General features: G+C 42.8%; 44 protein-coding genes, 2 rRNA genes and 2 pseudogenes. 29 read left to right on the top strand and 19 right to left on the bottom strand.

The window, feature by feature from the left end; genetic code table 11:
- Positions 1-102 precede the first annotated feature (102 nt).
- Positions 103-220 (top strand): 5S ribosomal RNA (gene rrf, locus A4S05_RS22045).
- Positions 221-518: 298 nt separating this feature from the next.
- Here the strand turns inward: rrf and A4S05_RS22040 are convergent.
- A complete protein-coding gene (locus A4S05_RS22040) occupies positions 519-845 on the bottom strand; it encodes a hypothetical protein (protein ID WP_069071936.1) in 327 nt (108 codons plus the stop codon).
- A 941-nt stretch (positions 846-1,786) separates the two neighbouring features.
- Between A4S05_RS22040 and A4S05_RS22030 the strand changes: the two genes are divergently transcribed.
- The gene (locus tag A4S05_RS22030; RefSeq protein WP_069071934.1) at positions 1,787-2,674 is read left to right on the top strand and encodes a hypothetical protein; all 888 of its coding nucleotides are present in this window, start codon (positions 1,787-1,789) and stop codon (positions 2,672-2,674) included.
- Between the two features lie 207 nt (positions 2,675-2,881).
- On the opposite strand, the gene A4S05_RS22025 is transcribed toward A4S05_RS22030, so the two are convergent.
- Positions 2,882-3,148 carry a hypothetical protein gene (locus tag A4S05_RS22025; RefSeq protein WP_069071933.1) on the bottom strand — a complete coding sequence of 89 codons (267 nt, stop codon included), beginning with the start codon at positions 3,146-3,148 and terminating at the stop codon, positions 2,882-2,884.
- 409 nt (positions 3,149-3,557) lie between these two features.
- Here A4S05_RS22025 and mobV point away from each other — a divergent pair, with 409 nt between their 5' ends.
- Together mobV and A4S05_RS44265 are read left to right on the top strand one after the other, a co-directional pair.
- Entirely contained in the window at positions 3,558-4,628 is a 1,071-nt protein-coding gene (gene mobV, locus A4S05_RS44270) for a MobV family relaxase (protein ID WP_370684476.1), read from the top strand.
- Between the two features lie 48 nt (positions 4,629-4,676).
- Positions 4,677-5,360, top strand: a complete 684-nt coding sequence (locus A4S05_RS44265; protein ID WP_370684475.1) for a DUF3991 domain-containing protein — start codon at positions 4,677-4,679, stop codon at positions 5,358-5,360.
- 76 nt (positions 5,361-5,436) lie between these two features.
- Here the strand turns inward: A4S05_RS44265 and A4S05_RS22010 are convergent, their stop codons facing one another.
- Positions 5,437-5,625, bottom strand: coding sequence for a hypothetical protein (locus A4S05_RS22010; RefSeq protein WP_069071931.1), 189 nt, complete (start codon positions 5,623-5,625; stop codon positions 5,437-5,439).
- A gap of 344 nt (positions 5,626-5,969) precedes the next feature.
- Here A4S05_RS22010 and A4S05_RS22005 point away from each other — a divergent pair, with 344 nt between their 5' ends.
- Positions 5,970-6,638: a hypothetical protein gene (locus A4S05_RS22005; RefSeq protein WP_069071930.1), complete on the top strand. Its 669-nt coding sequence runs from the start codon at positions 5,970-5,972 to the stop codon at positions 6,636-6,638.
- Between the two features lie 98 nt (positions 6,639-6,736).
- Here the strand turns inward: A4S05_RS22005 and A4S05_RS41860 are convergent, their stop codons facing one another.
- Entirely contained in the window at positions 6,737-6,880 is a 144-nt protein-coding gene (locus tag A4S05_RS41860) for a hypothetical protein (protein WP_176727068.1), read from the bottom strand.
- Positions 6,881-7,270: 390 nt separating this feature from the next.
- Between A4S05_RS41860 and A4S05_RS22000 the strand changes: the two genes are divergently transcribed.
- Positions 7,271-8,110, top strand: coding sequence for a helix-turn-helix domain-containing protein (locus A4S05_RS22000; protein WP_256091077.1), 840 nt, complete (start codon positions 7,271-7,273; stop codon positions 8,108-8,110).
- 227 nt (positions 8,111-8,337) lie between these two features.
- Here the strand turns inward: A4S05_RS22000 and A4S05_RS21995 are convergent.
- Both A4S05_RS21995 and A4S05_RS21990 read right to left on the bottom strand, forming a co-directional pair.
- Positions 8,338-8,508, bottom strand: a pseudogene (locus A4S05_RS21995) (ISNCY family transposase); the annotation flags it as partial.
- Positions 8,509-8,837: 329 nt separating this feature from the next.
- The gene (locus A4S05_RS21990; protein ID WP_069071927.1) at positions 8,838-9,824 is read right to left on the bottom strand and encodes an aldo/keto reductase; all 987 of its coding nucleotides are present in this window, start codon (positions 9,822-9,824) and stop codon (positions 8,838-8,840) included.
- A 454-nt stretch (positions 9,825-10,278) separates the two neighbouring features.
- Between A4S05_RS21990 and A4S05_RS21985 the strand changes: the two genes are divergently transcribed.
- The 4 genes from A4S05_RS21985 (at position 10,279) to A4S05_RS39220 (ending at position 16,115) form a co-directional block, all read left to right on the top strand.
- Positions 10,279-11,478 (top strand): hypothetical protein, encoded by a 1,200-nt coding sequence (locus tag A4S05_RS21985; protein ID WP_069071926.1) that lies wholly within the window; start codon positions 10,279-10,281, stop codon positions 11,476-11,478.
- Between the two features lie 59 nt (positions 11,479-11,537).
- Complete coding sequence (locus A4S05_RS21980) at positions 11,538-11,885, top strand: magnesium transporter CorA family protein (RefSeq protein WP_069071925.1); 348 nt, start codon at positions 11,538-11,540, stop codon at positions 11,883-11,885.
- Positions 11,886-12,126: 241 nt separating this feature from the next.
- On the top strand, positions 12,127-12,504 hold the full coding sequence (locus A4S05_RS21975) for a hypothetical protein (RefSeq protein WP_069071924.1): 378 nt from the start codon (positions 12,127-12,129) through the stop codon (positions 12,502-12,504).
- A gap of 137 nt (positions 12,505-12,641) precedes the next feature.
- The gene (locus tag A4S05_RS39220; protein ID WP_084227206.1) at positions 12,642-16,115 is read left to right on the top strand and encodes an NACHT and WD repeat domain-containing protein; all 3,474 of its coding nucleotides are present in this window, start codon (positions 12,642-12,644) and stop codon (positions 16,113-16,115) included.
- Positions 16,116-16,314: 199 nt separating this feature from the next.
- Here A4S05_RS39220 and A4S05_RS21965 read toward each other — a convergent pair whose 3' ends face one another.
- The 6 genes from A4S05_RS21965 to A4S05_RS21940 form a co-directional block, all read right to left on the bottom strand.
- A complete protein-coding gene (locus tag A4S05_RS21965; RefSeq protein ID WP_069071923.1) occupies positions 16,315-16,524 on the bottom strand; it encodes a hypothetical protein in 210 nt (69 codons plus the stop codon).
- Between the two features lie 201 nt (positions 16,525-16,725).
- Positions 16,726-17,202, bottom strand: a complete 477-nt coding sequence (locus A4S05_RS21960) for an ester cyclase (RefSeq protein WP_069071922.1) — start codon at positions 17,200-17,202, stop codon at positions 16,726-16,728.
- Positions 17,203-17,417: 215 nt separating this feature from the next.
- Positions 17,418-20,474, bottom strand: coding sequence for a DUF5906 domain-containing protein (locus tag A4S05_RS21955; RefSeq protein ID WP_069071921.1), 3,057 nt, complete (start codon positions 20,472-20,474; stop codon positions 17,418-17,420).
- Complete coding sequence (locus A4S05_RS21950; RefSeq protein ID WP_069071920.1) at positions 20,474-20,713, bottom strand: hypothetical protein; 240 nt, start codon at positions 20,711-20,713, stop codon at positions 20,474-20,476. The genes A4S05_RS21955 and A4S05_RS21950 overlap by 1 nt, the downstream gene beginning before the upstream one ends.
- Positions 20,714-20,990: 277 nt before the next feature.
- Positions 20,991-21,716 carry a hypothetical protein gene (locus tag A4S05_RS21945; RefSeq protein WP_069071919.1) on the bottom strand — a complete coding sequence of 242 codons (726 nt, stop codon included), beginning with the start codon at positions 21,714-21,716 and terminating at the stop codon, positions 20,991-20,993.
- Between the two features lie 76 nt (positions 21,717-21,792).
- Positions 21,793-21,972: a ribbon-helix-helix domain-containing protein gene (locus tag A4S05_RS21940; protein WP_158680629.1), complete on the bottom strand. Its 180-nt coding sequence runs from the start codon at positions 21,970-21,972 to the stop codon at positions 21,793-21,795.
- A gap of 275 nt (positions 21,973-22,247) precedes the next feature.
- Between A4S05_RS21940 and A4S05_RS21935 the strand changes: the two genes are divergently transcribed.
- The 10 genes from A4S05_RS21935 to A4S05_RS21895 all read left to right on the top strand — a co-directional run bounded on the left by A4S05_RS21935 (position 22,248) and on the right by A4S05_RS21895 (position 28,766).
- Positions 22,248-23,363: a ParM/StbA family protein gene (locus A4S05_RS21935; protein ID WP_069071917.1), complete on the top strand. Its 1,116-nt coding sequence runs from the start codon at positions 22,248-22,250 to the stop codon at positions 23,361-23,363.
- Positions 23,364-23,366: 3 nt separating this feature from the next.
- On the top strand, positions 23,367-23,600 hold the full coding sequence (locus tag A4S05_RS21930; protein ID WP_069071916.1) for a hypothetical protein: 234 nt from the start codon (positions 23,367-23,369) through the stop codon (positions 23,598-23,600).
- Positions 23,597-23,836: a hypothetical protein gene (locus A4S05_RS21925; RefSeq protein WP_069071915.1), complete on the top strand. Its 240-nt coding sequence runs from the start codon at positions 23,597-23,599 to the stop codon at positions 23,834-23,836. Before A4S05_RS21930 ends, A4S05_RS21925 begins: the two co-directional genes overlap by 4 nt.
- Entirely contained in the window at positions 23,833-24,108 is a 276-nt protein-coding gene (locus tag A4S05_RS21920) for a hypothetical protein (RefSeq protein ID WP_069071914.1), read from the top strand. The genes A4S05_RS21925 and A4S05_RS21920 overlap by 4 nt, the downstream gene beginning before the upstream one ends.
- Positions 24,080-24,274, top strand: a complete 195-nt coding sequence (locus A4S05_RS40495; protein WP_141699780.1) for a hypothetical protein — start codon at positions 24,080-24,082, stop codon at positions 24,272-24,274. Before A4S05_RS21920 ends, A4S05_RS40495 begins: the two co-directional genes overlap by 29 nt.
- Before the next feature lie 92 nt (positions 24,275-24,366).
- On the top strand, positions 24,367-24,747 hold the full coding sequence (locus A4S05_RS21915) for a hypothetical protein (RefSeq protein WP_069071913.1): 381 nt from the start codon (positions 24,367-24,369) through the stop codon (positions 24,745-24,747).
- Between the two features lie 47 nt (positions 24,748-24,794).
- Entirely contained in the window at positions 24,795-25,511 is a 717-nt protein-coding gene (locus A4S05_RS21910; RefSeq protein ID WP_069071912.1) for a hypothetical protein, read from the top strand.
- Between the two features lie 23 nt (positions 25,512-25,534).
- On the top strand, positions 25,535-26,086 hold the full coding sequence (locus A4S05_RS21905; protein WP_069071911.1) for a hypothetical protein: 552 nt from the start codon (positions 25,535-25,537) through the stop codon (positions 26,084-26,086).
- Complete coding sequence (locus A4S05_RS21900; protein ID WP_069071910.1) at positions 26,083-27,882, top strand: P-loop NTPase family protein; 1,800 nt, start codon at positions 26,083-26,085, stop codon at positions 27,880-27,882. The genes A4S05_RS21905 and A4S05_RS21900 overlap by 4 nt, the downstream gene beginning before the upstream one ends.
- A 224-nt stretch (positions 27,883-28,106) precedes the next feature.
- Complete coding sequence (locus A4S05_RS21895; RefSeq protein ID WP_084227205.1) at positions 28,107-28,766, top strand: response regulator transcription factor; 660 nt, start codon at positions 28,107-28,109, stop codon at positions 28,764-28,766.
- A gap of 93 nt (positions 28,767-28,859) precedes the next feature.
- Here A4S05_RS21895 and A4S05_RS21890 read toward each other — a convergent pair whose 3' ends face one another.
- The gene (locus A4S05_RS21890; RefSeq protein WP_069071908.1) at positions 28,860-30,401 is read right to left on the bottom strand and encodes a group II intron reverse transcriptase/maturase; all 1,542 of its coding nucleotides are present in this window, start codon (positions 30,399-30,401) and stop codon (positions 28,860-28,862) included.
- 679 nt (positions 30,402-31,080) lie between these two features.
- On the opposite strand from A4S05_RS21890, the gene A4S05_RS21885 reads away from it, so the two are divergent.
- From A4S05_RS21885 to A4S05_RS21870, 4 genes are all read left to right on the top strand, one after another.
- Positions 31,081-31,374: a hypothetical protein gene (locus tag A4S05_RS21885; protein WP_141699779.1), complete on the top strand. Its 294-nt coding sequence runs from the start codon at positions 31,081-31,083 to the stop codon at positions 31,372-31,374.
- Positions 31,375-31,628: 254 nt separating this feature from the next.
- Positions 31,629-33,341 (top strand): caspase family protein, encoded by a 1,713-nt coding sequence (locus A4S05_RS21880; protein ID WP_069071906.1) that lies wholly within the window; start codon positions 31,629-31,631, stop codon positions 33,339-33,341.
- Between the two features lie 284 nt (positions 33,342-33,625).
- Positions 33,626-34,960, top strand: coding sequence for a GIY-YIG nuclease family protein (locus A4S05_RS21875; protein WP_069071905.1), 1,335 nt, complete (start codon positions 33,626-33,628; stop codon positions 34,958-34,960).
- A gap of 249 nt (positions 34,961-35,209) precedes the next feature.
- Positions 35,210-35,929, top strand: a complete 720-nt coding sequence (locus tag A4S05_RS21870; protein ID WP_069071904.1) for a hypothetical protein — start codon at positions 35,210-35,212, stop codon at positions 35,927-35,929.
- 66 nt (positions 35,930-35,995) lie between these two features.
- Here A4S05_RS21870 and A4S05_RS21865 read toward each other — a convergent pair whose 3' ends face one another.
- The 5 genes and pseudogenes from A4S05_RS21865 to A4S05_RS21845 all read right to left on the bottom strand — a co-directional run bounded on the left by A4S05_RS21865 (position 35,996) and on the right by A4S05_RS21845 (position 38,957).
- On the bottom strand, positions 35,996-37,012 hold the full coding sequence (locus tag A4S05_RS21865; protein WP_069071903.1) for a tyrosine-type recombinase/integrase: 1,017 nt from the start codon (positions 37,010-37,012) through the stop codon (positions 35,996-35,998).
- 191 nt (positions 37,013-37,203) lie between these two features.
- Positions 37,204-37,632, bottom strand: a complete 429-nt coding sequence (locus A4S05_RS21860; RefSeq protein WP_069071902.1) for a type II toxin-antitoxin system VapC family toxin — start codon at positions 37,630-37,632, stop codon at positions 37,204-37,206.
- 36 nt (positions 37,633-37,668) lie between these two features.
- Entirely contained in the window at positions 37,669-38,010 is a 342-nt protein-coding gene (locus A4S05_RS21855; protein WP_069071901.1) for a hypothetical protein, read from the bottom strand.
- 112 nt (positions 38,011-38,122) lie between these two features.
- A pseudogene (locus A4S05_RS21850) lies at positions 38,123-38,417 on the bottom strand (hypothetical protein).
- Positions 38,418-38,606: 189 nt separating this feature from the next.
- Positions 38,607-38,957 carry a hypothetical protein gene (locus tag A4S05_RS21845; protein WP_069071900.1) on the bottom strand — a complete coding sequence of 117 codons (351 nt, stop codon included), beginning with the start codon at positions 38,955-38,957 and terminating at the stop codon, positions 38,607-38,609.
- A gap of 51 nt (positions 38,958-39,008) precedes the next feature.
- Between A4S05_RS21845 and A4S05_RS21840 the strand changes: the two genes are divergently transcribed.
- Both A4S05_RS21840 and A4S05_RS21835 read left to right on the top strand, forming a co-directional pair.
- A complete protein-coding gene (locus tag A4S05_RS21840; protein ID WP_069071899.1) occupies positions 39,009-39,650 on the top strand; it encodes an AAA family ATPase in 642 nt (213 codons plus the stop codon).
- Positions 39,637-40,560: a ParB/RepB/Spo0J family partition protein gene (locus A4S05_RS21835; protein WP_069071898.1), complete on the top strand. Its 924-nt coding sequence runs from the start codon at positions 39,637-39,639 to the stop codon at positions 40,558-40,560. Before A4S05_RS21840 ends, A4S05_RS21835 begins: the two co-directional genes overlap by 14 nt.
- Positions 40,561-41,064: 504 nt before the next feature.
- On the opposite strand, the gene A4S05_RS21830 is transcribed toward A4S05_RS21835, so the two are convergent.
- Entirely contained in the window at positions 41,065-42,378 is a 1,314-nt protein-coding gene (locus A4S05_RS21830; protein WP_069071897.1) for a calcium-binding protein, read from the bottom strand.
- Between the two features lie 333 nt (positions 42,379-42,711).
- On the opposite strand from A4S05_RS21830, the gene A4S05_RS21825 reads away from it, so the two are divergent.
- The 3 genes from A4S05_RS21825 to A4S05_RS21815 all read left to right on the top strand — a co-directional run bounded on the left by A4S05_RS21825 (position 42,712) and on the right by A4S05_RS21815 (position 48,805).
- The gene (locus A4S05_RS21825) at positions 42,712-46,356 is read left to right on the top strand and encodes a WD40 repeat domain-containing protein (protein WP_069071896.1); all 3,645 of its coding nucleotides are present in this window, start codon (positions 42,712-42,714) and stop codon (positions 46,354-46,356) included.
- 319 nt (positions 46,357-46,675) lie between these two features.
- Positions 46,676-46,882 carry a hypothetical protein gene (locus A4S05_RS21820; RefSeq protein ID WP_069071895.1) on the top strand — a complete coding sequence of 69 codons (207 nt, stop codon included), beginning with the start codon at positions 46,676-46,678 and terminating at the stop codon, positions 46,880-46,882.
- Positions 46,883-47,312: 430 nt separating this feature from the next.
- Positions 47,313-48,805, top strand: a 16S ribosomal RNA gene (locus A4S05_RS21815).
- Positions 48,806-48,852: the final 47 nt, after the last annotated feature.

The raw sequence follows: 48,852 nt of genomic DNA, 5'->3' as shown, positions 1-48,852 counted from the left end.
CGTTACTTGCAGTCTTCAGGGTTTTGTCAGTGCTCAGTTAAAAGTTCTGAGTCTTGAGTTAAATACATACTCAGCACTCAGCACTCATTACTCAAAAGTTTTCCTGGTGTCTATTGCGCGGTGGAACCACACTGAACCCTTCCCGAACTCAGAGGTGAAACGCTGCTGCGGCCACGATAGTTTAGGGGTAGCCCTACGCAAAAATAGCTCGATGCCAGGTTCTATATTTCAACAAGCCTTTCTAAATGTAGTTAGAAAGGCTTGTTGTTTAGCTGATAAGATGGCTTAATATTTTGACAATTATATGCAGCGGTAGTTCGGAAAGTTTCAGCAACTGCTGATGTTGTTACTGATTGAGAATACTTTTACTGCTCTCAAGTTTTGACAAGAGAGCAGCTTTAGCTCACGCCAGAAATTTACATGGGGCTTCATAAATTCAATGCCCCGGTTACTGTATAGGTAGTTAACCCCACACCAAACACGATCGCAGTGAAGGAGTAGGGTTTTGTTGTATGTGGTCATAAAGAAACGCCAGCTTCAGATACAGTAGCCCCTACATCTGGTTTTACCTCCTTCGCCTTCTTTTCAAAAAGCTGAATTCCTGCATCAATAATTTCAAACCCGTTTTCTGTTCGTTGGCCAAGCTTGCCCGATACAGCCCCAGCCCAGTCTGCAAACTCCGAGGCGCTAGTTTCAGCCTTACGCCAACTTTTGGCATTAACTTGAGCGGTGAAGACTATGCCGTTCTGGTCAGTCAACTCGATTGCAACTTTTTTATTCTGAAGAGGTGTGGCTGTTGGTAGTGAGCCACTAAATTTTATTGTCACTTCGCTTTTGACTTCCATACCTTACCCCTAGCTCATCATCAATTTCATTTTTTCGTTCCTGATTTTATCTTGGATTAGGTTGACACAACGTGCGGGGCAGAGAGTTAATCTCTTTGATCACAAACAAAGTGAACGTTGAGCATTCGACTTGAAACAGAACCAAGACTCAACATTAAAAAACAAAATCCACAAAAAAAATTTACCCCTGTTTTTGACCCTTTTTTTGTCTATCTAATTGATAATTACTCTCAAGATGAACCGCCCAAACCGTGATTATTGACACATTTATCAAGAAATATTACAGTTTTTGCACTAACTTATTGATTTCACTCAATTCGTGCATTTGAGATAAAACCTCGAAAAAACATCCATTTTCCCCGCCCTCACCAACTACATTCAACATCTCCCAATATCTAGACAATATCTCCCTTTCTCTCCAATTTTTTCTTACCTTTTTACACCTTTTACATCATCCACTCACAAAATTCTCATTAGCTCAAAAATTCCCAATAAATCCGAACAGTTCCCAAGACTTGTTAGAAGTCTCCCATTTGCTCCCAATAATTGGTCAATTACCCTGAAAATCGCTTAAAAGCTTTTAAGCTCTGTAATCCATCTTTTTCTGACGCACAGTACGCCATATTTGGCGGAAAGTTTTTGAGGGTCAAAAATGAAAAGTAGAAGCAGAAGCAACAGCCATCAAAAAATACTACTGAAAAACTACACAATCACGACAAAACCCAGCGATGAGTTCACCCCTCTTTTCACAAACGTATTACGGGGGGGTTCAGGGGTGTTTGAGGTTTTGTCCAAGGCAATTGAAGAAATTGAGCCGAAATTTTCTGCAAACCTTACACAGTCAGCGAGAATATTAAAAAGAATGGAAGAGTGCTGTTTCTCGAAACAGTTGGCAATGTTAGGACTGCGGCTCGAAACTGGCTTAATTAGTACGATTTAAGATGAATAGATTAACCCTAGCCAAACTCAAAAAAATTGCAGCAGATAAAGGTTACGAAGTCCGATTTGAGAGGGCCCGCTACAAGGTTTTTGAAAAGATTGCTGATTTCGATTCTTTGTCCGATGCCGAGGAGTTTCTAGCCCAAAAAACACCGCCAACACCACCCAAACCGCCAACACCACCCAAGCCCCCAACACCACAGTATGACCTTACTGTTATATGGCAGCGTGTTTTGGAAAATATTCCTCAAGCCTCCATCAAGGCATTAATAGGACAAATGTGTTTTTTATGTGATTATGATGGGGAATCTGCATTAATACAGTGCAAATCGCCTTGGTACGACAAAATAACAACAAAATTACCGACACTCAGCGAAGCTTTTAAGAGTGCATTTGGTAGAACCGTCGCTGTATCACTGTCAAAGATTCCTACTGCACCAACGCCATCCCAAACACCTTCACGCTCCCAAATACCAGCACCGCCACCGCCACCTATACCACCACCACCAACGCCATCCCAAATACCACCGCCACCTAGACCACCCGGCACAACCCAGATACTATTCCTCAGTTCTGGAAAATACAAAATTAGGGTACTTGATGAAATTATTAACCAAGGCTACCCAGGCTTAGATGGTCAAAAATACTTGGATGTGCTGAAAACGGTAGAAATAGCGAAAATACTTGATTTTTATCATTTATCACAAGGCATGAAGTTATCTATAGCTATCCCTTTTAATTCATACCAATCTTGGTTTTTGAATTTTGAGGTTATCAGTTTGGCTATTCAATCGCTGAAGAATAGTAATTACTTATTTGTTATTTTGCAACCAATATCACGTATAACATCAGCCGATCACTATTTGGGTATTCACACATACAAACAGTGAGAAGTCGTTCGTTTCAGGTCGGAAGTCGCCCTTTGAAATTCAGGACAATTACTTCAGACAAACGACTTGCGCCTTACCCTGCAAGTCTGCTTTGAACTTGCCTCCCAATTAGAACCACAATTAAGAAGCCAAATTCTGACCAATAAACCCCAGGCTTATTGATCAGAAATAATACAGACTTGTTGCAAACGTACTTCAAAGAATCGCTCAATCGAGTAATTGCTTGAGCAAGTGAATCTGTAATTCCAACTGTGAGATAGAGTAAATCACAGCAGTCTTAAGAGTGTCGCTGTCAGCACCAATACGCTTTATGACAAATGGCCCCCAGCACATTCTCAAAGTACTCAAAACAATTTTAGTCAAACCTCTGCCCGACATTTTACGCTCTCGCTCTCGTAAAAATTGCAGCAACTGGCCATCGCTACTGTCGTGACTGCGCTTAATCGAAAGCACTTCTAAATTAGGTTGCTCCATGTCCTGTATTCCTATCGAATTATAGAAGATTATAAGTAAGACATCGTGTTGATTGATACCAATTTTAAATGACTGTCAAAATGCGCCGTAAACTACCCCTAGTATCCCTCTACTGTACCAAATGACAGTCATTTGACAGTCATTGTCCAAAACCCCGATGACTGTCAAACGACTGTCATAATACCCCCTAGAGGTGCTTTTGGGCGTATTTTCGCACCAGGCAGTAAACGCGATTTCTCCCCCAAAAGTGGATTTCAGGGTTTTGTATAAGTGATACCATACTCACTATGGTTTCATGCCCTGCGGGTGGCTGCGCCATCTCTCGCTGCGCTCGTGACATGAAACCGCCGTTCGCCCTGCGGGGTTTTTCAGTACTACACTCACACTGCATTTGTAGCATAAATCTTTTATGTCGCCACTAACAATTCTCAGAATTGAGAAACTAAAAACATTCGGCAACGTTGCGGGAAGTGATGACCATGTTACCAGGAATAGAGAAACACCCAACGCAGATCCAACTAAAGAGAATGTCCGGTTAATTGGGGGAGAAGACGACCGCGCACTCGAAGAGATAGTTAAAGAAAAAATTTCTACGCTCAAGCATCGCCCTCGGCATGATGCAGTGTTATGCACTGAAATGTTTCTCTCGGCATCGCCTGAATATTTCCGCCCTGGTGATCCATCTCTTTCTGGGCAGTGGTCTGATTCACTGATGCAGCAATGGGCTTTAGCATCTCGTGACTGGCTATCTCAAAACTATGGATCAAAGTGCGTCAGGGCAGAACTCCACCTAGATGAAAGTACCCCACACATTCACGCCTACATCGTGCCACTGAATGAAAAAACTGGGAGAGTCAGTCATGACGCGATGTTTGGCGGTAGAGGTGGACAGGGAAGGATTAAGTTATCCAAACTCCAAGATAGTTATGCTGCTGCACTCGCTCCTTTGGGCATTGAACGAGGGGTTAAGGGCAGCAAAGCAACCCACACCAAAGTAAAGGAATATTACCAAGCTGTTAACAGTGAACCACTCACCGCAGTCATTACAAATAACCAATTAGCGCCAGCGCCATTTGAATCAGCTAGTAGTTATGTAGCCAGAATTCAGTCAGATGACCAGTTCCAAGCAATTAACCACCAACTGGCTGACCGGGCTTTCATGCAAGAGCGACTATCCCGTGCGGAGCAACGGGCTAGGGCCAGCGAGAAGGAACGACAACGGCTAGAAGAAATTGTACGATCGCTGGAATTGAAAACCCAACAACTGCGCGACTTGGCCCTGGAGGATGTCGCTTGGGAGTTGGGGCTACACCACGAGGAAGGAAAATGGAAGGGTCACGGACACATCATTAATATAGATGGGCCCAAATTCTACGACTTCGCCCCCGATCAACAGAAAGGCGGCTGTGGTGCAATTGACTTGGTGATGCACGTTAACCAGTGCAATCTACGGCAGGCGGTTGTCTGGTTGCATGAATGATTTGGTGAAGCTGGAGCAGAACGAGCAGCGATCGCCAAAGCTAAAACAGTGGCTGCTGAAATTATCCAATTAGAACCACGAACCCCGTTTCAGCTACCTGTTGAGGATAAAGCCAAGTGGTCTTCTGTCTCCAACTACCTCACCCAAAAACGGGGGATACCATCAAACTTTGTGGAACTTCTACATAAAAGGGGGTTAGTTTACGCTGATGATCAGCAAAACGCTGTGTTCGTCATGCGGAATCTTGGCGAAGAACCCCAGGCATTAGGAGCATTCCTGCGGGGAACACGGGGAGAAAACAACACGTTTAAGGGCTACGAGAAAGGAACAGTTAGGCGTGAGGGCTGGTTTCACTTTCGCTTAGGCGGACAGCCAACAGATCCTGTAGAGAAAGTGGTGCTTTTGAAATCGCCCATTGATGCCGTGTCTTTTGCCATGCTGGAATATCAGCTTAGAGGCGACGTGCCACCCAATAGAACTTTGTACATGGCGGTAGATAATCCCAAAAGCTTACCAGTAGAGCAATTGCAGAATATTCCTAATTTACAAGTGGCGTTTGACTCGGACGATTCTGGTAATGCAGCTGCACGAGTTGTTAAGGAACTACTGCCACAGTCCAAGCGGCTCAAATGCAAGGCTGACGATTGGAATCAGCAGCTACTCGATTATGGGCAGCAGTTAAAACAACAGAATCAGCAACAGCAGGAGCAGGATGATGAATTGAGTCTTTAATAGTCAGCGATCAAGAGAGTGAACTGTACAGTTAGTTTTGTAGTATAAAAGTAGTTTTTTAGTAGTTAATTTTGATTCAAGTGATTTGAAATTTACTTAAATCATCATTTTTCGCTCCAAAAAACTTACCAAACTTTTTGGCGTACTGTGCGTCAGAAAATGATATTAATTTTTGGCTGGAGCATAATATCACTACGACATTTGAAAATGCCATAATTTCAGCATTTTCCATTGATTTGCCATTACTGTGCCATAGCCTTGCCATTGAAATGCCATAATTATGCCAGTTTTAACCCTAATTCTCAATAGTTTTAATTAGTTGAGAAAGAATGTTTCAAAATTCCATTCATTTGCCATTGAGATGCCATTGGCGTGCCATAAATCAGCCATAATAGGAGCCAATTTTTGATTTTCCAGAAATTTGCCATAATTCTGCCATTGAGGTCAGTTTTTAGTTCGTATACGAAGTTTTTTTTTCGACGAACTCTTTTGTGGCAGTCAAGAAAAAAATGAAATTGATAATGAGCTAGGGGTGAGCTATGTCTACCCCAAAATCGGACATACTAGAGTGAGTTAGTATCATCAACTAAAAGTACAGCACTGTTTATTGTGGATGCCAATTCAATTTTGCAGCAAGCTTTAAGTGACTTCTGCTCACAAGTGCTTCTTGATACAAGTTTTGTGGCGAAGGCGTTTAAGCAGATACATCAGATGAAGCGGGAGTTTGGCAAAGGGTATGCCTTAATTAATGTTGGAGAGTTTCACCCAGACAAAGGCTCGTTCACTTACCCAAACAAAGATGGGCTTGAGACTTTGTGGCTGGATGAATCAACGACTCATCAATACCTAAATAAAGAAATTGCCACTAATGTTTTGAATGTTGTTGATTTGGAATCCTGCCCTGATAACCATGAAGTTTTTATTTTCATGGGGAGTATTGATAATGGTGATGCAATAAAAGAAGGTCGATACAGTGTAGCTGTCATAAGTATCTATGTTGCTGACCCCTACCGCATTAAACCCTCATCAATTACATCTAAACAAATTGAGAAACGGCTGCGACGGATGGCTAGTAGCGGAGTACGTCTATTGATTCTCGATACGTCTAATCCTGATTTTATGGGTAAGAACCTTGCAAAATGGCTGCGTGAAATCAAAAGGTTAGGAAAATACGCGGATCAACACTTTAGCATCATGATAGATGCTACTGATGAGTTCCCCGCAGAACTCCCGCCAGATTTGCGAGACGATTGCTGGACTATCAGGTTTGGTAAGTAGTTTCAGTCCTGTATTCCACGTATTAGCCCTTATGTGGAATGCGGTTTATCCAATGCGACATCGCATTGGATAAATGTAACCAATATCTTACAGGTAACTCAGGCTTTCTTCCAAAGTCCTTTATACGGTTCGGGAGATAGCTGTGTATATCGAACGGTATGCTGAATATCTTTAGGGTCAGCATTTTCAATTTTACCAACTTTCGATAGTTGGGGGTCTTCCTTTACGTTGATTGCAGGCATACGTAAAGCTCCCGAAATGTATCATCCTAAAAAGGAGTTTATCGCAGATTTTGGTTGAAATACCAACATTCGGTTATAAGTTGGTATTCTTCATAAAGTTAGAGAAGTTGTTACCTTATGCGGTGGTCGCCGAGATATGGACACTGTTTGCGAATTTATTTAAGGGCTTTAAAAAGGGGTAGGATCAGCTTTAAACTCTAGTTGAGGACATCATGATTGACTTGTTATCAAGTGGGCATTGAGCCGAGATGGCTGCAAAAACGGAAATAGAGGCTGAAAAAATCGGAAGCGTTTATTCTTTAAGCTGCAAATAATTAGGTGAAGACAAACCCTATGGCAAGCAACCTTCTTAGCCCACTTGAACTCAGGCAACGATCAACTAAAACTCTGATGCTGTCCAGTCGGCAACTGAACTGGAATGGCATCTTGGTTGAACAGTGTCAATACTCTGCATCTCCCGATGAAGCTAAAAGTCCTGCCCTATCCGATCATCGGCTCATCTTACCCCTGGGTCCCCCCGCCCCTTTGATCCAGAAACGCGACAATCGCTTGCATGAATCCATCCTGCAGAAGGGAGACACCATCTTTGTTCCTGCTGGACATTCAGGTTCCTGGCGATGCCCCACAAGGGAGATCAACCGTCCCAAAAAGCAGCAGTTGCATATTTGGTTAAAACCGGAGTTGATTAAACAAGCTGCCGAAGCATCCGAAATTGATATCGACCGACTCGACCTCGTGAACTGTTTCGGTCGGCAAGATTCACAGCTTCATCATATTGCAATGCTGCTGTTAGCTGAGTTGCAATCCGATAGCATCATGGGGCAATTATATGTCGAATCATTAACTCAAGTCTTAGTCATTCATCTGCTGCGACACTATTCTACCTTCACTCAGCCCATTACTTTTGAAGACAGAAGCTTAACTCATACCCGCTTACAGCAAGCGATCGAGTATGTTCACGCTCACCTTGACCGAGATTTATCACTGGCTGAGATTGCTGGAGTTGTTAATATCAGCCCGACTTACTTTGCCAACTTGTTCAAAGGCGCTACAGGAATTTCGCCGCACCAGTACGTGGTTCAACAGCGAGTGGAATGGGCGAAATTGCTGTTGTTGAAAACGAATTTGTCAATTGCAGATATTGCCTTACAAGTGGGTTTTTCTAACCAAAGTCACTTGACACGACACTTTAAACGTCTAATCGGAGTGACTCCAAAGCAGGTTCGCTAAAACTATAAGTAATGTAAAAAATCATTGCAAGAATCTACAAGAGGTTGAGCGTTGGAATTCATTACACTCAAGTTCAATAAGACAAGCGTGACTGAGCAGTAAAACTGACGCACATGAGCAATTCTCTCATTGCGCTGATTCCTGACTGAACAGGACTTGGAATATTACAAGAAGAGTATAAAGGGGTTGGAAAATTAGGCTGGCATAATCACATTGAGGATTCCTCCTAAAAAAGACGGTGACTGGGTAAAAAAGACTGAAAATGCAGCCATCACTGCATCTTCTACCCGATATTTAGTATTATTTCCGGGCTTCCTTTCATCGGGTAATTCATGTAATGATGACCGTAAAAATTGCATTAATTCAGGAATTTCTATGGTTGCTGCTTTTTGAGCCATCTTTGAGTAATTTAACGCGCTGTTGGATTTTTAACTCACCAATTTTATCTCCAAAGACAACAATTATAAATTTTTATTTCCCTTCAATTCCCTATTCTAAAAACCGAACTATCTTCCTGGATTTCCCTCATTCGTTGTCAAGCAATTACCCAAGATAATTAAGTATTTATACTTAATTACTCGAACCAATAGTTTTTTAGCGATCGCCTCTCCCTGAAAAACTAGTTCTTTTATACTACTTTGGGAATTTCAAAATGGGGGTTAATACTCTATTTATTTCAAAATGAGAATTGCTGCTTTCAAATGCTTAGGTTGATAATGGGCTGATTTTAATGATTCACAGCGCTCATATGTTGAGCAGGATAGCGTTCGCCCACAACAATTCCTTTCGGTGCTACAGCTTCGATGAGTTGTATCTCTTCTGGTGTCAGGATAATATCCACTGCTGCAATATTCTCTTCTAGATACTCACGGCGCTTCGTTCCTGGAATTGGCACAATATCTTCTCCCTGTGCCAAAAGCCAAGTAAGGGCAAGTTGGCTAAGAGTCACGCCTTTTTCCAGTGCGATTGCCCGTAGCTGCTCAACCACCAGCAAATTTCTGTAGAAATTCTCGCCTTGAAATCGAGGTGAGTGACTACGGAAATCGTCTGGATCTAAGTCTTCAGGTTTAGTAATCGTACCAGAAAGGAAACCTCGGTCCAATGGACTGTAAGCAACAAAGCCAATGCCTAATTCTTGCACTGTAGCTAAAATTTCATCCTCTGGATCGCGACTCCATAGCGAATATTCCGTCTGCAATGCAGTGATCGGATGAACAGTCTGTGCCCGCCGAATCGTGGCTGGAGCTGCTTCTGACATACCCAAGTAGCGGACTTTGCCTTGCTGTACTAATTCTGCCATTGCGCCGATCGTCTCTTCAATCGGTACTGTTGGGTCAACGCGATGCTGATAATACAGATCGATCGTATCAATGCCTAAGCGCTGTAAGGAAGCATCACAGGCAGAATGTACATACTCAGGTTTGCCACTGATGCCGAGAAATTGCCCATCGGGTGTGCGAACATTGCCAAACTTAGTTGCCACAATCACTCGATCGCGCCGATCGCGAATCGCCTGCCCAACTAACTGCTCGTTGATGAATGGACCGTACATATCTGAGGTATCAAGAAAATTGATGCCTAGATCAATAGCACGATGAATGGTTGCGATCGATTCTTCATCATTGGGACTCCCATAGAATTCAGACATGCCCATGCAGCCTAATCCTAATTCGGAAACCACGAGTCCTTGACTGCCTAGTTTTCGCATTTTCATAATTTTTACTTCTGAGAGCAGCGTTGTTGCACAAAAAGAGGGTTTAAGTACCACCAAAAACCGGGTATCGCCATGAGCTACAAGGCCCGCAACTGGTCAGAGTATAACGCTGGATTGAAACAAAGGGTGAAAGTAAAACCAAAGTAGGTGCGCTAAAACCATAAGAATGTGACAAATTATTGTAAGAATCTAGAAGAAGTTGAGCGTTGGAATTCATTACACTTAAGTGAAATAAGACAAGCGTGACTGAGCAGTAAAACTGACATATGAGCAATTCGCTCATTCATTTGCTCATTCGCAAATACCCGAAAGCAAGATGCAAAGAATAGGGGCATGAAGCCGTTTCTGACCACTCAGGAATCATCTTGACTATTTTTGAATCTATCCCATCAAGTTGACAATACCGAAAAAAGTGTTTAAAAAATTAGTTGAGTTTAGAAAAAAATAAAGATCAATGTTAAATCAACTTTTTATAAAAAACAAATTTTTACACAGAATTTCATTTAAAACATTAATTTTTCCTTGTTTTTTAATCATTAATAGCTGTAGTAATAATGCAAATTTTGCACAAATTCGTGAATTTTCTAAGAAGGCAGAATTAGCCGAACAAGTTTTACCAACTATTGCAGATGATTTTTATACATCTTGTTTAAGATCGGCTCGATATAGAGCAGTAAAAATTTTACCACCTGACAGAACAGACAACGTATCAAGAGTGGTTGAAAAAGATATATTATTAGAGGAAATTGCAAAGTTAGAAAGGAGATTAAGCAATAAAAACCCCGATGCAATCTTAATTCGACAATTGCAATCTTTTAAACAAAAACTACAACAATTTCCACCATCTAATCGTTTACAAACTCGTGTTGATGCTGAAGAAAGTTGTAATAAAAAAAATCAGTTTTCTAGCTCCTCCGAACCTCAGATATCATCTCTTTATTTAGGTTCATTAATGAAAAAAGGAAATAGCGTTATTGTCCTTTATATGAAAAATTTAGGTTTACTTGCTGCTGATGATTTAATTAACTTTGATACAGAGTTTAATACTTTAAAAACAAATTCTCAAAATTTATCTAATGAACTAACAGACCTTTTAAAATTTGATGGAGCAGATACAGCGAGAGTAAACAAGCGAGTTGAAGCAGGAGTTGATATAGCTAATTTTATTCTTACACAAATATTTGCAGAAAAAAGACGTAATACTCTTAAAGAAGTTATAACTCAAGCTAATCAGCCATTTAAAACTTATACTGAAGGACTCCAAAGTATCGTACAGAGGGTCTATATAGATCAATCTCTCAAGACTGAAGAATCATTTCTTGATAATTATTATATAGATTATATTGAAGAAATTTTAGATAGCAATGAAAGAAAACAGGGAAGTTCAGTAGTATCTATTGCAAATACACTTATAAGTATTGACCAAGATCGTTGGAATCCTGAAAAAGATAAAATCCAGAAGCGACGAGAGTTAGGTTATGCCTATATTGATCTGTTAAAAACTATCGTTGACAGTCACGAACAATTAGCAGTTATATATAAAGATGGTAAACAACCTTCTAAACAGGCTTTTCAAAAGATAATGAATGCAAATAATAAAGCCTTAAACAAGTTTATAGACAAGGCTAACATATTAAATAGCTTTCACGAATAAAGATAGTATATTCATAATTTTAATACTTTTACCGATTCAATAACTAGGATAGTTAAATTATGACAATCAACACTAATGGAGTAGATACTTTGTTTAAGTACGGAGACATGCTTCAGCAACTTGCAAATAAAGTAGATGCCTTTCGGCGTAATTATCGAGATACTTTATCATCAGAACAAAGAGACAAGTTAAGGGATTATTCAGAAAGAATTCGACAGAATGCAAATCAAATTGCTATATTTGCTGCGATAGAATTACTAACTCGGTTAGAATCACAATTAACTCAATTGAAAAATCTTACTAAAAAAGTTGATGAATTAATGAATAATATAAAAAATCTGCAAGAGGTAATTTCAGGGTTGGCAGAAATCGCTCAATTAACTCTTAATATTTTGAGTCTAAGATAATTAAATAAATAAATACGGCAATTCTAGGCGCTCTTGTATTTGAGAAAATTAGCGGTTTTTCCGCCTACTATAATGACCAACTTTGTGATGTCTAAACTTGAGTTTTTTAAGGGTTAAAGAGAATTTATTTAGCTGAATTATTTAAACTATTAAATTTTCTAGAATCCGCTCATCTCGAAATGAATACGCATAATAACCTGCTTCTAAATGTATCAATCCATTTACCCTTTAAAGATGAACTATGGATGTTATAACAACAGCTATTGTGGCTGCTCTGGCTAATCTAAGCAAGGATGCTATCAAAGACGGCTACAGCGCACTTAAAGCAGCTTTGAAAAAAAAATGTGGTTCTGAAAGTGACCTTGTTGATGCCGTCGATAAATTAGAAAAAAAGCCTGACTCTGAAGCTCGCAAAGCCACAGTGCAAGAAGAAGTTGAAATCGCTAAGGTCAAAGATGATCCTGAGATGCTTCAGTTAGCTCAAGATTTACTCGACAAGATCAAAGAACAACCTGGAGGGCAGGAAATAATCAATCAAACTCAAACCAACACGGTGAGCGGCGTAAATGTTGGTGGAAACTTTGAATTTAAGCCAACTCAAGAAGGTAAGAAGAGTTAAGGAAGTCGGAATCTAACTAACTAAGGGTCAGATAAAACTTGACCAATTAAACAAAGATTAGAGGAGGTGTTGGCTTTAGCTGAACCGACAGCATAAGTTGCGCCTCTGGTCGCTAAAGCATGGGAGATACCAGTACTATGAGCCAGCCAATTTCAAAGCGCCAATCTCAAGAACAAGATAACCTTGTTAAGGATACTAACGTTGGTCGTGACTTGACCTTCGCACCAGTTCAGAACATTATTGAGACTCAGATTATCCAGTCTTCGCTTGAGGTAGTCACGCAGCGAAAACTGAATAAGAATTCACCTTATCAGGGACTCAAAAGGTTTAACTTCAAAGACAGAGATCGCTTTTTCGGTAGAGATAAGCTTATTACTAGATTATTTGAGGCAGTGAATCGAAGTAGCCTGAGTTTAGTTTTAGGAGCTTCTGGGAGTGGCAAATCTTCTGTTGTGCGTGCGGGGTTAATTCCTGAGTTGAAGAAATCTCTGGAGTCTCAAACATTTTATGACTTCATCTTTACGCCCAATCAAGATCCCTTTGATTCCCTATATCGTTGTTTACTCAGTGAGGAGAAGGACTATAGCTTCAGTAAATCGTCAGTCGAGGTTGCCCTAGAAGCAAAGGCAGATACCCTAACTAAAGTGATTAGCACCTTAAAGAAGGAGGAAGAACGGTGGCTAATTTTTGTCGATCAATTTGAAGAATTGTTCACTATTTGTGATGATGCAGACAAACGCAAAAACTTTATTTCAGGTCTTGTCCAGGTTGCCAAGTCTGAAAATAGTTCTGTCAAGATTGTACTGGCAATGCGGTCTGACTTTCTGGAGCAATTTAGTTTCTATCCCGATCTAGGTATTATTGCCAATCAAAATAATATTCATCTGGTGACTGAGATGTATCCAGATGAACTGCGACAGGCGCTCGAGCAGCCAGCACTCAAGCATGGGGTCGTGTTTGAAGAAGGGTTGGTTGAACAAATTATCAAAGAAATAGAGGGACAAAAAGGTTATCTTCCCTTATTGCAGTACACCCTGAATTTGCTTTGGGAAAGTGAATGTAAAAGTCTCGGTGCTGATGGTCGTCCTAATATCGAAGACCGCACCTTAAACAAGAAAAGTTATGCAGTGTTAGAGGGTGTAAGAGGAGCGTTACAAAAGCGGATTAATCAGATTTATCAAAATCTAAATCAAGATGAACAAATAGTCACTAAGCAAGTTTTTGTGAGATTAGTGAATATTGTTGATACTGATTTAGGTAGTAAAGCAGTTAGTAGAAGGGCTTATCGAAATGAATTTACTAATAAATCAGTAGAAAATATTCTTAATAAGTTTATTAATGAAAATATCCTGGTCAGTAATTATGATTTTATAAGTCAAGAAAGATTACTACTTAACAATAGTCAAAATCAAGCAGCTACAGTGGAGATTGCTCATGAAATTTTGCTAACCTCATGGGATACCTTAAAAAGGTGGATTGAAGAGGAAAAAGAAGCAATTATTCTCAAAAATTGGTTGGCTAGTGAAGCAAGGCGTTGGCAAAGAATTCGTAGAGGAAATGAATCTAAAGCTAAAGATGAACTTTTAAAAGGCTCCAGATTAAATCAAATTATGGAGTTGAAAAATAAAGATGCTTTTAAAAATGTTGGTGGTTTTACAACAGAAGAAAAGCAATTTATTGATGCTAGCCTTGCATGGCAAAATCAAATTATTCAACGAGAGAAACGCCAGATATTCATTTTGAGGTCATTACTTTCTGGAACTACTATAGCACTTGTATTAGCTATCTCCACAAGCGTATATGCCTTTAAACAAGCAACTATTGCAGGTCTGGGTGAGCAAGCTGCTAAGGCAAGATTAAAGAAGCCTTTAGACGGGTTAGTTACAGCAGTTAAGCTGACTGGTGAAAGCCAAGACAAATTAAAAAAAGTTCTAGACTCAGTTAGTTCTACCTTATTTGATTTGCTACAAAAACCTGTAGAAAGAAACATTCTTACAGGACATAAGCAGAATGTCACTTCAGTAACCTTTAGCCCAGATGGAAATTACATCGCTAGTAGCAGTGAAGACAAAACAGTAAGGTTATGGGATTTAGATGGTTATCCTGTTGGTAAGCCCTTCAGGGGACATGAAGATTATGTTAATACGATCAATTTTAGCCCGGATGGACGTTATATAGTTACTGGCAGTTCTGATAAGACAGTACGGTTATGGAATTTAGAGGGCAACTCTATCGGTAAACCCTTCAAAGGACACCAAGGGGTAGTCAGATCAGTCGCCTTTAGTCCTGATAGTCAGTACATTATCAGCAGTGGTGATGATGGAATGAGATTGTGGGATTTGAAGGGCAATGTCGTTCAACCTTTCTTAAAACTTAAGGGGCGACAGATCAAATCAGTTGCTTTTAGTCCTGATGGACAGACAATCGTTATTGCTAGTGATACGTTGCAATTTTGGGACAGAAAAGGTAACTCTATTGCAAAACCTATTGAAGCACACATATATGGTGTCAGTTCATTGGCTATCAGCCCCGATGGAAAATACATCGTTACTAGTGGTGTAGATAACACAGTCAAGTTGATAGATTTTCAGAAAAAAAAGATAGATAAAACTATCCGTGAAAGTGATATCGTTTCGGTTGCTTTCAGTCCAGATAGCAAGTCTATTGCCATTGCCAGTGGAAAAACTGTGCAAGTGAGAGATTTGGAAGGTAATTTAATTGGACAACCCTTTTTAGGACATGACGATAAACTTACCTCAGTTGCCTTTAGCCCGCTAGGTAAAGATTATATTGTTACTGGAAGTTGGGACAAAACAGTACGGTTGTGGAATCTCAGAACTCTCAACGAAAAAGTTTCTAACTCGGAAGATTATAAAGCTTCGTTAAAACTAGCGTGCAATAGATTACTTTTCCATTCTGTTCTTGTCAAAGGTGAAACTGAAGAAACTAGAGATGCTAGCAAAACTTGCCAGAAATACGGCTGGGACAACATCGAAACAGCCCAATTTTTAGTCAATCAGGGTAAAGCAATGGCACGAGGAGGCAATCTTGCGAAAGCCACGGATAGTTTCAAACAAGCCCAAAAGGTCAATTCCAATTTACGCATTGATCCAGAAGCCTTAGCAAAAGCACAACAACAGGCAGCTATGGCTTCAATTGACAGTGAAGAACAAAATAATACTGAAGTAGCTCCACCTACACTACCTAATAATGCAACTTCTGGTCAAGTGAAGCTCACTGATTTCATACTTAACAACAAAAGTAATGTTATAAGTGTTGCTCCTGGAGAAAAGATTAATGGATCGGCTAATTACATTTATGATTGTCCTGACTGTCAGCCGGGATCTATTAATCAAATTATTGTGGGTATCGTTGGTCAAAATAGCGCTCAAGCCTGTATCTACGATGGAGGTATCAAGGGTTCAGGCTCAAACAAGTTCACCCTAAAGGCACCCAAAGAACCAGGAACTTATTACATTCGCTTCCGTTATGCCCAAGCTTATGGATGCGAACAGGGAGCTTTAGGTTGGTGGCGAGTCGGTAATGAGCCTACTGCTGAAGCCAATATAGGAGCAATTGTTGTGGAACAAGGGAAGCAGCCCAAGTATTAAACTCGCTATTAGGCGTAAATATAGCGTAGCTGACACCAGGGGTAAAATAGTACAAATTTACCGAAAACCGAGGTTTGTAGTATGCAAATGACACGACTGAAACCCTTATTCTTTCGTTACAGCCTTGTCTAACAAGAAGCAAACAAGGCTTGGATGATTTATCTAATGCGATAGCTTAAAACCTTATACAGTAATACTTTCAACCTATCTTGCCCCTAGTGTCAGCTACGCTATATTTACCCCCATTATCGTCGTCGGTAAACCACAAATCTTGACTCTCCAGTTCGCTATTGAAGTGTTGCTCCAGCATTTGGGCGAGTTCTTCGGTTTGATTTGGCTCGAATAACCCAGACGCTTCCGCCAAAGCTATCAAGGTAGGTGTGTCACTGGGCGTAATCAGTCGAATCATAGGTTTTTGGTTAAGGAATACTCAGCACAAATCATTGATGGCTGAATTTATTAAGTTGCAGACAGGTATAAATTAACCTCTCATCGAGAATTTTAGCGGTATAACGTTCCGTTTCACCCCCTGCTAGCAACCTCTCGGACTCAACCAAGCATCTGTCAGCAGTCGGGTGCAAGCGGGTTATTCTGCCACTGGCAACTACTTTCAGGCTTTCCTAAACAGTTTGGATACAACTCCTTTCAGAATATATGGTAGTAGCTTCGGAGCGGGTAAGAAAACAATCCCTAACTGCTGCATCAATCCGAGTGCATCGCCTTGCCCCCAATGCTCCACGATCTTTCCCGACTCGACTCGATCGATGTGCATGATCGACAAATTGATTTGTTTACCTGTTGGCGGAAGACCTTGAAATTCTCCAAGATGTGTGGCTGTGAATCTTCCACACGTTACAACCCTATCGCCTGAAACAATAACCTCATCAAAAATGTGCTGTCCCTGACCGAAGGCTAAATAAAACGACATCCCAAACTGCTTAAACCCTGCCCCGTCCAATGGCTCAGGTACACCCGCTAGATGAGCAACAAAGTTTGGAGCCAAAAGCTCTAAGGCTTGCTCCATTTTGCGATCGTCAAAAGCTTTGTAGAACTGGAGAACGAGGGCTTTGTTTTGTTCAGTCAGCATACAAAATTTCGTTTTGAACTAGATTGTAACGCGGTGATTACGAGAACTTAACCGGGCTTTCTAACCGACTTGAAAACACTACCTCAGCGATCGCACTTCAACCGAGTTCCCAACAAACAATTCCGTTTGTTGGGGTAAATATAGCGAACGGCGGATACCCTTAAGTAGTTTTTTTATAAAACAGTAAGCTAACGGGTGGCAGTGACCACCCATTTTTATGAGCCAAAGTGAACCTCCCTCTCGGCGACTGGTATTAGCATCTCAAGTTGCGCGAATTCACCCAAGGTCAAAAACCCGTGCAGTTCTAAATAAGAAGAGATTTCCATTTCGCTCAAAATCTCTTTAATCACTTCCAAACTTGGATTAGGGGATTCCAAGATACAAGCGATCGCTTCTGAGGCTAAAACCTTGGAATCTTCGGAAGATCGCACCGACTCGGATTCACCCGCACCACTTTCTAGCTTTTCCGCACAACTTGGGGAGCTACCCGCCCCAGTTTGGGAGCTACCCGCCCCAGTTTGGGAGCTACCCGCCCCAGTTTCGCCCCTGTCCCCGCCCCAGTTTTCCTTATCCTGTAAGACTTCCGCCTCACCCGCCCCAGTTGGGGTTACATATTCTTCTTTTTCCATTGTCGGAGAAAGCAATTCAATTTTCATATCTGACTCTTCATTGTTTTCTCCAAAATTAGAAAAACTGGGGCGGGTGGGGCGGGTTGCTTGCTGTGACTGGGTTTCTGGGGCGGGTAGTGGGGCGGGTATGGGGCGGGTATTCTCAATAATGGGGCGGGTATTCTCAATAATTCCGATGCCTTTGAGAATTGGAATCTGTTTTTTCCGAACATCACAATACCGACTTGCCTTGACTGCCTTCGGGAAGAGTTGAGCGATTCGAGCAATGACTTGGTTGATGCCTTTCACGTTTTTATCGCTGGGTCGTACTTGGTCAATCCATGTCCTGCGGTTGTTTTCATCTATAGTTAATGTGCCATTCTGCTTGTACCAGTTCTCCAGCAACATCCACAAAGCACTTGCCGACATCTCCCCACCTTCGACGTAACCCAGTTTTTCATCTTCAATGAAGTCAAAAAGATGATTATTCTCTCTCTGAAGGTTGCGGAAAGCGTCGGTTGTGCATTCATAATCGATACCTGACTCTATAAGGTTATTAAGAGCTTTTAAGATTCTATTTAGGAATGCGGGAGCTAATTTTGTTCTAATGAAATCTTGGTCGTAGCGAAATCGAGGGTCGCCTTTTATCTCGTTTGGATTATTGGGGTCAGGATTATCTACAAAGGTTTTCTTGAATTCTAGAATTGCAATTCTATCTTTGATTGCTTGGATTACGCCTTGAAAAGCGGGAGTCTCGTTTAAGTTGAAAACACCTATTGCGTTAGAAGAGAATTCTATATGGTCTTTCCCTTTCTGTTCGCAATGTAATGTATCTCCAGTGACAAATAATTTTAGGCTTTGGAGTCTGTCAATCCTAGATGTTTGTGGGTTTTCAGAAGCCCAATTAATTCGACTATATATAAGTGGGGCTAGTCCGAATTTTCTGCCTTCGTCATAAGATTGAAAGTCACCCAAAGAAACAGAAGTTAATCCGTTTTTCCCATAAATGGTTGATACACATTCGCGCAGAGCATCTTTACCATTAGAACCAAGACCAATTGCAAACATTGCTTTTACCTCTCTCCCTCTAAATTTTCTAACAGTTTGAAGGTCAAGGGATGCAGCAATATTTCTAAGAAATATTTCTTGTTGTGGCTTGTCTAAGCAAGCTAAAAGTTGCTCACAATATGTATCGTCAGCCGACGGGTCATATTCAATTAACGGTTCATAAATGAAGTAGTCCTGGGGCGTATGCGGGTCTAATCTTATTGTAAAATCCCTGCCTTCCCACTCAACCCGGACTATCCCATTAGTGCAATTTACGCCAGGAGGATTGATTAGTTCTGGGTCAATTTCTGTCCCCATTTTTACCCATTCCAAAACCTTCTTGACTGAACTAGGTGAAGCATAGGGACAAGACTTTTTACCCTGTTCGTTCTCGACCACAAAGGAATTGCAAAAGTCGTAGATTCTTTTGCGTTCTGTGGAATCTGGAGAGTGTTTATAGTGATTGCCAGTGTGGTAGTAAAGCTTATCAGCAGCACAAATCCAGTTCTTATCTCCGTAGAGAGCTTGAAAAGCTTGCTGAGTGAAGGCTACAACAGGATTTTGGTCATCATCGTCATCGATGACATTTACCTCTGCTTGTTGCGTTAGCGCAGCTTGCTGTAGGCATCGCTGCGCCACAGCCGCGTGGATCTCCTCTTCTAGCCTGCGGATAAATTCTGGTACTTCCATCTGCCCCAAGATTTCTTTGATGTCACTTGATTTATATGGTAAATCGGGGCAGATGTCGTGAGGGTTAATTCCAATAAATGCAATCCCCACCTCGTTGGCACATTCCTGGCAAGTCTGGAGTTTCTTTAACCCAGTGTCATCGGGGTCATGCAGGAAAACGATTAATCCTATGCCTGAATCCTTGATAAGTTGGTATTCTGGCAGGATTGATTTTTTGTCCCAGGCACTACCTTGGAAGGTAAATCCAGCAAGCCCATGCTCTCGACCAACTTCTACGCACCCCTCCCCTTCGTGTTGGAGTAGTGCCGGGGTTCCTGCCACAGATTTAGCGGCGGCGATCGCTTCATCAATGCGGTAAGCTTTCCAGGGTTCATCCCCTTTTCTCATCTCTGGAGTGCCGTCCGGGAGCCTGTGCCATTGGCGGAAGGATTTATCTTTTCCCTTCTCTTTGATGTAATCCGCCCATTCATAGCGAATTACCCATTGGGTTTGTGAGTAAGGATAGATTGTTTGTGTTGCGTTCCCTGGTATTCCCTTTGGGAGCTTGCAAGTTATGTTTTGAGTTTGGGGTATGTCAGTCGCCGCTTGGGTCAACATCACCAGTGCTAATTCACCATCTGGAATTGGTGCTGGTTTAGGCAAGATTCTCTTGGGCTTTGCTGCCAAACGGTTTAGGGATGGAGTGTAATTAGCCCCTGCCCTTTCTGCCACCACTTCAGCCCAGGGTTTAATCGCCTCTCTGATGTCCTTACACTCACAATTATTGAAGCATCTGTACTTCCCGGTTTCTGGGACAATAGATAAGTCATTCCCGCCACAAACTGGGCAGATGTATTTATTTTTCTCTCTGGCTGGTTCTAGCTGGTCTACAAAATTGCGAATATCAAAGGAGGCGAGTGCTTGCTGATTGGAGAATTGTGCAACCATTACGCGATACCTCCTTGAACATTATTTAATTTTTGACAATTGCTTAATACATAAGTTGGCGATTGTTTCGGTTGAGCCAGTGCATAGTTAGGCTGATGAAAGCGATCGCTGTTCCAGACTGTAAAAGACAAGATTGAGTAGCACCAGTCTGGTTTACCGCAGTGGGGGCAAGCGTTAACAATAGTTGCGAATAGCAGCTTGCTGGTAGTTTCAGTATGAAATAGCTGTTTTTTTGACACTTTACAAATCCTCCATTATGTGGGTTGGAGGAATTGGAGCTATCCCGTGGCAGTAATCTTCTAGTACAAACGTTCAAAAATCACGCTTTGCTAAAATTCCTGAAACGCTGTTGACATCTGGTGAGCCAGTATTACATTGGCTTTACACCTGATCGTGTAAGATAAAATTACTATTAGGGATATTAATTAGGCGACCAAACCCAATTCCCAATTCCAATTGAATGAAAATCTGAAAACCTCGGTCTCCCAACGGGAAACGAGGTTTTCAACTTTTAGCCTACTTGTACTTGGATAACCAAGCCCTAACAAAGTTGTTGACTTCCGACTCTGTAATGACAAATGCACTGCCTTTTCTCCTGAGAACTAGAACTCTCATATCTCCTATCTCCGTATAAAGATGTTCCTTGTGATTTGGCGATGCCTTAGTGGGAGGACATAAAACCAAAACTTTTGCTGTGGGAGTCTTTTGAGCCTCACGGGAGGTCATCAAAAACTTATCTTTGTTCTTGTTGAGCCACTTTTCATAATCTGCTAACTCAACCAGTGGGCAAGGGTTCCATAGTTTCAATCCATTATTATCTTTGCGCTTGACCTGTAAAACCTCTCTTGCTTCGTTGTAGACAATTTCCCTATCTCCTTTTGACCGGATCGAGATAAACAGGTGAGTTGTTCGTGGAAATCTCACAAACAAGTCGATAGGGTTGTTGTTTTCTACCGGAAGTGTTGGGAAAACTTGCACTCCTTCGTTTTCAAACTCGTGGAAAATTGAGGTTCCTAATCTTTGTAACCTTACCAGTTTTTGAGTTACTACCAACGGCTTGTAAGCCAATCCAAAAATTAACCAACCTAACGGATGCATGGCACCACCCGTACCCAGCGCAAGACCACCAGCCGCTAGAGCAACGGTGGATTGATAATCTATCGCCTCCCTAATTTTTTCAAACGCTGCTTCGTTGTGCAGTGGGAGTTGAAAATTTGCTGTTGGGTCTTTCAGGGTAGTCATTGGAGACTTTAAACATTAATGATGATCTAAAATCAGCACGAACTGTACTGATTCTAATGCTTGTGGCTTTCGTCAGTCATGGTGTACCCTTATCTTTTTTGTCCTTCGGTGCTGGTGTTTCACCTTGCCGAGATTTTACTGCTTCAGCGATTAGGATTGCTCCCATCTGACTAAGCGATCGCATTTCTGACTCTGCCATGTTCTCTACAGCTTCTCCTATATCATCTGGCAGCACAACCGATATTCGTTTACTCATAATCTCATTCTGTGAACAATTCATAGAATACTACTTCCTCCCATTAGTTTATTTCTTGTTAGACAGTAGCATTTTACTACTTCGTAGCAGTTGACGCAAAATGCACACTTTGCTACCATAGCATTATCAAGCCAAAAACAGCCACTCAACAAAGGCAATAGAAGCCAGAAAGTGATGCTATGGCTAACCCCTAACTGGATGTGTGGATTTAAGGCGATTCAGCCTCTAAATTCTCCAAAGCCAGAAAAATCAAGACTTTAACAATCATCTGAACCATGACAGCTATATATTCCAATGCCAAAAATTGGCTCGTTCAAGCAGACTTGTTAGCCAAATCAGGGCTAACTGACCTGATCGCCGGAAAAGACTCAGGTGCAGGGTATGGCAAGGCAATCATCGGTGATTTTTCGATCATGATGCCAGCCGCATACTCACTTGTTCGCAACCGAAACATCATGCACCACGAAACTATCTCAAAAGATGGGGCATGGCTGCGTTATGTAGAAGGTTCACGCCTGGACTTAAAAGATGTTCAATTCTTCTGGGGCAGTGCGGCTCTAGCTCAAAGTGACCACACCTTGCTGCACGAAGATAAGGCGAAAAAAGCAGAACTGGCACTAGAAAGCATTCTTGCAGACTTAGCGGTTCTCAATATTCCCGATGGGGTCAAGCTTTCGATTAGTTTGAGCAACCATAACCCGGAACGCTGGGGAGAGGAGATTAAACGCAGAGTTCAAGGGGTTCACACCTTCCAACATCTGCATCCTGTAACTCGCTCCATTGTCAGCAAAACAGTTGAGATTGTTGTTACAGGCATTTACCCCGAAGGGTTTGGCAGCATTGCCCACTGCTTATTCGGTGAAGCATCTCTGGTACTTGACCCCTCAGAATTAGCGATCGCACTCGATATCGGTTCATCAACGTGGCTTGTAACCGTGTTCAACGGCAGTGGTGCAGTGATTGACAGACACCTGATAGAGGGTGGTTGCGGTGAACTGCATACCATGATTGCAGAAGCTCTCGACAAGCGAAACGACCGAGTGAGTCTGTTGTCCAAGGATGTGAAGCACTCACCCAGCTTAGTAAACCAAGGGATTATTGAAGGGACTTTCACTTATGGCGGCAACCACCTGACTGGTAAAAAGTTCGAGGCAGAGTACAGCCAGTGCCTAGATGAGTGGTGGAGTAACAGGATTGAGAAATTCGCCAACTTTGTGACTGCTGGCAATTATCTAGACCGAGCGAAATACCTTGTCGCCTGGGGTGGGGGTGTTTCCTTGCCAGTGGTGGATCAGAACTTAGCCGGTTTAGGCTTTGTGATTTTGAACAATCCCCAATTCATCAATGCCTTGGGGTTGAAGCTATTAACTCAAATATCTCTAGGAGCCTGATCAATGAATTACGAATCTCGGCGTATAACCATTTCCTACCTAGCAGTAATTGAATTGTGCAAGATTTTTGATTTACCCCAAGACGCGCCCACACAAGCATTATCAGCAGGTGTAGAGAAGCTGATTTTTCAACACGGCAATGTGCAAGCATCGCCCAAAGTTGAAACACCGCAATCTACACAGCCCAATAAATCGGCACTTAGCGCAATGGTCACTAATTTCAAAGGGGCAGCATGAACAGAACCACATTCAGAAACACGGTTTTAGGCATTGGTGCAACAGCGATCGCTTTTGGCTATTTCGGAGTGCAGTACTTCGGTCGTAACAATATGTTCACCATCGCCGCAGCCGTGGGGGGTGGAGGGGCTATCAGCTATGTACTGCAAAAGCCGAGTCAGCCACAAGCCCCAAGTAATCAGCCAGAACCCCAACCCACACCGATGAAAACCCAAAGAAAAGGAAGGAAGTCATGAGCAACCAAGACACCATGCAGACACAACCATCGCTAACAACAACCGAAATCATGACCATCATCTTGGGTTGCGAACAGACTCTTAGGTTCGTGCAAGCATCTCCCAATTACAAACAAATCGAAGCGTCCGAACGGTTCAGTACATCGAATGACCTAAAAATGGGCGATGCAGTCCAAGCCTTGATGGAGATTCACGAAGCGATTCTAAATATTGAGTTCTATTCGCAAGTTGAGGGACAAACTTATGCTTTCAACGACAGCCTTACAGCGTAATCACCTCTACCAATTTCGTGGTCAACAACTGCGCTACAGCCATCGCTCTAATTGTCGAGTCAATGCCCCTTTCATATTCAATGACTCGAAAGGCAGACGCAAAGAATTAAACCAAAACCAAGTGCAGAGGGAGGTTTTTGAACTTGTTGAGTTTTGTGAGAACTGATGATGAAGCGATTGCCCTGACCGAGCAAAGTAAGTGCAATCGCCTCATCCGAAAGTGCATCAAGTACACATCGTTACAAGGATTTTAGCAGCATGGCACTCGATTATAGAAATCCCAATGATTGGGGACGCTGTTCTTTCACTGATAATGCTTTGAAACTCCAGCAATTTAAGGCTCTTAACCCAACAGCTACGAAGCGCGAAATAAATAGTTTTCTTTGCAGCCTTTACTTACCCCTCACTGGAACGGAATTCTTAGCAACTCATGAAACCATTGATGACCATCCATACTCTGCTGCATTTGGTCAATTCTTGGGTAATGGGATTGACGCTGACATTGCAAATATCTTGGCGTTTGGCTCCAACAGATTTGATTTAATCTCTGATGATTTGGACGACCCCGTAAGGCAATTAGCAACGAGAATTTATAGCCGATTTGAAGACATGGGTTACTGGGATGAAGTGCCTCAATAGTCGAGCGATATCGACTACGACAACATACCTTATTAGGAGGTTCAGTAATGGATTTTGCAATACGTAATCCGGTAGTTGGTCATGCAAGCCATATTGATGAAAAAGCGCAAGCATGGGGAGGGTTTGAGTCTGATATTCTGGGCTATCTTTCGGATATAAATAAGCTCGAACAGTTTGCCGATTATGCGAATAATGCCCAAGAATTATCTGACAGATTAGAACCATTTCTGGACAATGCTAAGGTCGTCTTTGAGGCAATGGAGAAGCTGACCAAAGGACAAGTAACCTGGGTCGAACTTCGTAAACAATATGGCTCTCACGTTGCGGGTGCTATCGCCAAAATTCGCAAACTAAACTCTGAATTTGATTCAGAGATGAGTAAAATAGATGCCCAAGATAGAGCGGATCTACTGCGAATTGATCAGAAACGTAAACACGCACTGACCGAAGTTGCAGCCCAACTACATCAAGATTTACAAGCAGAATTGTGGAGACATGAAAACAAGATTAGCGGCATCGAAAATAAGCAAGTTGTGCAAGCAGAACGGCAAGCCATCACAACAGGACTAAGAGAGAAACGCCAACAACTTTTAGCCCGTGCGCGGTATGGTTCACGAGCATTAGAGCCAAACCAAACACCCCAGGAAGTTATACCGATTCAATCCCAAAATCATGCACCATCTTCTAGTGTTTCGGCAACGGGAACAGTTCGCGGTTGGGGTGCAATGCTGGGTAACTTGTGGCAGAAACTAGGCGACAGATAACTATTAGTTAAAAGGCAAGGCTGATGCTAGTAAGGAAACGAAATGAAGATCCTCATAGCGTCAGCCCTTTCTTGCATGAAGGGCTGGCCCAGAAATCACAACAACAACATCAGCAGCATCAACAACCCGAACAACCACCACCACTACCAGAAAACAACAGAGGTAGAACTTTTAGACGTGCTGGTAATGCCTGTGAAATTGTCGCTGGCAGTTGCTTAAACAGTGCTGTTATTTTTACCTTTCACCTATTGCAGGTTCACCCTGTTGGAATGTTCTTAGCTGTAGGTACTGCACATCTGTATTTTACTGCCACTGCAACAGGTGAAGGGTTCAATAATTTTGTCACTAATCTAATGACTGGTTGCAGTGCATCACTGGCGTTATTGTGTGCGCTATCTGAACCGATTAGTGAATGGAATGAAGCGAGAACTTCTACTAGTACAGTTAAGACTTCAATTGAGTCGGTTTATAAGCCAAAAACTGCTGAATCTTCAAGTTGGATGGATGGTGCAGGAGTGGGCATATTTCTAGCGATATTAATGTTTTTTCTATTTGGTGGTAAAAGAGGTAAATGAATTATCTATCTGAGAAACATAAAACTTTATCCGAGTCGCAACAATCGGGTTTAATGAAGTGGTTCGGACAGTTACCGATGGATAAAAAAGCTGTTGCAATTGGGCTGAGTTTGACTGTAGGAATTAGCTCGGCTGCGATGGCGTGGAAAGGGGAGTCAAGCGACCGCATTTATTTCTGCCTTCGGACTCCCCAGAAAAAATTGGTATGTCAGGACAAGAATAACAGACCATTCCGCATGACCCCCCATTACTGGGAGCAGTGGAAGCTAGAAGGAATGCCGCGTCAAGTAGTGCGTGACCCAGCTATGGGGGTTAATGGGCTGGTAAAGGCAACTAACCCTTACAAACCGTTTTGGGCGTTTGGGGGATTCCTGGGGTTTGCGCTTGCTGGGTGGATGCTGCGGCACTGCCAATCGGAAGAGAAGCAGAGAGCAGTTTTTGAAGACATCGCCCAAAAACGGGACGCAGCAAAGGCAGAGATGGCCGCACGTTCCGAGCTACTAGAGAGTTGCCGAGACGTTGCGATCGCAGAAGTCCAACTACAAGCTGACTTGGATCTAATCGCCAATGACCGCACTGTTGACATACAAAAAGCCGAGATTTACGCCCACACTGAGATTGAAGTTACCCAGATGGAGGCAACTGACGCTATTTTTGAGGCGCAGACGGCTGGGATGACCGAGCAACAGAAGGCAGATTACATCAAGCAGCTTCGTGAGATGAAAACGCCTTACTTACAAGGGAGTCAGACTTTACAGGGGACGATTGACCCCAACGACAAGGTTACTGGGGCAGAGCCAGGAGCAATCGCACCACAGGACAATAAAACGGCATGGGTGCAAAACCTAATTAAACAAACTGCGCTGATATGGGGCAACCAAGGGGGCGGTAAAAGTTGGCTAGCCCGTTACGTTGTCAAAGAGAAAAAACAGGCAGGTTATAAGGTGATTGTCCTTGACCCCGACTCGAACCGTAGTGAATGGCGAGGAGTTGAAAGTTACCACTCCTGGGATGATATTGAACAGCAGATCCGCGATTACGTTCAAGAATTAGAATCACGGTTAAAAACCTTTAATAATTCATCATTGAGTGAGTCGCAATGGCGACAAAAACTTTGGGCAGAAGGTAAAGCAACCGCACTAATTTGTGAGGAAGCAACCACATACGGCGACTTCATTAAAGATGCGGAATTATTAGAGAAATTCGGCAAGCTGGCACTGACCAAAAGCCGTAAACAAGAGATGCCTTTAACCGTTGTAGCTCATAACAATACCCAGACTTGTTTATTCGGAATTAAAGGCTTGCACAATCTCGTTTCTAAAATGCTTCAAGTTGAATGTTTGGCAGAAGTTGACCCGATTACATTACAGCCAAAATCTACTGGTTTTGCAAAGGTAAAACTCGATAGTTCTAACGAATGGCTTGATGTTAATCTGCCCAAAATGACAGCGAAAATATCTGACTTTAGCGACGGTATCCGAGCAGAATCTAACCCCAATCCCCCTATCGATAAAGCTACTTTAGAGCGGATTTATGAACTGGAATTCAATCTTGGTAACAAAGCAGGTGATACCCAAGATGAACCGAAGAAACTATCACCAATGGCGCAAAAGCTGTATGAATATCTCACCAGAACTGAACGAATTGAAGCTGATGTAAGAGAGTTCAAAGGCAACTTTAAAGTGAACGGTGAGAGATTTACTGTTGAGCAAATCAAGGGCTGGATGTACGAGATTGTTGGGGCAGGATTGGCGGACTGGATAGCCGAGGGTGTTATCAAGCTTAATCAAATTTGACTGCCCTTTGTGTCTGGTGTCTCGCCTCAAAAACACCCTTTTTTAGCGGACACAGGACTCCAGACACCACAGACACTAAAGCTCAAAACCCTTGTATAGCAAAGACACCAGCAGACACCAGCCCAGACACGACCGAGACACCAAGTGTCTACTGCGTGTCCGCTAGACACCAATAAGAAATAACCTCATAAACAGCCATTTATTATTAGAGGATTATCAACATTATGCTGAGAATAGTAATTGTTGAACCAGAAATATTCATGCTCTTAGGCATCAAAGGTGCTATTTCACAATCCCCAGATATAGAAGTAACTGGTGATGCTACCACTGGAAAGCTAGGGTTTCAGTTAATTGAACAGACCAACCCTGATGTTGTGTTAGTTGATTTACTCTTACCCGACATGAGTGGTTTAGAACTGACTAGCTCAATCAAAAGGAAAACTAATAGTAAAGTGGTAATTTTTACTAATCAGACTCATTCAGACTTTATTAAGTCAGCTTTCCGTCATGGGGCTGATTCTTATATGCTCAAAAGTGCTGATGTAGAATTGATTGAACTAGCCATCAAGAGAGCTTACTTTGATGAATGCCTGCTTGACCCGAAGCTGGCTAAAAAACTGTTAAAAAACCTTGATAAAAATAGATATATTGACCCTAGTTTTGCTGATAAAAACTTGCTTGACTCTCCCACCGAACGACAAATACAAGTCCTGCGATTACTGGCTCAGGGTTTAGGTTTTGAACAGATTGCCAAAGAAATGTTTCTCTCTGTTAGTACAGTCAAACGGTTTGAGTCGATGGAGGGTATTATCCCTCGCACCTCTCAGTTAAATCTGTACGTGCGTATTTCTACGCATACAGCTTCCGATATTCTTAAAGATTAATTCTGTAGATTCCTTCCGCCTTCCCAGAAAGTAATAACTAAACTCACTTTCCTAACTGATTTGGTACGGGTTTTCGCGCAGGTCGTTTCTAATCTACTTCATTTCTCTGTTGCTCGTGTGGATGTAGTCGTGACAGCTTTCATGTAGTGCAATTAGATTCTTTGGTTTCCAATTATCATGATTACCGTCTATGTGGTGTAAATGTACTCTTTCAAGAGAGGTCATTCTTAAACCACATCTACCACACGTATGGTTTTGCTTTTGTAATTGTTTTGAGGTTATGCCATCGTATAGCTTGCTGTTGCGTTTACTCCAGTAAACTAAATCTCCGTCGAAAGGTGATTTATTTCCTCGGACTTTGACGAAGGCATTTTCGGAGTTGGAAACCTTCGGGAAGGCTTTGTCTAGTAGTTTCTTACTTGTATACCTATCTTGCTTGGTTTCCTTATTGAATACCCTGTAGGTTCTTGTTTCGATGTGGTATAACGAGTTTCTTACCCCGTCCATCTTGCAGAATTTATGGTATTGTCTCCACCCTCTAACGATTGGCGCAAGCTTAAGAGCTTTTGCCTTAGCTCCATAATTCGAGTTGTTGACGATGTGTTTTACTTTCTTGCGGAAGGCTTTGAAGTTTTCCTCTGAGGGAGTACATCGGAACTTTCCGTTTTGCTGCACATAGAAATGCCAGCCAAGGAAATCAAACCCATCTGTCGAGGCGGTTAGCTTTGTCTTTTTCTCGCTTACCTTTAATCCTCTTTCTGCTAGGAATTGGTTTATTCTGTCAAGTATTTGCTTTTCATCGTCTTCAGGGCGTAAGAAGAATACCATATCATCGGCGTATCGAACACATCGGGATTTTATTCTTCCCCGTGAGTCTTTTACTTGGTGACAATCTTCAATACTATTTAGAGCGATGTTAGCTAAAAGTGGACTTACTACCCCGCCTTGTGGTGTTCCTTGATTCGGAAATTCTGGGGTTATTCCGGCTTTTAATGCTCGGAATATTCCGGTTTTCAATGCTCTAGGAGCTATCAAGTTCACCATTATGGCTGAGTGGTTTATCCTATCGAAGCACTTCTCAATGTCAAGTTCAATGATTCTTTTTGTGATCCCATTTGAGGTACTTTTAAGGTTTAAGAATACCTGTTGTTGGGCATCGTGGGTAGACCTACCCTGTCTGAATCCATAACTATGTTCGTGAAAAGTGGCTTCGTGCGCTGGCTCAAGTGCATATTTAGCAAGGCATTGCCAAGCTCTATCCGCAATTGTCGGAACCTTGAGATATCTAATGGAGCCGTCTTTCTTCGGGATTGGTATCGGTCTTAATTTGTTGTGATACCAGTCCTTTTGTCTGAGGAGCAGTTCTAGGTTGAATCTTTCCTCATAGGTTAACGCGGTTTTTCCATCAACACCCGCAGTCTTTTTACCAGCATTTAGCTGTGTGACTTGACGGATTGCCAGAAACCTTGCAGCTTTGGACTTCAGGATAAGCTTTTGTAGTGACTTTGCTTTGCGCTCGTCTCCAACAAGAATAGCTTTAAACACTCTCTTTTGAAGGCGGAAAAGGTTCTTCTGAAATTTCTTCCAGGGTAATGATTTCCAAGATTCACTAGTTTTTACACTGTGTCTAACCATACGCTTCTCCAAATTGCGTTTTCCTGAATACCTCAGCGAAGTTACTCGCTGTCCTACCCGATATAAAGGGTTTCCGCTTCTCGTCTAGCCTACTGGTGTTTTCGACCTTTCTCCAGACCCTTATATCGTTTTTACTCGTTCCGTTCTTTCGATTGATTGATGGTTTAGAACAGCCCACTTTGTCTATTCACATCTCAGAGATTGCAACTATTGCATAAATATGTTGCGAGATTATAGTGAATGAAGTCTACATTTTGTTTTCAGGTTGTAGCTTTCACTTGAGACACTTTTTTAGGACTTGTTTATTCATGCCATCCCCCCATTAGCGCCAGTGTTGTTACCTGCTTGTTTTACAACTGATTGCGCCCTGTTACCAGCTTCACTCTATAGGATTCCGAGCCTATTCGGTGTGGTCAGGTCGGGAGTCACTTATCTCTTAAAGGGTAGGACTTACCTTTCTAGGGTACTTGGTTCACCTACATCAAAGGAACAGTTATATATTTTGAAAGTGAGTTTCAGAATATACTCTGGGCGTACCCCTCTAGTTTCTAGAGGCTCTTACCAGAAGCGAGCCGCACTTATGCCAGTGATTTGTACAGTAAATGGCACGTCAAGAACAGTTATGAGGCGATAAAAAGAGGGGCGATGCTCGGTTATATTGACTATAACTTGATTGTGAATGAATGATGTATTGCTGAGGAGAGCGAGAAAAATAAGTCGGGGAGTGGTAGTAGTTAACTTTTCTCTATCTTCCTTCTTAAGAGCGGCTGGCTACCTACCCATGTTCATTACCCTTCTTAAACAAGCCTTTGGTGATGTTCGACAGAATCTCTGTCGAACATCTTTAAGTTCTGCGTTTAGCTTGTTCACTCAACTGCTACTCGTAAATAATCAGTTAAAAATTAATACTTTTGCTGGCTCTTACGGTGGCTCCCGCCTAAAGGTTTTTTATCTGGAAGTCCCAAAAAATTAATAAATTCCAGAGAAATTCGCATAGCGGGTATGATGTCAAAGCTAGTATTCAGCAGGCGTTATCCCAATTTGAACAAAGAATGAGACAGATACATACACTCAGACCCTGATTATATCTGGCTTTTTCAATTTTGTACTCTTGCTCCCGAACCCGTATGGTATTTTGAATTGGTATTCACCGCCACTATTGAACAAGCTCGAAAGTTCCACGCAGCCGTCTAAGACATCTCAAAACTGGGAGGGAGTTATAGTTACATGGCGAAGGTAGCACTGCTAATAGGAGTCAGTGAGTATGGACTTGGCTTGAATCCATTACCAGTTTCAGTCAAAGACGTACAAGCGATCGCTAAAGTTTTGCAGCATCCAGAAATGGGTGGATTTGCAGCAGCAGATATCCAAAAGCTGGAGAATCCCGATCCGCAAAAAATGCAGGAAGCCATTGAGGGATTGTTTAGTGATCGCCGAAAAGAAGACCTCATATTGCTTTACTTTTCTGGTCACGGTATTAAAGATGAAACGGGTAAACTTTACTTAGCAACTAGTCTCACTCGCAAAAATCCCCAGGGGCGGCTTGTCAAAGCGACAGCAGTTCCGGCTAATTTTATACATAATGTTATGAGCGATAGCCGCAGTAAGAGACAAGTCGTAATTCTCGACTGTTGTTTTAGTGGCGCATTTGCAGAGGGTTTATCAGCTAAGGATGACGGTTCTGTAGATATTTATACTCAACTGGGAGGTGAAGGGCGAGTTGTTCTCACCTCTTCTACTTCTACACAATATTCTTTCCAACAAGAGGGAGACAGTCTCTCAATTTATACTCGTTATGTCGTCGAAGGTATTGAAACAGGAGCAGCAGATCAAGATAATGATGGTGTGATTTCCATAGATGAGTTGCATGAGTATGCCAAAAAGAAAGTTAAAGAAGCAGCCCCCGCCATGCAACCAGAAATCTATGCCGTTAAGGAAGGCTTCAAAATTCGGCTAGCTAAAGCACCCATCGGCGATCCCAAGTTGAGATATCGGCAAGAAGTTGAGCGTTTTGCCAGTCGTGGTGTAATTTCTGCTATTGGACGCAATACCTTAGATTTGAAAAGGCAGAGTTTAAGATTGTCATCTGAAGAAGCGACAATTATTGAAGCTGAAGTTCTCGAACCTTATCAAGAATACCAAAAAAGATTGCAGCGATACGAGCAGGTATTATTTGAGGAAATTAATAAGCAATATCCTTTAAATCAAGATACTCAAAAAGAGTTGAAAGCTTTTCAAGAAGCTTTGGGACTCAAAGATAGAGATGTCGAGCCGATTTTTGCGCGTGTTGTGCCTCTAGTAAAATCCTCTTCATTAATTAACGAAGCGAGCGCAGATAGTAAGTCCACAACTCCTCTAAAACCTGAAATTACACCTCCAGAAAATTATTCTTCTAACACAGCTAAAAAAATGCGTTCTATGGCTGTTGTACTTTTTGCCACCATTTTAGGATTGACAGGTATAATTTATGGAATTTATGCTTTAACTCCCTATTTCTACACAAAGCTCAACGAAGATATACCAAAAACATCCTCTAGTTCATCTGAGCCATCCACTCCTAAAGCCGTCACAGCCACAAAACCCCCAAATGAAGATACTCCGAGCAGAGTTCTTCCAGGGAATAATGTCAACGAACCAAGGAATAAGCCTACTTCAACTGCTCTCCCAACGGAAGCTGAAGCTACTCTGCGGGCATACAGACAACGCCAAGATCAAATCCGAGCCGAATCTGAGGCGGCTCTACGGGAAATAAGAAAACGCCAAGCTGATGCTGAAGCTGCCGCAGAAAAACAACGCCAATTTGACGCAGCAAGACTCTTGTGTATGGAAAAGAAACAAAGATATCAAGCGTTATTTGAACAGGGAGCAGTAGGAGAAGGTGGTGTGAAAAAGGTTTTGAATGACAATAACTGTAGTGATTACGGTATAACTTGGCCATAATTTAGAGACGGTAGCTCTTGGCGGTGATCAATTGGTACAACATCTGTGGGATTGTTGTCAGTAGTTATGAGCGATCGCCTTTTCGGTTTCTGCTTTCCTTGGCTTTAGTAGTTTCTTAGTTTCTTTCGACTCCATTGATCAACCTGTTTAACTAGGGACGCTCTTCATCTTGCTTGACGACGGCTTTTGCTGTGATTTTTTTGTACGGATCTGGTGATATCGCTATTTTAGAAGAAAACTAGGGCATGATATTTCAATAGCTGCTTTGTGTTTAAATACATAAGATGTTATTAGAAAACCTTGCATTATCTGAACTACCCTCAGTTTATTTATTAGAAAAAAGTCATCTACCTAATTGTGCAGCTATCTATTTCGTTTCTAATAGTAAAGGTCAGGTTCTATATATTGGCAGAACAATCAACTTGTTTGAGCGTTGGAGAGAACACCATAGATTTAACCAGCTAAAGAGGTTTAATCGCAAAGACCGTATCAGTATTAGTTGGCTGACTTGTGCTAATGATATAACCACACTCTCACATCTCGAAAATCAGTTGATAGAGTTATACAAGCCGCCGCTAAATTGGACGAAAGTGGTGTCGCCAATTAGAAAAATAACTCCATCGGAGATAGCACTACAGCAGAGTCTTCAACAGCTTGCAAAGTTAAATACTATGATATTTGGTTTTGACCCAATAGCTGACGAAGAACCACCAACAATTTACTTGGTGTACCCTGTATATGGCAAGCGTGGTCTGTCGGGTAGCATAAGAACTATATTAAAAACTATCAACAAAAAAGCCAGCCCTTTGAAGTGGAAAGAGTATCACACAGAACCTAAATTTTCAGGTAAATTCGGTTATTGGTCAACTCAATATAACCATATAAGAATAGACCTATCCCCATTTGATGGTCTAGTCCACTTTATGAATAATCCTATTACTAGGACTATTGCTGATGTAGAATTTATGGCTTTTACCTCTGAACAGCTAGAAGTATTTTTAGAAAATACATCAGAGGAACTGAAGAATAATCTTTCATGTTTAGATGCTCTAGAAGATGACCCTATTCCTATAAAACTGGTTGATAAATTTCAGTCAGAACAAGGGAAAGATAAATATGTCATTGAAGTTGAAGCATGGGAGGAATTAGAGCCAATGCCTGAAGGTGAAGCGAGAATAATGACTCGTCAGTTCTTGTATGTAGATGGTGTAGAAGTAGAAGTCTGTAGTAACACAAATGGAAAATATTTTGTCAGGCACAATGTTTACTGGTGGATAATGCACGGACGAAAAAACCCCGACCTACAATATCAGCGTGTAATAGAAAACTTAAAGGATGCTGTAGATAGACTACCTACTATAAGATGGGCTGGTTATAAATTTATATTTGAAACTATTATATTTAGTGAGGACGATGTAGAAGTTGAGAGTGTACTGCTGCCACTGGCTATGTTTGAATATCTATTCAAGGACTTAAAGTCAAATTGTACAGGCAAGCTCCGTGAAGAACTTGAAACTGGGGAGTACCAGTCCAAGCCAGATGATAACCAAAATATAAAACTATGTGCATGGTTACAGCGCAATTCATTAGGCTCACTATTGCAAACCAAAGATAGTTAAATCAATATTTGGGGTGGATTGCTACCCAAACCCCAAAATTGGCAACACATCTCAAAATAAAGACAATTGCCCCGGCGATAAATTCCCCCTGCGTCGCGTATGAAAACTGAGAGATTAATATATTTACGATTTCGTCTGGATATCGTCTTAACCTCAATCTGTGATATTTATATTTAATGACACAAAGCACAACTCTGATAAAATCAGGATTTGACTTAAGTATCAAAAAACCTACTTTGAATAATTAAAATGAGCAAGCTGCCAACTCTTTCTCAAACTGTTAATACTGTTGTCACCAGTATGACAGCATTTATTGTTTTAGCTACAGTTACTACAACACCTGCTGTTGCTGCTTTCTTCAACTTCAAATTTGATGGCACATTAACTGGTTCTGACCCATTTGGCACTGCGGCAACAGTTTTCGGACTGAAGGGTAGTTTTGTTATAGATACTGACGTTGCTAACTCATCTACTACTCCAATTGCAGGCAGATATAATGGAGCTATTAAAGATTTAAACCTCACATTCGCTAGTACACCTACTCGTAATGCAATAACGTTGAGTACAGCGAATTTTACAAGCGGAACTAATCGTAATCAAATATTTGTAGGCCCAAGGGGGACAAGAGAAGAGTTGCAATTTTTAGTTGGCAATGTTGGCTCTGTGCCTCCTTTTTTCTTACCTGACTCTTTTGGAATCATCTTTACTAACACTGACTTACCTTTAACTACTCAACTCAAAGAAGTTTTGATTCCAGCAAGTAGTACATTTACGGGTCAATTTAAGTTAACTTTGTCTGATGACCAAATTAACACTCCTAACAATGATTTTTCCGGCTCATTGACTATCACTCCTGTGAGTGTCCCAGAGCCGAAAACAAACATCCTCTTAGTTTTATTAAGTTTAGGATTTACCTGCTACTGCTGGTTGAAGCAATCACGACCTATTAATCCCAAAACTTTTAGTTAAGTAAAACTTAGTAATTTCAGGAGCTAGGGCGAAACCAGTTACCAGTTAACAGATTACTTTTCATCACTAGGAATCCTTCAACATTCCCGTCAACAATTCCGACATCTCCCACAAATCTTTATTCCGGTTATCGTCATAAATCATCAGCGTTCGCGGATCTGCATGACGGCTCAACTTCTGCACCTTTCTAATATTCCCATCAGTGGCATCAAGCGCCGCCGTAATCGCCGAATGCCTTACCCTGTGCGGTGACATGGGTTTCTTCACCCCTGCCTTCTTAAAAGCCGTCGCCACTATTTTATAGATGGCATCAGTAGTTAAGCGATGTCCTTCATTATGAAAATCCAATGCTGTAAATATCGGTAAATTGCCATTCAAATCCCCTCGTGCAATTAACCAATCTGCAAGAGCAGCCGCCACATCCTTGGACATATCTAAATATTCTTCATTCGTTCCCTTACCCTTCCCCAAAACCCTCAACTTGCGTCCATAAAAATCAAAATCCCCCACATCTAACTGACATATCTCTTGGCGACGCAACGCTAAACCCCACAGCACCAGAAAAATTCCATAGTTGCGTTTACCAATCAAAGTTTCTCTATCAAATTGCTGAATTACAATAGATATCGCTTTGCTATCAACACCCCGCGTATCCCGATAAGCCTTGACCTTCTCCCCTGAAACATCTTCTAGGGAATAGTTGCACACTCCCAACTTCCGCCCCATCTTCGCCAACGACTTAATCGCCGCCAACCGCCGATTGATTGTCGCCTCCCGCAACCCAGATTTAATCAACATCGCCTTGTACTTCAACACCACCATCACCGCTTGCTCTCGCTGCAAGTGCAAAAACTCCAACACGCTATCACCAGTTGGCGGCACAAGAGTCATCTTCAGAAAGAAATCCCTCAAATCCTTTTCATAAGCCCGTCGAGTATTGGGGTTACGCTTATCTGCCAACAGCTGCGCCAACACATCCGGGTCAGTGTCAAGCTGCGCGTCAAAATATCGAGCGATCGGAGCATCTAAACACGCTTCCAACTCGACTTTAACTAGCTCACCAAATATTGGCTCGTTAGGCATAAGTGCTTACAGCTTCGTTATTGATAATACAACTTTCCAATAACGTCTATCATACGGCAACAGGTATAGGCATTAATCAAAACATGGAGTAGAGAGCAAAATACTTCTTGCGGAAGTTGAATGGTGTTAATTAGTAATGCTAGTTCTGTAATTTCCTGCTTTGATATCAAAATTGATAGCAGAGGATGTAGTCAATGTGTCCAATCCTCCAGCACCAAATCGGGAATTTGAGAGAAATCCTTTTGGTTACGAGTAACCATCACCGCATTTGTTGAAAGAGCGATCGCAGCTATTCGCAAATCTTTCTGTAGCCTTTTTTTATTGAGTTGCTGGTTTTCTCTGAGTAAACCTTGGTGACAAGTGTAGGCAGCAGTATCAAAGTTGAGTATTCTCACTCCTTTGAAATACTCTTGAGTAGTCCACAGTTTAGTGTAAAGGTTTACTAAGTTGGCAGATTCAGTCCGGTCATTAATTTTGACTACCCACCCGTTAAAAATTTCTTGAACTGTGATAATGGTGATAGCCAAATTGGGATAAACTTGAGCAACTTTAGATATAACAGCTTGGTTTCCTTGAAGTAAAAGCGAAACATGGTCTGTGTCGAGTATATAAAAACTCATCCTGCATTTCTCAATCTGAATCTAATCCTCAGTCTTTTAATCTTCATCTACTGCGTTACGTTCTGCTCTGAGATTATTAGCAATCTCAGCAAAATCTGCATCGTCTTTAAACACACCCGCAAATTTTATCCAAGGATTTTCTGCATCGTTATGATGCAATTGAATTTCTAATGGAATAATTTCTATCTTTTCAAGACGAGTTGACAAAAGTGTTTTCAATTCTTGCACAGCTTGTTCAGTAGTAGGTGCTTCAACCTGAGTGTTGGGAAATTCTAGGACAGAAGCTATTACATTTCCTTCATGATTACGTTCTAGTAGGATATGTAACTTCAAGTTTTCAGACTGAGGTAGTGTTACGGAGGAGAAATTGATAACCATATTTTAATTATTACCAAGCCTTGAACAATAATGTACTGCTATATAAATACTAGACGAGTTTAGACATGAGTGGAAAATGCTTGTTTTAACTTAGCGAGAATTTCTGAATTTCTCATAGGATATCAAAGCCTAAGTTTAAGAGAGTTAAAATAGAGTTCTCAACTGACGAATTGTTGATTTTTTCTTGATTGACTAGAGATGTAAGTAAGTCATAAACTCCCTGATATTGGCTGGCATTATAGTCAATCCATCGGTTTTGAAATGCAAGTGCATCATGGAGTGCCATTACCACTTCTGTATAGGGGTAAAAAGGTAATTTATCACGCATGAACCGCATAGTACGCTGCTATTGTTTCTCCAGAGTTAGAGGAGAGCTTTTGCAAATCTACTAACAGAGTTTTGGTGATTTATACTCCTGAAACTTCTAAGACAGTCTGCTCAATATTCATTGTTTATCTTTGACAGTAACTTGAGTTGAGTCGGAGCTAATTGACGCTTGATGGAGTCGATTTATGAGATGAAACCGCAGTTAGGATAATAAATTATTGCAGACCGTTATTGTATTTCTAATTATTCTTAGTCCGCGTTAAATCATCCTATTTATCAAGATACTCTATCACCTCTGTTAGGTCTGCCATAGCCCGATTAAATCGATTTAACATCGCTTCTGCTACTTCTGGGTCAGCGTCGTTGACAGTTGCTAGTTTTTCCTGTATACAACGGTCAAGGGCTTCTAGCCACAGTGACAAGCCTGTATGCCTAATTGCTGATAATAACCCCATGTTGGTAAGGACAGCCAAATGGAAACCAAGCTGGTCTTGTCCACCATAGCCGAGATATCCGTCACTCAGTTCCAACTTTTCTGGGGTAAATTCAAAATACTGTTCAGAGGTAATACCAGCTCTTTGGAGTTGGGGTTGGGGCAGTGAAGGTTGAGATTGAGTCATAAGAAAGCATTATTTTTAGTGGTACATTTTGCACAAAACTCAAAAAAAATCATGATCATTGGGTTGACGAATCAAAAGGGGGGCGCGGGAAAAACTACAATAGCTGGGCATCTTGCATACTGGTTGAGCCAGCGTGGAACGGTGATTGTTGTAGATGCCGACGCGCAACAAAGCAGCACTAACTGGATGAAAGATTTACAGTTACCTTGTAAAACGATGATAGACCCGGACGACCTTTTTGACGAACTTCCGACGCTGGCAGAACAGTATTCAGCTGTGGTTGTGGATGGCCCCGGTAGTCTCAGCGAGACAACAAAAGCAATTTTGTCCAGATGTGACTTAGCTCTAGTACCTTGTAAGCCATCTGGGCTAGATATGCACAGTACATCAAAGATGGTAAGGATTTTGCGTCAAGCAAGAGAATTACGAGGTGGGATGCCGAATGTAGGTTTATTTTTAAATCAAGCAAAGAAAGGAACTGTGTTACTCAAGGATGCTCAAAGAGCTTTAGATGCCAAAAACACAGGGTTTCCTTTGCTAAAGTCAATGTTATTTGACCTTCAGGTGATTGCTGATGCGCCAGGGCAAGGGACTACTGTTTGGGGATTGGGTGGAACAACAGCCAAACGCGCTGCTCAGGACTTTGAGGCACTGTTTACTGAAGCCTTGGAGGTAGCCAATGGCAAAAAGTAGGCGATTGGTAGAGGATTTTATTTTTAGGGACGAGGGACAACAGAACACAGTCTCCATACCTCTAAACTCGATTGTTCTGCCATCCGAGGAGCTAAGGTATTACATCGATCCTGAAGAAGTTGAAAAAATTGTTGCTACTGCCAGAAAAAACGGTATTCTTGCGCCCCTCCTAGTTCGCCCTATCCCTGGCAGTGACAAGCATGAGGTTGTAGCAGGGGCAAAGCGTTACAGAGCTGCTCATATTCTAAAGCTGGTAGAAGTCCCTGTAGTTGTCAAACAACTTAGCAATGAAGAAGCTCTGGAGATTGCTTTAATTGAAAATTTTGCTCGTTCCGGGTTGACTGACCTAGAAGAAGCTGATGGAGTTTTGAGACTTTTATCTATGAAACTCAATCTGCCAGTAGCTGAAGTGTCAGTGCTACTGCATCGCATACAAAACCAATTACGAGATAGACTCGCCACCAATAACGTTATTGGTGAAGATGTAATCCAGGTTGTGCAAGAGGTTCTCACCTCTTTGGGTAATATTAAACTTGACTCGTTTATCAGCAACCGCCTCCCATTACTCAATCTGCCAAGTGACATCTTAGAGGTATTGCGTTCTGGAAAATTGGAAGCTAGCAAAGCTAAAGCAATCTCACGGGTAACAAATGAGGAGAAGAGAAAAGAACTGCTAAGTGTGGCCGTTGCGAATAAATTATCATTAAATGAAATCAAGCAGAAGATTAAAGAGTGGCAGCAGCAGTCAGAACCCGATTCAGCATTTCTTGCAGAGTCTTCATCTCTTCAACAGCGTGCCGATGAAACTTTCCGGCAACTTAGAAAGGCTAAGGTTTGGGATGACCCTAAGAAAAAAGCTCGTATAGAGAAATTACTGGCCCAGTTGCAAGCATTAATGAAAATAGATTAACCAGAACAGTGCAGGCTAAACTCAGCATGGAGCTTTGAGATTTTTATTTGTGAAACTCAATCTGCCAGTAGCTGAAGTGTCAGTGCTACTGCATCGTATACCAAACCAATTACGAGGTAGACTCGCCACCAATAACGTTATTGGTGAAAATGTAATCCAGGTAATGCAAGAGTTTTCACCTCTTTGGGCAATATCAAACTCGGCTTCTTTAGCATTTTGCAGGATTTCCTTAACTATGTGCCTATAGTTGGTATTGACTGTCTTAAATAGGGATGCTCTTTAAGGCACAGAGCAGAAGGCAGTATTTACTTATCTTCACATAGTTTGGTTGTTTCACGTCGTTCTACTTAAATAGTCATTACTACTATTTTGACGATTTTGAAGAGCAAAATGCTGACTTCAAGAAAACAAGAAAAAGGGGACAATCCTAGTTGGATTTCCCCTAAGTTACTACTATTAAGCTTTTGCTCTTTATTGCAAGTTGCCCCAGAAAGAAGCTTCAGATTAGGCAAAAGCCAGACCAGCGCTGACATCGAGATTACTTGCATTCTGAACAATAGCGATAACATCATCTATCCCATTGAAGATCACAGTACTAGAACCGGAAGTGCCAAACCTGTACTCGGTAGAACTGCCTTGTAACTGAATTCGATCGCCCTCAGATAAACGGAAGTCAACAATAGTCGCTTGTCCATCACCGAGATAATACTTGGTCGATGCGCCTAAGATAAAGCGATCGGCTCCACTACCACCTGATAGGGTGTCGAATTGAGTGGTGACCAAAGCAGAACTAGTGTTCAAGAAACCATTAAGGAAATCACCACCAGCTTCACCCCGCAGGACATCATTACCCAAGCTACCCAACAGGACATCGCCGTCTGCACCGCCCAAGAGAGTATCATTACCAAAATCGCCGTCAAGGACATCAAAACCACCTAAGCCAGTGAGGACGTTATTGCCAGTATTCCCAGATATGCTGTTATTAACGGCGTTACCGGTGCCGTTGATGTTACCAAAACCCGCTAAATCGAGGTGTTCGATGTCTGCATCATTCAAGGTAAAGGTGAAATCCGCTTGGATAGTATCGATCCCGTTTAAACTGCCATTGTCCTCGAAAATGGTATCGGTGCCCTGACCAGTACGCAAAATATAAGTGTCACTACCATTACCACCGACGAGAGTATCAGTTCCCAGTCCGCCATTTAGAACATCATTACCATCTTCTCCGAAGAGTATATCGTTTTGCTCCTCGCCTAAGAGTGTATCGTTGCCAGTACCACCACTGAGGGTATCATTTCCACCATCCCCAAACAGATTATCATCACCAATTTCTCCAAACAGCAAGTCATTATCACTACCCCCAGAAATTGTATCTTTGCCAGCGCCCCCCTGGATAGTGTCATTGCCGCCCAAGCCACTGAGAGCGTTATTGCCAGAATTACCGAATATCTGGTTGCGGATAAGGTTTCCAGTGCCGTTGATGTTACCTGTGCCGAATAGTTGCAGGTTTTCGAGGTCGCTATCGCCTAAAGTGAAGCTGAAATCAGCTTGGACGAGATCGATTCCTCCCAAGGTGCCGTTGAACTCTTGAATGATGTCATTGCCAAAACCTGCGCGCAAAACGTAGGTGTCATTCCCAGAGCCACCATCAAGGATATCATTCCCTGAGCCACCATCAAGGACATCATTCCCAGTATTACCCAAAAGAGTATCATTGCCACCTAAACCATCGATCCTGTCATTGCCTCCTAGACCATCGATGAAGTCAGCAGATAGGGTACCTTCTAATGTATCATTGAACTGTGTTGAGTTAGCCATTTTTCTCTCCTGAAAAAGATAAAAAGTTAGAGTAATTTTGTCAATTAGACTGAATTAGTTGATTGCTGTTTTGTTTGATTTTGGAATATCAAAACAAATCCTTGAACCGGAAAAATAGCCTAGTAATTTGATCAATTACGTCAACTAAATTTAGGAAGCATCTGTTGGGCAATCAAGTTAATATCAACTTCTTCACGGTTGAGATAGGAAAATCTATCGGTGCCGCTCATGTATTTAAGTCTGCGCCATGTTTACTTTTGAGTCGATAGAGGAAAATTGAGGGAAAATTGAGGGAAAATTGAGGTGGTTTTGCCCATAAGTGAGGTGCAGTAGGTGGAATTTGAGGACGCTCTCAATGTTGCTGATGAACTTGTATTCCTCAAAGCCGGACGACGGCTCACCTCCGTTGAACTGGCCATCTTAAAAGGAGCCTATAACCGACGAACCTACGATCAAATTGCCAATGACACCAGCTATTCCCCCAACTACTTAAAATTTGATATCGCTCCCAAATTGTGGAAACTCCTATCGGATGCCTTTGGTGAAACCGTTGGTAAGACAACCTTACAGGCAGCTTTGGAACGGCAATGGCGTAAGCAGCAGTCATCTGGTACAGCTAAGAAAGTCACCAGTAAAGTTACCGACAATGCGGTACAGCAACAGCCAGATTTAACGCTTGCATCTGCTCCGTCCTGTGCAGCACCCAATATCGATTGGGGTGAGGCACCCGATATCTCAGTTTTCTACGGGCGGACGACGGAGTTGGAAACACTTACCCAATGGATGCAGCGCGATAGCTGTCGTCTCATAGCCCTGTTGGGGATGGGAGGTATTGGCAAAACTTCCCTGGCCGCTAAACTGGTTCAAGATTTGCAAGACGAGTTTGAGTTTGTGATCTGGCGATCGCTACGCAATGCCCCGCAACTCAAAGAACTACTAGGGGATATCGTGCCATTTCTCTCCCGCCAGCAAGATGCCCAGGCAACCCCAGAACGCCTGCTGCACTGGTTGCGAACCCATCGTTGTTTGCTGGTTTTGGACAACCTGGAAACTATCCTCCAACCGGGTCATCGGGTGGGGGTTTATCTGCCGGGATATGAAAACTATGGGACGTTGTTGCGTATGCTTGGCGAAACGAGACACCAAAGCTGCGTGCTGTTGACCAGTCGAGAAAAACCCGTCGAAGTCAGCACCTTTGAAGCTGAGGATGGCAAAGTGCGATCGCACCTCCTCTGTGGATCTTTAGAAGCTTCTCTATCCCTTCTTGATTCCAAGAAACTAACAGGCACCGAAGCTGAAAAGTATCGCCTGTGCGAGTTCTATAATTTTAGCCCTCTTGCATTGAAAATTGTCGCCGCCTCCATTCAAAGTCTGTTTGACGGGAACATTTCAACCTTCCTGGTTGAAGAAACGATGGTATTTAATGGTTTACATAAGTTACTCGACCAACAGTTTTCTCGTTTGACAGAGCCAGAGAAAATCATCATGTATTGGTTAGCCATCAACCGGGAATGGACAACCACAACAGAATTAATCGCAGATATCACTCCCTCCATCACCCGCGCCACTTTGTTAGAAAGTCTGGAATCTCTGACATGGCGGGCGTTAATTGAACAGCAGACAGGGCAATACACTCTCCAACCCGTGGTCATGGAATATGTTACGGATACTTTGATTCAAACCATGGCCGCTGAACTGGTGAGCGTTCAACCCGTTCTCTTTGAACGTTACGCGCTGCTTAAAACTACTGTGCTGGATTATATTGGGGAAAGCCAGCGTCGCCTGATTTTGTCCCCACTGGCAGAGATGGTACAGGCATCATTTCATAATACTGAGACTCTACAAGAACATTTTCAGGCTCTGTTGCAGCATATACGCGATCGCCCCACTGCCTTTTTTTCCTATGGAGTCGGCAATCTCATCAACCTAGCCTTGCAACTCGATCTCGATCTGACAGGCTATGACTTTTCTCAATTGAAGATTCGCCAGGTCAATTTTCAAGGTAAACAACTTTTCCAGATCAATCTGTCCCATTGCGATTTAAAGGACTGCCTCTTTACCCAAACCTTTGGTGGCATTCTGGCTGTTGCTTTTAGTCCAGACAATACAAAACTGGCCTTTGGAGAGACCCACGGCATACTTCGTCTCTGGCAAATCATCTCTAATCAGAAGGAATCGTCCCCTCTGGAGCAGCCCCTGTTGACTTTAAAGGGTCATCTTGGGGCGATTATGGCTGTTACTTGGCATCCTGACGGCAGTAAGTTAGCCAGTAGCAGCGATGATTACACGATGAAAATTTGGGATGCCCAGACCGGAAATTGTTTGTTGACCTTGCAGGAGCATCAAAAAGCAATCTGGGATGTTAAGTGGAGTCCGGATGGCAACCTGCTGGCTAGTAGTAGTGGCGATGGAATTATCAAGCTCTGGGACTCTGAAACCGGAGCCTGTTTGCAAACCTTAGTGGGACACCAAAGCCTGGTGCGTAGCGTTGCCTGGAGTCCTGATGGTATCTTAGCTAGTGGTAGCGAAGACCACACCATTCGCCTGTGGGATGTGGCTGAGGGGAAATGCCTCAAAACATTGACTATTAAAGGAGCGCGCGTGCGTCGGGTAGCCTGGAGTCCGGACGGAGAAAAGCTAGCCAGTGGGAGTTCCGACCGACAGGTTCGTATTTGGGATCGACGAACCGGGCAGTGCCTCAAAACCCTAACTGGACACGCTTTCTGGGTTGATGCCCTCACCTGGAGTCCTGATGGACAGACCTTGGCTAGTAGTAGCAGCGATCGCACCATCAAGCTCTGGGATTCAGCTACAGGAGATTGTCTGCGAACCCTCCAGGGACATCAAGACCCAATCTGGGGCTTGAGTTGGTGGGCAGATAGCAAAACTCTCATTAGCGGTAGCTATGACCAGACCCTGCGCTTCTGGAATACGGAAATAGGCCAGTGTCGCCGGGTTATCCACGGATACATTAATGCGATCAGAAATGTTACCTGGAGTCCGGATGGCCAGAGCCTGGCCAGTTGTAGTACCGATAAAACGATCAAGATTTGGCAGGTTGCTACAGGTGAACGTCAGACTAAGTTGATCGGGCATCAGGGATGGGTGTTTTCAGTAGACTGGTGTCCCAATTTCCCCCATGCCTTTGGTCAGGAGAATGTAGCCGGAATTGTTGCTAGCAGTAGTACAGATGCCACCATCAAACTGTGGGATGTTAAAACCGGGCAATGTTTCAGAACGTTGCTAGGTCACACCAGTTGGGTCTGGTCTGTGGCTTGGAGTCCCGATGGTCAAAGGTTGGCTAGTGGCAGTAGCTCGAATGATCTAACCGCGAGGATCTGGAATCCTGTTACCGGGGAATGCTTGCACATTCTCGCCGGACATGAAAGTTGGATCTGGTGGGTCGCTTGGAGTCCAGATGGCAGAATGCTGGCAACAGCAGGGGACGATCAACGCATTAACCTGTGGGATGTGGAGACAGGGGAGTGTTTAAAAACACTGCACGATCAGTGGCTGTTAGGAGTTGCGATCGCCTGGAGTCCAGATAGTCAATGGTTAGCCACTAGCAGTAAAGAAAACACCGTCAGACTCTGGAACCTCCAAACGGGCATTTGTGAACGAGAACTGAGCGGGCATCAGGCGATCGTGTGGGCGATTAGCTGGAGTCCAGATGGCAATTACCTTGCCAGTGGCAGCGATGACTGTACTATTAAAATCTGGAATTTGCAGACCGATGAATGTAGTCACACGCTGATCGGCCACCAAAGCCGCATTTGGGGTGTCTCCTGGAGTCCCAAGGGAGACTTTCTGGCTAGCAGCAGTACCGACGAAACCATTCGAGTATGGGATATAGCTAGAAACTGTTGGCAGATTTTGAGAAGCGATCGCCCCTACGAAGGCATGAATATTACCGGAATTACTGGCATCACTGAAGCTCAGAAAGCAACGCTCACAGCATTAGGTGCGATCGAGGGGTGAGCATTAATCTGTCAAGGTTTAACGGGAGTATTCAATACCATTGGTGTTGCTTTAGATGGCAATGGAAACGCAGGCAAAGCTTTATCTCATGTTCCTGAACCTGCTTCTTTGTTAGGTCTTGGTTTAGTAGCAAGTTGAATGGTAATGGTTCGCCGCCGTCGCACTATCTGATTACACGTTATTAGTCATTCGTGTAATCGGCAATTGAAACTGGCTCTACAAGAGCAATGAAGTATTGGCTCAAGTAGAAGATCGTGAGCGATTTCCATGAGTCTACGAACTTGCGGTAGCTTCAGCAAAGCTAGATGTAGCGCCTACAATGCTAATCGCTCAAACCTGCAATCAAAGTATTTTCAAACCAGGATTAAGGTTCTTGGCAACTTTTGGTGATGATGAAAGGTTACGCGCTTTAAAGCAGAAGGCAGCTATGCTGAAGGGTTTTAAGATTTTGCCTGTCGTCGTAGAAGTTGTGACAAAGACTCAGATACAACTTGAAGACTTTTCTTGTGATGTAGAGGTTCTGTAACCCAAGAAACGCAGGATTTTCTGTAGTTTTCTTCTTTCTTCCTTCTGCCCTCAGCATAGATGCCTAAACCAGCCCACTATTGATCACCAAAAGCTGACAAGACCCAAAGTTGGTTACAACCAGAATTTTATCCGAAGATTTCCATAAATACTTAATAGAGTAAAACCCTTGCAATTTAAGGATTACATCTGCATCGACAGACTTCCCAAAAAAAAAATGGGAAAATAGTTGACAAAAAAATCTGCACTCGCTATATTTGATAAGCACCTGAGAGACGAGCGCGAAAGAGCGACGCCTGAAGGACGCCGAACCTTGAAAATATTATAGTTTGAAAGCCATTATACAACAAGTGGCCTGCGTCAAGCAAATAAAGAGAACTAAGCTGGAGTTTTAAAAGAGCAGCTAATTGAGCTATAGAGCTTTCCAATACAAAACGGAGAGTTTGATCCTGGCTCAGGATGAACGCTGGCGGTATGCTTAACACATGCAAGTCGAACGAAATCTTTCGGGATTTAGTGGCGGACGGGTGAGTAACGCGTGAGAATCTGCCTTCAGGTCTGGGACAACCACTGGAAACGGTGGCTAATACCGGATGTGCCCTTAGGGGTGAAAGATTAATTGCCTGAAGATGAGCTCGCGTCTGATTAGCTAGTAGGTAGTGTAAAGGACTACCTAGGCGACGATCAGTAGCTGGTCTGAGAGGACGATCAGCCACACTGGGACTGAGACACGGCCCAGACTCCTACGGGAGGCAGCAGTGGGGAATTTTCCGCAATGGGCGAAAGCCTGACGGAGCAATACCGCGTGAGGGAGGAAGGCTCTTGGGTCGTAAACCTCTTTTCTCAGGGAAGAACACAATGACGGTACCTGAGGAATAAGCATCGGCTAACTCCGTGCCAGCAGCCGCGGTAATACGGAGGATGCAAGCGTTATCCGGAATGATTGGGCGTAAAGCGTCCGCAGGTGGCTATGTAAGTCTGCTGTTAAAGAGTCTAGCTCAACTAGATAAGAGCAGTGGAAACTACATGGCTAGAGTGCGTTCGGGGCAGAGGGAATTCCTGGTGTAGCGGTGAAATGCGTAGAGATCAGGAAGAACACCGGTGGCGAAGGCGCTCTGCTAGGCCGCAACTGACACTGAGGGACGAAAGCTAGGGGAGCGAATGGGATTAGATACCCCAGTAGTCCTAGCCGTAAACGATGGATACTAGGCGTGGCTTGTATCGACCCGAGCCGTGCCGTAGCTAACGCGTTAAGTATCCCGCCTGGGGAGTACGCCGGCAACGGTGAAACTCAAAGGAATTGACGGGGGCCCGCACAAGCGGTGGAGTATGTGGTTTAATTCGATGCAACGCGAAGAACCTTACCAAGGCTTGACATGTCGCGAATCCGGGTGAAAGCCGGGAGTGCCTTCGGGAGCGCGAACACAGGTGGTGCATGGCTGTCGTCAGCTCGTGTCGTGAGATGTTGGGTTAAGTCCCGCAACGAGCGCAACCCTCGTTTTTAGTTGCCAGCATTAAGTTGGGCACTCTAGAGAGACTGCCGGTGACAAACCGGAGGAAGGTGGGGATGACGTCAAGTCAGCATGCCCCTTACGCCTTGGGCTACACACGTACTACAATGCTCCGGACAGAGGGCAGCAAGCATGCGAATGCAAGCAAATCCCGTAAACCGGAGCTCAGTTCAGATCGCAGGCTGCAACTCGCCTGCGTGAAGGAGGAATCGCTAGTAATTGCAGGTCAGCATACTGCAGTGAATTCGTTCCCGGGCCTTGTACACACCGCCCGTCACACCATGGAAGCTGGTAGTGCCCGAAGTCATTACTCCAACCTTTCGGGGAGGAGGATGCCTAAGGCAGGACTGGTGACTGGGGTGAAGTCGTAACAAGGTAGCCGTACCGGAAGGTGTGGCTGGATCACCTCCTTTTTAGGGAGACCTACACCCCTTACAGATCGAAAAGCATACAGCTATAT

The organism is Nostoc sp. KVJ20 (assembly GCF_001712795.1).
Lineage (GTDB): Bacteria > Cyanobacteriota > Cyanobacteriia > Cyanobacteriales > Nostocaceae > Nostoc.
The sequence above is the reverse complement of the archived record's forward strand: the minus strand, read 5'-3'. Positions and strand labels throughout refer to the sequence as shown.

What these genes read in the sequence shown, in the direction of transcription:
- A4S05_RS21900 (WP_069071910.1), top strand. Translation starts at nt 26,083, where the DNA reads ATGAATTATCTATCTGAGAAACATAAAACTTTATCCGAGTCGCAACAA.
- A4S05_RS21855 (WP_069071901.1), bottom strand. Translation starts at nt 38,010, where the DNA reads ATGGTTATCAATTTCTCCTCCGTAACACTACCTCAGTCTGAAAACTTG.
- A4S05_RS21905 (WP_069071911.1), top strand. Translation starts at nt 25,535, where the DNA reads ATGCTAGTAAGGAAACGAAATGAAGATCCTCATAGCGTCAGCCCTTTC.
- A4S05_RS22000 (WP_256091077.1), top strand. Translation starts at nt 7,271, where the DNA reads ATGCTGTCCAGTCGGCAACTGAACTGGAATGGCATCTTGGTTGAACAG.
- A4S05_RS21885 (WP_141699779.1), top strand. Translation starts at nt 31,081, where the DNA reads ATGAATGATGTATTGCTGAGGAGAGCGAGAAAAATAAGTCGGGGAGTG.
- A4S05_RS21910 (WP_069071912.1), top strand. Translation starts at nt 24,795, where the DNA reads ATGGATTTTGCAATACGTAATCCGGTAGTTGGTCATGCAAGCCATATT.
- A4S05_RS21830 (WP_069071897.1), bottom strand. Translation starts at nt 42,378, where the DNA reads ATGGCTAACTCAACACAGTTCAATGATACATTAGAAGGTACCCTATCT.
- A4S05_RS21935 (WP_069071917.1), top strand. Translation starts at nt 22,248, where the DNA reads ATGACAGCTATATATTCCAATGCCAAAAATTGGCTCGTTCAAGCAGAC.
- A4S05_RS21980 (WP_069071925.1), top strand. Translation starts at nt 11,538, where the DNA reads ATGACAATCAACACTAATGGAGTAGATACTTTGTTTAAGTACGGAGAC.
- A4S05_RS21925 (WP_069071915.1), top strand. Translation starts at nt 23,597, where the DNA reads ATGAACAGAACCACATTCAGAAACACGGTTTTAGGCATTGGTGCAACA.
- A4S05_RS21960 (WP_069071922.1), bottom strand. Translation starts at nt 17,202, where the DNA reads ATGCTGACTGAACAAAACAAAGCCCTCGTTCTCCAGTTCTACAAAGCT.
- A4S05_RS21930 (WP_069071916.1), top strand. Translation starts at nt 23,367, where the DNA reads ATGAATTACGAATCTCGGCGTATAACCATTTCCTACCTAGCAGTAATT.
- A4S05_RS21965 (WP_069071923.1), bottom strand. Translation starts at nt 16,524, where the DNA reads ATGATTCGACTGATTACGCCCAGTGACACACCTACCTTGATAGCTTTG.
- A4S05_RS21920 (WP_069071914.1), top strand. Translation starts at nt 23,833, where the DNA reads ATGAGCAACCAAGACACCATGCAGACACAACCATCGCTAACAACAACC.
- A4S05_RS21940 (WP_158680629.1), bottom strand. Translation starts at nt 21,972, where the DNA reads ATGAGTAAACGAATATCGGTTGTGCTGCCAGATGATATAGGAGAAGCT.
- A4S05_RS22010 (WP_069071931.1), bottom strand. Translation starts at nt 5,625, where the DNA reads ATGGCAAGGCTATGGCACAGTAATGGCAAATCAATGGAAAATGCTGAA.
- A4S05_RS21990 (WP_069071927.1), bottom strand. Translation starts at nt 9,824, where the DNA reads ATGAAAATGCGAAAACTAGGCAGTCAAGGACTCGTGGTTTCCGAATTA.
- A4S05_RS21870 (WP_069071904.1), top strand. Translation starts at nt 35,210, where the DNA reads ATGAGCAAGCTGCCAACTCTTTCTCAAACTGTTAATACTGTTGTCACC.
- A4S05_RS39220 (WP_084227206.1), top strand. Translation starts at nt 12,642, where the DNA reads ATGAGCCAGCCAATTTCAAAGCGCCAATCTCAAGAACAAGATAACCTT.
- A4S05_RS21955 (WP_069071921.1), bottom strand. Translation starts at nt 20,474, where the DNA reads ATGGTTGCACAATTCTCCAATCAGCAAGCACTCGCCTCCTTTGATATT.
- A4S05_RS22025 (WP_069071933.1), bottom strand. Translation starts at nt 3,148, where the DNA reads ATGGAGCAACCTAATTTAGAAGTGCTTTCGATTAAGCGCAGTCACGAC.
- A4S05_RS21880 (WP_069071906.1), top strand. Translation starts at nt 31,629, where the DNA reads ATGGCGAAGGTAGCACTGCTAATAGGAGTCAGTGAGTATGGACTTGGC.
- A4S05_RS21895 (WP_084227205.1), top strand. Translation starts at nt 28,107, where the DNA reads ATGCTGAGAATAGTAATTGTTGAACCAGAAATATTCATGCTCTTAGGC.
- A4S05_RS22030 (WP_069071934.1), top strand. Translation starts at nt 1,787, where the DNA reads ATGAATAGATTAACCCTAGCCAAACTCAAAAAAATTGCAGCAGATAAA.
- mobV (WP_370684476.1), top strand. Translation starts at nt 3,558, where the DNA reads ATGTCGCCACTAACAATTCTCAGAATTGAGAAACTAAAAACATTCGGC.
- A4S05_RS21865 (WP_069071903.1), bottom strand. Translation starts at nt 37,012, where the DNA reads ATGCCTAACGAGCCAATATTTGGTGAGCTAGTTAAAGTCGAGTTGGAA.
- A4S05_RS21835 (WP_069071898.1), top strand. Translation starts at nt 39,637, where the DNA reads ATGGCAAAAAGTAGGCGATTGGTAGAGGATTTTATTTTTAGGGACGAG.
- A4S05_RS21860 (WP_069071902.1), bottom strand. Translation starts at nt 37,632, where the DNA reads ATGAGTTTTTATATACTCGACACAGACCATGTTTCGCTTTTACTTCAA.
- A4S05_RS21945 (WP_069071919.1), bottom strand. Translation starts at nt 21,716, where the DNA reads ATGACTACCCTGAAAGACCCAACAGCAAATTTTCAACTCCCACTGCAC.
- A4S05_RS21820 (WP_069071895.1), top strand. Translation starts at nt 46,676, where the DNA reads ATGCTAATCGCTCAAACCTGCAATCAAAGTATTTTCAAACCAGGATTA.
- A4S05_RS21915 (WP_069071913.1), top strand. Translation starts at nt 24,367, where the DNA reads ATGGCACTCGATTATAGAAATCCCAATGATTGGGGACGCTGTTCTTTC.
- A4S05_RS40495 (WP_141699780.1), top strand. Translation starts at nt 24,080, where the DNA reads ATGCTTTCAACGACAGCCTTACAGCGTAATCACCTCTACCAATTTCGT.
- A4S05_RS21890 (WP_069071908.1), bottom strand. Translation starts at nt 30,401, where the DNA reads ATGGTTAGACACAGTGTAAAAACTAGTGAATCTTGGAAATCATTACCC.
- A4S05_RS22040 (WP_069071936.1), bottom strand. Translation starts at nt 845, where the DNA reads ATGGAAGTCAAAAGCGAAGTGACAATAAAATTTAGTGGCTCACTACCA.
- A4S05_RS21845 (WP_069071900.1), bottom strand. Translation starts at nt 38,957, where the DNA reads ATGACTCAATCTCAACCTTCACTGCCCCAACCCCAACTCCAAAGAGCT.
- A4S05_RS21985 (WP_069071926.1), top strand. Translation starts at nt 10,279, where the DNA reads ATGTTAAATCAACTTTTTATAAAAAACAAATTTTTACACAGAATTTCA.
- A4S05_RS21875 (WP_069071905.1), top strand. Translation starts at nt 33,626, where the DNA reads ATGTTATTAGAAAACCTTGCATTATCTGAACTACCCTCAGTTTATTTA.
- A4S05_RS21840 (WP_069071899.1), top strand. Translation starts at nt 39,009, where the DNA reads ATGATCATTGGGTTGACGAATCAAAAGGGGGGCGCGGGAAAAACTACA.
- A4S05_RS41860 (WP_176727068.1), bottom strand. Translation starts at nt 6,880, where the DNA reads ATGCCTGCAATCAACGTAAAGGAAGACCCCCAACTATCGAAAGTTGGT.
- A4S05_RS21975 (WP_069071924.1), top strand. Translation starts at nt 12,127, where the DNA reads ATGGATGTTATAACAACAGCTATTGTGGCTGCTCTGGCTAATCTAAGC.